Origin of the sequence: Fictibacillus fluitans, assembly GCF_030418125.1 — a bacterium.
In the GTDB taxonomy this organism is placed as follows: Bacteria; Bacillota; Bacilli; order Bacillales; family Fictibacillaceae; genus Fictibacillus_C; species Fictibacillus_C fluitans.
Genome location: NZ_JAUHTR010000016.1, coordinates 1 through 56270, shown reverse-complemented (window position 1 = coordinate 56270; position 56270 = coordinate 1). Strand labels below are relative to the sequence as shown.

Sequence of the window (56270 nt, the reverse complement as noted above, 5' to 3'; positions counted from 1 at the left end):
AAAAGAAGTCGAAATTAAATTGCCCACGGATTTTGGGGATTTCACAGCAATCGGGTTCTCCAACCTTATTGACGATAAAGAACACGTGGCACTTATCAAGGGGAAAATCGATCCGGAAAAGCCGGTGCTTGTAAGAGTGCATTCTGAATGCCTGACAGGTGATGTATTCGGCTCACACCGCTGTGACTGCGGTCCGCAGCTTCATGCGGCACTTCAGCAAATCGAAGAAGCCGGTTCAGGTGTATTGCTCTATATGAGGCAGGAAGGCCGTGGAATCGGACTGTTGAATAAGATGCGCGCCTATAAGCTTCAGGAAGAAGGACTGGACACCGTGGAAGCCAATGAAAAGCTCGGCTTTGCGCCAGATCTTCGAAACTATGGCATCGGAGCTCAGATCTTAAAGGAGCTCGGCATCAAGAAAATGCGTCTTTTAACCAACAACCCGCGTAAAATAACCGGGCTGAAAGGGTACGATCTTGAGGTGGTTGAGCGGGTGCCGATTCAAATGCCGGCAAATAAAGACAATGAAAACTATCTAAAAACAAAGAAGATGAAACTGGGGCACTTGCTGCAGTTCTAACAGAGGAGGAAGCACGCAATGGGAAACATTTTTGAAGGAAACTTAATCGGAACAGGACTAAAAGTAGGGATCGTGGTAGGCCGGTTCAATGAATTTATTACAAACAAGCTGCTTGGCGGCGCACAGGACGCATTGAAGCGCCATGGTGTGGAAGAAGAGAGTGTGGATGTGGCGTGGGTGCCGGGAGCGTTTGAAATTCCTTTGATCGCAAAAAAAATGGCTGATTCCGGAAAATACGATGCAGTGATTACGCTTGGAACAGTTATTCGCGGATCAACACCTCACTTTGATTATGTGTGCAACGAAGCGGCAAAAGGTGTCTCAACCGCTTCACTTCAGTCAGGCATCCCAGTAATATTTGGGGTTTTGACCACTGATTCCATCGAGCAGGCCATTGAACGTGCAGGCACAAAAGCTGGAAACAAGGGCTGGGAAGCAGCAGCTTCTGCCATTGAAATGGCCAATTTAAACCGTCAATTTAATTTTTAATGAGTAAAAAGTTCGTCTCTGGCGAACTTTTTATATTTAATAATTGTTAGAAAATATACAATATTCGATATTGACAATTTAGTCATAATAATGATAACATTACTGAGGTTAAAAGAAATTACAATTTATTGAAAGGATGGTTGTGTCATGAAAAAGACTATGATTCGTTTACACGGTTTAACAAGCAGATCTTTTTCAATTTTATATGGTGACCGGCCATTCCGTAACTACGCATAACCTGAAGGCACACGGCCGCACTTTTTCCTTTGTGACGTGACGTGTCTCTATTTTTAGCATATCGCCTCCCTGAGGCGGTATGCTTTTTTGTTTTTGGGTTAAATTTATCATTCTTCTAAAGGAGAGATGCAGGATGAGATTATTAATTATGGTGAGATTGAAGTGGGGGCTTTCTTTGGGCTCGGGGTAGCTTTCGCAGCAGCGGCTGCAAGATGGGAGGAGTGGAACAATGTTTTCAGTTTTAAGCAAATTAAGCTGGTTCTTTAAAGAGCATTGGAAGCGCTATACGGTAGCGGTTGTTCTTTTGATTTTGGTTGGCATTCTGGAGGTTATCCCTCCAAAAATAGTGGGCAATTCGATCGATGCCATTAATCTGGGTAAATTGACTAAAGAAACATTGATCCAAACGATTTTAATGTACACAGGCTTATTGATCATTACTTATATCTTAACGTACTTCATGATGTATCAGTTATTTGGCGGGGCATTTGTTGTGGAACGGATCCTCCGCTCCAAATTCATGAGGCACCTCTTAAAGATGACTCCCTCGTTTTATGAAAAAAACAAGACGGGTGATCTTATGGCCAGGGCGACCAACGATTTAAAGGCCATTTCAGTTACTGCAGGATTCGGGATTCTCACACTTGTGGACTCGAGTATATTCATGCTCGTCATTTTGTCTACCATGGGGCTGTTTATCAGCTGGAAACTGACGCTTGCCGCGGTCATTCCACTGCCAATCATGGCCATTGCCATGAGCCTGTACGGAAAGAAGGTGCATGAACGGTTTCTGCAGGCACAGGATGCCTTTGGAGATATGAATGATCAGGTGCTTGAGAGTATTTCGGGAGTAAGGGTAATCCGTGCTTATGTTAAGGAGCAGGCAGACATGGCACGTTTTGAAACGCTCACGGATGATGTCTACGGGAAAAACGTGGCGGTCGCCAGGGTGGATGCGTTATTTGAGCCGACCATTAAAGTGCTGGTAGGAATCAGCTATTTGATTGGGTTGGGATATGGCGCCTATCTTGTTTTTCACAATACGATCACTCTTGGACAGCTTGTTTCCTTCAACGTGTATCTCGGAATGCTGATATGGCCGATGTTTGCGGTCGGCGAACTAATCAATGTCATGCAGCGGGGAAATGCGTCATTGGACCGGGTGAACGAAACACTGGCCTATGAACCGGATGTAAAAAGCCCTCCTCATCCGGTAAAGCTGAACCTGCCGGGCACCATTGAATTTCGTAATGTATCGTTCCGTTATCCATCATCAGAAACGGATAACTTAAAAGGAATTCATGTAAGCGTGAAAAAAGGCCAGACACTTGGGATTGTCGGACGAACAGGCAGCGGCAAAACCACGCTGCTCAAGCAGTTCCTTCGTGAGTATCCGCTAGGTGAGGGAACCATCAGCATCTCGGATAAAGATCTGGCGCAGCTTGCCCTGGAGGATATCCAGGGATGGATCGGCTATGTTCCGCAGGAAGCCACCCTTTTTTCAAAAACAATTCGAGAGAATGTACTGTTTGGAAACAGCGCGGGAACGGATAAGGAGCTTGAGCATGCTCTTAAAATGGCAGCTTTTGATCAGGATGTGAGGTATTTGCCGCATGGACTTAATACGCTGGTAGGGGAAAAGGGCGTCGCACTGTCCGGCGGACAAAAACAGCGGGTTTCCATTGCCAGGGCCCTGTTGATCGATCCCGAGATCCTCCTGCTGGATGATGCCCTTTCAGCGGTCGATGCAAAAACGGAAGCAGCCATCATCTCAAACATAAGAAGAGAAAGAGCCGGGAAAACAACATTGATCACGACTCACCGGTTATCGGCGGTTGAGCACGCGGACCAGATCATTGTAATGGATGATGGAGAGATTGCCGAAGAGGGAACACATAATGAACTTCTTGAGCACGGCGGCTGGTACAGCGAACAGTATGAGCGGCAAAAAGTTGAAGAGCGCCTCGATGAAAGGGCGGTGTAAAAAAGTGAAGCCTGGAAAACGATTGTATCAATATGCCTTGATTTATAAAAAGAGCTTTATGATTGGGCTTCTTCTGCTGGCCCTTGCGGTATCGGCAGAGCTTACGGGTCCCTTTATAGCGAAGCGGATGATAGATGTACACATTTTGGGTATCGAAAAGCCATGGTTTGAAACGGGAGCCGGTTCAGAAAACGCGGTAGCTTTTCAGGGCAGGCATTATAAGAGGGAAGACCGGCTGCTGCCGGGTGAAAGCAAGGGCAGGCAAGTCAGGATCACCCAGATCGGAAGAACATATTATTTCATTCCGCAGCCTGCCGCTATTGAAGGCGAGAAGAGCTACAGCAAAAATAAAATCACCGTTAATAATAAAGGTGTTACAAAAGAATACCCGGCAATACCTATAATAAATAATAAGCTTTTTGATTTCTACAAGCCTGAGATAAGCGGACTCATCAAACTGACCGGTTTTTATTTTGTTCTGCTTCTGATTGCGAGTATCTTTCAGTATGGGCAGCATTATATGCTGCAAAGCTCGTCCAACCTTGTGATCAAAAAACTGCGTCAGGATGTTTTCTCCCAGATCCAGAGGGTGCCGATTACGTATTTTGACAATCAGCCTGCAGGGAAAATAGTGTCCAGGGTAACGAACGATACAGAAGCAATCAAAGAATTGTTTGTAAATGTACTGTCCAACTTTTTCACGGGAATCATCTATATGGCGGGAATCTTCACAGCTCTTTTTATCCTGGATGCCCGCCTCGCCATGATTACTATGGTTTTGGTTCCTATTCTCCTTGTATGGATCAAGCTGTACAGAAAAGTTGCGTCCAAGTATAACCATATTATCCGTTCCACTTTAAGTGACATTAACGGTATGGTGAATGAATCCATTCAGGGAATGCCGATCATCCAGGCGTTCAGGCGTCAAAAAGAGACGGTGAAAGAATTCGAGGACATGAATCAAACGTATTTCTCTTACCAAAACAAGCTGCTGAGCTTAAACGGCCTGACGTCGCATAATCTTGTAAGTGTCCTCAGGAACCTGGCGTTCGTGGCACTCATCTGGTATTTCGGGGGAGCTTCTTTAAAAGCGGATGCCTTGATTTCCGTTGGTGTCCTGTATGCTTTTGTGGATTATTTGAACCGGCTGTTTCAGCCTATTACCGGGATGGTGAATCAGCTGGCACAGCTGGAGCAGGCGCTTGTGTCGGCAGAGCGCGTGTTTGTTCTTCTTGATGAGTCAGGAATGGATGTGGACGTGAGAAAGACGCCCCGCTATGAAGGGAATGTCTCATTCAGGGATGTAAGCTTCGCTTATAATGAGGGTGAAAATGTGCTGAACCATATCTCCTTTGAAGCAAAGCAAGGAGAAACCCTGGCGCTTGTCGGACATACCGGTTCCGGAAAAAGTTCAATCATGAATTTGCTGTTTCGTTTTTATGATATTAAGCAGGGAAAGATACTCATTGATAACAAGGATATCATGGCAATGCCCAAGCAGGTTTTGCGTGAGCACATGGGCATTGTTCTGCAGGATCCATTTTTGTTCAGCGGCACAATTGCGTCAAATATCAGCCTTGATGACCCTTCCATCACGAGAGAAATGGTGGAAAAAGCACTCACCGATGTAGGGGCCATGCCATTTGTACAAAACCTTCCCGGCGGCCTGGATGAACCGGTTATCGAAAAGGGGAGCACCCTTTCTGCGGGCCAGCGGCAGCTGCTGTCTTTTGCCAGAGCGCTAGCCTTTAATCCGGCGATTTTAATTTTGGATGAAGCAACAGCCAGCATTGATACCGAAACAGAAGCCATTATCCAAAATGCGCTTGACGTGCTCAAGCAGGGGAGAACGACCTTTATTATTGCACACCGGCTGTCCACGATAAAAAACGCCGATCAGATTCTGGTTCTCGACCGCGGCAAAATTATGGAGCGGGGAACTCACCAGTCCCTGATGAAAGAAGGCGGCCGCTATTATCAGATGTATCAAATACAGCAGGGACAGCAGACAAGTAAAGCCGTATAACACAAAAGGGAGCCATCGGCGGCTCCCTTTTATTGTATCTATTGTGCTGCTTTTTGTTCAGTTGCTGCTTTTTCTGATTCCATGAGCTTTACTTCATGTTCCGGGACAGCAGTTTCGGTGGAAGTGGATGGACCACCCAAGGATGTGGACATACCGCCGAGCACGATTTTCTTTTTCCAATCAGGATGCATGCATACCCTCCTAGTTTAATGTGAAGAAAATCAGTTTTGAAAAAGAAATACCCGTTGTTAGAATATTTTAAACTATTCTACAACTTATATGGCAAAAAAGCAAAAAAAGAACCCTCTGCGGGTTCTTTTAAGATTTCATGATGGCGTATTGCCCTCGGCTTGTTTTAAACGTTATGATGCTTTGATCAACATTGATTTCCTCAATGCCATCCAGTGGCACTTCATACAAGACAGAAGGAAGTTCGGTTGCTTCACCGTCTTCAGTACTGTACGCCCTCCCATGAAGGAACATGACATTGTCTGAAATGTAGTCATCAACTGAATCCCGCTGTTCAAAGGTGGCCTTTTCCAGCTGGATGCTGATTTGATCCAAATCTTCATTTTCTTCTTTTCGAATGGTAATCTGATGTTCGGCCCAGTCGTTTATTGTATTTTTGATATCAATGATTTTCATTTCGCTCATTTGGGTCACCTCATTAACAATTTACCCCTATTGCACAAGAATAAACCCATTGGATTAGAGATTAAAGGGTAAAGTTAACGGCAGAAACTGGCTTATTTTGTTGTTTCAGGCATGATTTCCTGGATGACTCCTTTGCCCCAGGGAGCGACTTTAACAGAAACAGAGAACTTCTGTCCTGGTTTTTCAAATTTCTTTCCAGTATTTTCTTCCACATAAAACCGCTCAAGACCATATTCTAAATGAAGCATCCCGATCATCGAGGGGGTGGCCTTTGCTTTCAAGTAAACCTGGCTGCCTGATACGTCAGGAGAACCATTCGTTAATTTTTTAATGTGATACATTCCGTTTTCCGGAGCAAGAACCACATACACGGGTGTTGGTTCTTTAATGGGCTTTCCTTTCCAAAGGGAGTCTGGAGCATCACTGATTTCATAATTCAAGGACACGTAGTCCCCGGAAAAAACATCCGATGGGTCTACGGGCTTTGTCTTCAGCTGGATCTCCTTGCCAAAATAATTAACTCCATAATAGCTTCCGGCTACTCCAAAGAGAACGAGGACCTGAAGCAGAATTAAGGCAATCCACCATTTATTTTTTTTCATGATGAATTCCCCCTTCCTCTAAAACATCTTTTTTCTTTTTCTGCAAAAAGAAGTATAGAGCAAACAGAAGGATGCCGCCAATCAGGAAGAAAAGAGATTTTGGCATAAACGACCAGGCGAGATTAATGTAGGCAATAAAAGTGACAAGCAGAAATAATATGATGCCCCAATTGATCTGATACCGTTGTTCTGTCCGGTATCCTTCCGATAGCAGCAATCCGGAAAATAAGAAAGCGACGATTAAATAAAGAATTCCCACTGCCACATTCCCGGTGAATGTGGCCAGGTAAAACCATGGGATAAATAAAATGCCGCTTTTTAACACAGCGCTCAAGGTGCCTGCTTTCATTCTTGAATAAATGAGGAAAGCAGCCAAGAGAATAAAAACAATCAAAAACCAGAGTGGTTCCGGGTACTCCATGGTTTCTGGCGGTGCGTTTGTTAATGAAAAATACAGCACCAGGTTCACGCCAAACGCGGCAGCTGAAGCAAAAAATTTAAGGGAAGAGCGAAGTATTGACTCAAGCCATTCCGACAAACTGTATACCCCGAGAAGAATAACAACCAGCCACAGCCAATTTTCATTAAGGGTCCCTGCCAGGAAAACGAGATGCAGAACGAACCCCGCGGCAAAGAAGCGGGTAAATAACCGGTTCTTTTCATTCAGGGCGAACCACCCCAGCCCAAGCCCGAACAAAATCAAGAGCAGATAACTGTAGCTTGAAAATTCAGTCAGGGTATAAATTTGTCCCCCGGTTAAGATGGCAAAGGTAAGGAAAAACAGCAGCCTTCCCTTTAGGAAGTACAGATAGATAAGGGCGGGCAAAGACCAGATAATAAAGGTGCGTGCATCGTACGAAACAAAGTGATACGTTTGCCCCAAAAGAATCAACGATGCACCAAAGGAGGCTATGCCAAGAGCAATAAATGAATGCCCAAGAGCTTGCTTGCCTTTTTGAAGAAAGGTGTGGCCAAGTCCGTAACAGATACATAAAACGGCGATCAGCAATGCCAGCCTGAAAGGTGGAGTAATGCCGCCCCAATTCGCTGCAATAAAGGACAAGATACCAAGGCCGATCAATATGCTTGCGAAAATTGGAATAAGACCGATGCCTCTCTGTGAATGATTATCCTCATACTTTGCCAGGATCAACCGGTATTGATCTTCGCTGATAATGCTTTCTTCAACCCATTTTTTTCCCTCTTTTTCTAACCATTGATCATTCAATGTTTCACCCCATCTCTTTTTTTGTGGAAAAATTATACATTTTAAAATGTAACCCAATTGCTGATTGAAGTAAAGTTGATTTTCCTCTTCACTTTATCAGAGCGGGACGGAAATTACAGCACTTCACAAGAAGATATGCCAATCCATTTTAGAGAATGCAGCAAAGAAAGGAAATGGAAAGAAAACAGAACATTATTTGGAAAGAGAGGCTGCGTATATCTTGATTTTGTTGAAGCACAATATGATTCAAGGAGGTGATATCAATGGCAAACAACAATAGCTCAAATCAACTAGTAGTTGCTGGTGCTCAACAAGCTCTTGATCAAATGAAGTACGAAATCGCTTCTGAATTTGGTGTTCAATTAGGTGCTGATACTACTGCTCGTGCTAACGGATCTGTAGGTGGAGAAATCACTAAACGTCTTGTAGCAATGGCTCAACAACAAATCAGCGGATCAGCTCGATAACTCTATAATCATGGCTGTAAAGGGGTGGAGCGATCCGCCCCTTTTTCAATACCTCATTTGGAAAGAGGAAACGCTTATGAGCATGTGTCCGCTCTGCAACCAATTACATACTGTCACTTTTCATTGCCCTGACTGCGGCAATAAGGGAGAGGACCAGGGAAAGCTGAGCGATTATTTTGATGATTACAGCCCTTACGTGGATTCAGATGGTGTGAAGCTTGAGGATGGGTATCCGGAAGATTTTAAAGAATCGCAGTGCCCTCATGTTTATTATTGCAATATATGCCGGCAGGAAATTGTCGTTTTTATATCGGAATGGGCATAAAAAAATCACCAGCTTAATGGGTAGCTGGTGATTTTATTTAATAATGCGCAGCCGGCGTTCGAGACGTTCACGGCTCAATTCAAGCAGGGTAGATAGCCCCCAATAAATAAGTGCGGCTTCCAGCAGAATCGGCAGGACAATCAAACTTGATGCACTCCGCTGATCGGCAATAGAAGTAAGTTCTGGTACGGTAATGACGGATGCAAGTGATGAGGACTTGGCAACGTCAATCAGTGAATTCCAGATCGACGGAATGGCGATACGCCATGCCTGAGGAAGGATAACCTCCCGGAATGTCTGATAGTAATTCATGCCCAGTGAATAGGATGCTTCCCATTGGCCATTGGGTATAGACTGAATGGCTCCGCGATAAGATTCTGCGATATAGGCGCTGAAGTGAAGGATTAATCCCACAAGTGCTGCCTGCCATCCTTCAGGAGTAATAGCAAACGTAAAACCGTTATACCAAATCAATAATTGAATAAGAAGAGGAGTTCCCCTGAAAAAAGAAATATAGATTCTTGCAATGCGGGAAAGGATTCTGTTGTTTGACATTCGGCATAACGCAATGACCAGCCCAAAAATTAATGAGCCGATAATGGACCCCAGGCTAAGGAGAACGGTGAGTTTGGCTCCCTCCAGTAAAAACGGGAGGGAGTCCACCATGTACTGGAGCGAACTACTCACTTACATCCGCTCCAAAGTACTTTTTAGAAATCTTGGCAAGCGTACCGTCCTTCTTCATGTCAGCAAGAGCCTTGTCCACTTTTTTCGCCAAGTCTTTGTTATCTTTCTTGAAGGCAAAGGCCATTTTATTCTCGTTGAACGGTTTGCCTACTGCTTTTACATTGTATTTTGTGTCTTTCAGTTCTTTTAAAATGAACAGTTCATCATTCATTGCGGCATCAACCCGGTTTACGTCCAAATCGGATAATACTTGTGCAATGCCTTTATAATACTTAATCTTTGCCCCGGCTTTTTCAGCTTCCTTGGAATAGTTGCTTCCTTGAGTGGTTCCGACCACTTTGCCTTTCAGGTCCTTGATTCCTTTAATGTCCTTGTTGCTCTTGTTTACGATGACTTGTCCACCGGAAACCGTGTAAGGAGTGGAGAAGACATATTGTGCTTTGCGTTCGGGTGTAATCGTAACCTGATTGGCTACCATATCAAAACGGCTGCCAAGTGAAGTGAACATGTTCTTCCATTCTGTAGGTACGACTTTCGGCTTCATATCAAGACGTTTCGCAACTTCTTTTGCTACTTCAACATCGTAGCCGGTTACTTCGTTTGTTTTCTTATCACGATAGGAGAAGGGAGGGTATGTAGCTTCCGTTCCGATCGTCAGTTCTTTTTTCTTAGACCCGCTGCCGCCGTTATTATTGCCGCAAGCTGACAAAATTCCTGCTAGCATAACGGAAACCATGAGAATGGCCCATAGTTTTTTCATGTGAGAGTACCTCCGTAATTTATCCATAATGGATGATTTTTTAAGATCAAATCCGATAAAACGCATCAGAATTACTTTGTAATTTAAACAATAAAAAAAGGAATTGTCAATGTTAAAACATTATTCCCTAATCCAAACTGTTTTCCACACGATTTACCCAAAAAAATAAAAAATCTCCAACAGGGAGAAGGCAAGCCTTCTTCCTGCTGGAGATCCGAATGTCATTAATGTTTTTTGCTTAGTGAATGCGTAATTCAGAGTCGTTATCGAAGAAATGACATTTGTTCATATCTAAAGCAAGATCAATATTCTGGCCATTTCGAACGTCAGTGCGGGAGTCCACACGTGCGATGAAGTCCTGGCCGGCAATTGTGGAATATAGGAAAGTCTCAGCTCCCATAAGCTCTGCTACGTCGATGCGGGCATTAATTTTTGTGTTGGCAGAAGACTCGATGAATACTGGCTCATCATGAAGATCTTCCGGACGAATCCCAAGTGTTACTTCCTTATTAAGGTAGCCCTGGTCACGGAGGGTTTTCATTTTGCCTCCAGGAATTGCCACGCGGACATCATTGTTGATTACAAAAAAGCCGTCTTCAATTTTTCCACTGATAAAGTTCATGGCCGGGCTTCCGATAAATCCGCCGACAAACATGTTTTCAGGTGTATCGTATACTTCCTTAGGTGAACCAACCTGCTGGATGTGTCCATCCTTCATAACAACGATTCGAGTAGCCATTGTCATAGCCTCAGTTTGGTCATGCGTTACATAGATGGTTGTTGTTTGCAGACGCTGGTGAAGCTTGGTGATCTCAGCGCGCATCTGTACACGAAGTTTCGCATCCAGGTTGGATAATGGCTCATCCATTAAGAAAACCTGTGCATCACGGACAATTGCACGTCCGAGCGCCACCCTTTGGCGCTGACCGCCGGAAAGAGCTTTCGGTTTACGGTCAAGGTATTGTTCAAGGCCGAGGATACGAGCCGCTTCTTTTACACGTTTTTCAATTTCTTCTTTGCTGAATTTACGAAGCTTTAAGCCGAATGCCATATTATCATAAACGTTCATATGAGGATAAAGCGCATAGTTCTGGAAAACCATCGCGATGTCACGGTCTTTTGGGGCAACATCGTTGACTACGCGGTCTCCGATGACAAGATCTCCCTCAGAAATATCTTCAAGGCCGGCAATCATACGAAGAGTTGTTGATTTACCACAGCCGGAGGGACCAACAAATACAATAAATTCTTTGTCCTTAATATCTAGGTTAAAGTCATGTACTGCGGTTACTTTATTGTCGTAGCGTTTTACGATTTTTTGAAGTTTAATTCCTGCCATTGTATTGCCCCCTTGGTTTTTGCAAAAGAAAGACCTTTGCTGATTGCCTTAATTGTAGCGGATGTAAGGGCTTTCGTATATTGGAGGCATGTCCAAAATTTTCAGGCAGTTTTTTGTGCACTGTGCACAAACGGTCTAACTTATTGCTGTTTCACGGCTGATCAATGCATGGTAAACAGCGACCGCCTGTTTAAACTGTTTCACGTCTATTCCTGTTTTTTCGATGAATTTATCTACCCTGTATTGCAGGCTGTTGCGGTGGATATACAATTTTTTGGCTGCCATGGAAAGATTCATGTTGCATTCCAGAAAGATTTTAATGCTGTAAATCAAATCACGGTCTTTATATAATTCATCCGGGATGAGACTGGAAATGAAATGACTGGCAGACTTGTCCAGATGAATGAGAAGCAGGTAGGGAATCAAATCTTCTCTGAAATATACTTCCTGAGGAGGGAGATAGGGACGGATGGAGGAAAATGTTTCACGCTCCATCCGGAACTGTTCTTCCCCCTCTTCATAGTTATCCATCCACATGCCGATAAACAAATCGAGGTCGGTATAAAAATCAGCGGTGAGAACCGACTTTACCTGATCATACGGCAGTTCTTCGGTTTCATTGGTTTTGGGTTCGATCAGCACTCCGTGATGGCCGGACATAAAAAGCACTGTCACTTCATCGGGGAAGATACCCGAAACAGCTTCAAGAAAGGAATCCTGGTCACTGAGGTCGTCTTTTAAGAAAAAATGAATAAAGCGGTAGCGGACTTGCGGGTGCTCGCCCTGAAGGCTCCCTGAAATAACGTTTTTCCAAAAAATTTGCTGTTCCGAAAGGCGGGTATCCGTTTGTGCTTCTGTAAACAAGGAATGAAGCAGATCCAATTCACTCGAAGCAACTGCTGATTTGGCTATGCCGAACGTAACGCCTGCCTGGTCTGCAAACCAGTAATACTTTTCCGGATGCTCAGCGGTGTGCAAGGAAAAATGGTTGCCATAATGCTGTTGAAGTTTCGATAGCATGCCAAAAACTCCTTTTCATATTCTCATCCTAGTATACCAGTGCAAATGGTGTTCTAACAAAAAGAAGGGAAAGGACATTGGTTAGTTAATTGGAGTGGAGGGGGAGAGCCGCCGGTTTGGAAAGAAACGATTGTTCAGCAAGGTATATCGAATACTGAAGGGGGAGCCTCCGCGTTACATAGTCTTCTTTTCGAAATAAGGAATGAGAAAACAGGCTTTTTCCCGGCCGTGAATTTGCTTCGATCAGCCAAATACGTCCCTGCTTGTCGATCCCCAGATCAAATCCGATTTCGCCTATGTTCCCTTCTGTTTTCGCATCAATTTTTTTGCTGAGTTTCAGAGCTGCCTCTTTGAGCTCCTTGATTAATGGAGATGGCAGCCCGGCAAGCTTAATTACATCTTCTGCCGGTTTTGCTTCCCCTCCATATGACAGGTGGGTCGTCAGCGCCTGAGGTCCTGCGATTTTTGCGGCGATCGCACTGATCTCCCACTGGCCATCACGGTTTTTATTGGAATGTATCCTGAAATCAACAGGTGACGGGCCGATGGTAATCAAGTCAATTCCTTGCTGTACAAGTACCTTTTCTTTTTGAGGAAGAAGCTTCCTTGAATGAAGCAGATCCGTTAAACGGTCAAATTGCAGGGAGAGGAGCCTGGGGCCTTCCTGAAACCTGCAAAGATAGTGCCCGGTTTTCACTTTGCTTACTGCATTAATGCCGCGGCCAAAGCTTCCGTTTACGGGTTTAATGAAAATCATTGGGTAAGTGTTCAGCATCTGCTCAATTCCATCAACATCTGAATTGCTGAGAGTTAAGGGCAGATAATGCGCTGTTTCAACATCCCCGGACAACAACTCGAAAATCTCCTGTTTGTTAAAAAAAGAAGGGTTAAACACGGGAATCTTCCACTCGTTTTGAAAAAGATCAAGCGCTTTCTGACAGGAGGGACTGTTTTCGGTTTTCCTGGTTGGAAGCTGGTTGTAAATGACAGATGGAAGCGGGACTACATGCTTGTTCCACCTGCTTCCATCATGAAAGTAGCCCTGTATGGTCTGATGTTGTGGATCGATTTGACTGGGCCCAAACAGAAAGTAGTAGGAACCAACTGGCCTGGCTGCAGACAGCAGCTTACCAAAAAAGGAAGAATGCTCCCCGGCAGGGCGTATGGGTGAGTAACCAACATGAGATGTGAAAATACCAGCCAAAGGACCGATTGCGATTGAGGAGCCGTGAATATGTAGATGAACCCTGGATGCAAAAGGAATTTTCAGGGCAGTCCAGAGGGATGAAGAAAGGCGGAGCTCGTCTCTGGAATGTGCAATTGCGGTGCATGTCACCGTGGCCGAACCGAAGGACAGGGTAACCCGTTCACCGGTATCCAAATGCAGCCGGCCGGGCAGAAAGAGTACAGCCTTTTCAATCGGGCAGGGGTGTAGAGGGAGAACCGTCATTTCTTTCGCTCCTTGTTGTCGTTTTAAAATGGTACTCTTGTTTGATTAGGCTGATGCCCATATCGTATACTATGAAAGCAGCACGAAAATAGTGTTTAAACTAGGAGAATAACTATGGATACTTGGATGAAGATCGTATTTTTGGTTGTGGTTGGAGCGTTAATCGGCGGATTAACCAATCTAGTCGCCATCCGGATGCTGTTCCGCCCTTATAAACCTTGGAAAATTGGAAAGTATCAAGTGCCATTTACACCGGGACTGATTCCCAAGCGAAGGCATGATTTGGCCATAAAGATGGGGGAAACGGTCAAGAACCATCTGTTAACAGCTGAAGGCATACAAAGCAAGGTCACGGATCCTGTTTTTATTGAGGAAATTACTTCACTTGTAAAAACAGAAGCAAGAGGTTTTCTTGAAAGTGACATTACGCTTCAGCGGTTTTTGGAAGAACAAATGAATGTTTCGAATGCTGAGGCTGTTATTGCCGAAAAAGCAACTGCCTTAGTTCAGGACAAGCTGAACGCTATCCTGAATGAGGTAAAGGAGCAGACATTGAGCGAACTCCTTCCTTTAAGCATGACGGCTGCGGTGGACGGTAAAATTGGCGCAGCTGCCCAATTTATTATCGATAAAGGCATCGCGTTTCTTGAAAGCAAGGATGGTAAAGAGACCGTATCCAAAGGGATCGATGCGTTTTTGGCAGAAAGAGGCATGCTGTTAAATATGCTTTCAATGTTTTTTGGAAATGTGAAACTGGTAGATAAGATTCAGCCGGAAATGATCAAGCTGTTAAAACAGCCGCAAACGAAGGAAACGATAGAAAAGTTGATTCGGCAGGAGTGGAAGTCTGCCCTGCAGCACAAGGCAGGGGACCTTCAGGACATGCTGAATGCGGAAACATGGGTTGAACCAGGAGCTGCCCGAATCGTTTCCCAGCTCCCCATTGGCAACCTTTTGCATCAGCCGCTTGAAGGCGTTCCTGAACAATACAAGGAAGCCGTTCTGGAACGCTTCATCCCAAGGATTGTGGACTTGTTCATGAAATCGATAAACGACCGTTTAGCCATGATTTTGGACAAACTGCAGATTGCGAAAATCGTGGAGGAACAGGTAGAAACGTTTTCGCTTGAGCGGCTTGAGCAAATTATCATTGATGTCGCCAAAAAGGAACTTACCATGATCACCTGGCTGGGCGCATTGCTCGGAGGGATTATCGCCTTGTTCCAGGCTTTGGTTTTGACCTTGCTCTAAGGTCTGTTATAGTGGTAGAGACATTTAGAGTATGAGGAGGAAATTAAATTATGTCTAATCTTTATGATTTAGCTTACGATCTTGAACAAGCCTTGCGCAACAGTGAGGATTTTCAAACCTTGAAGGATAGCTACGCGAAGGTGAATGCGGATCCGGAATCTAAAAAAATGTTTGACGAGTTCCGCACGATTCAAATGGGCCTTCAGCAAAAACAGATGTCCGGCGAGCAAATCACACAGGAAGAAGTGGAAAAGGCTCAGGCTTTATTCCAGGCTGTGCAGCAAAACGAGATCATCAGCACATTGATGAACACCGAGCAGCGCATGAGCGTGACCATTTCTGATTTGAACAAAATCATCACAAAGCCGCTTGAAGAGCTTTACGGTCCTATGGCGGAAGAAAACCAGCAATAATTTGAGAAACGCCTTTCTGCTTCTGCAGAAGGGCGTTTTTTTTTGTGAAGCGAGGATTACATGAAAGGTCTTGAACCACTCGTAAGAGCTGTTCTATCCCGGCTTCATCAGGAATATAGTTTGACAGAGAGAGTCTATCTTTCAGTCAGAGGGGGGATTGCCTTGATTTACCGAATGCTGGTTCTGGACATCGATGGGACCCTGTTGAGAAGCAACTTTCGCATGGATAAGGAAACAAGGGAAGCAATCGATTATGTAAGAAAAAAAGGGGTATATGTGACGCTTGCTTCCGGCCGGAATTTTCCTTCAACCAGAAAAGTCGCCAAGGCACTCAAGCTGGATGGATATCTGATCAGCCAAAATGGCGGTTTTATTGCAGCCAATCAGGATGAACCTTTTTTTGAATCTCATTTTACTAAAGAAGATACACTCAAAGTGGTTTCCATACTTGAAAATTACAATTGTCATATCCGGCTGGTTCATGAGCGCTTTTCAGTAGGGAACCAGGTTCAGCAGAAAAATCAGCTTGTTGCCAAAATGACCATGGGGGCAGGAGATCCATTGTTTTACCCTGTAACTTTTACGGAAAACCTAAGTCATCATGTTCTTGAAAAAGAAATTATGCCTTCCAAAATTGATGTGCAATTTTTTGAAGAAAGAGAGCGCCGGTCTGCAGAACAGCATTTGAAAAACCATTTTTCCAATTTTGAATACACCTCTTCCACCAAATGCAATTTCGAGATTACATTACCGAACGTGACGAAGGCGAATGCATTGAGGATGCTTGGGTTGAAGCTTGATATTGCCCCTGAGGAAATGGTGGCGGTGGGTGATTCGCATAATGACCGTGAAATGATTGAGATGGCAGGACTGGGCGTAGCCATGGGAAATGCGCCTGAGGACGTGAAGCACGCTGCGAACTGGATTACACGGACCAACGACCAGCTGGGAGTGCCGTATATGATTAAAGAGGTATTCAGAAAGCAGCTGAGAGTGGGATTATACTAACAAGTAAGCTCCATACAGGGGCTTTTTTTTTATGCTCTAAATTCCAGAATATTTCATTTATATTACAAAACAAAAATACGACATTTTTTGAAAGGGTTTTCAAAAACCTTGTCGAACAAATATAAGGTAAGGAACAAGGATATGAGGAGGATTAAAATGGAAAAAACTGTTAACCTGAATCTGAAGCCGAAGGTGGCCGAATTCCTAAACGGAACAAAGAAGTTTTTCATCAATGGAGAATGGGTAGAAGCGAAATCAGGAAAAACGTTTGAAACTCTGAATCCTTCAACAGGAGAGGTTTTGGCGCTTGTTGCAGAAGGCGGAAAAGAAGATATCGATCTTGCGGTGCAAGCAGCACGTAAAGCTTTTGACAGTGGGTATTGGTCAAAAATGAGTGCGGCGAAGCGCAGCTATTTAATTTATAAACTTGCAGAATTAATGGAAGAAAATAAAGAAGAGCTCGCACAGCTCGATACGCTGGACAACGGAAAGCCAATCCGTGAAACCATAAACGGCGATGTGCCTTTGGCAATCGAGCATTTCCGTTATTATGCAGGATGGGCGACTAAAATCGTCGGACAAACCATTCCTGTAGCGGGAAGCTTCTTCAACTATACACGCCACGAGCCGGTGGGCGTCGTTGGCCAGATCATCCCTTGGAACTTCCCGCTTTTGATGGCGGCATGGAAACTGGGTGCAGCTCTTGCGACAGGTTGTACGGTTGTATTAAAACCGGCTGAACAGACACCTCTGTCCGCTCTTTATCTTGCGAAGCTCGCTCAGGAAGCCGGATTCCCTGAGGGTGTACTTAACGTGGTAACAGGTGCCGGAGAAACAGGCGCAGCACTTGTCGACCATCAGGATGTCAACAAAATCGCGTTTACCGGTTCTACTGAAGTCGGTAAAATGATCATGAGAAATGCAGCGGACTCTTTAAAACGTGTAACGCTGGAGCTCGGAGGAAAATCACCGAACATTATCCTTCCGGATGCAGATATGACGCGTGCCATTCCTGGTGCTTTGAGCGGTATCATGTTCAACCAGGGACAAGTTTGCTGCGCAGGCTCCCGCTTGTTCGTGCAGAAGAAAGCGTTCGATAATGTTATGGCTGACATGGTATCCCACGCGAAAAGCATCAAGCAGGGACCAGGTCTTGACCCGGATACTACGATGGGACCGCTCGTTTCTGAAGAGCAGCACAACCGCGTCATGAGCTATATCTCCAAGGGTAAGGATGAGGGAGCGGAGCTGCTGACTGGAGGTTCCAGACCGTTTGAGCAAGGGTACTTCGTAGAGCCGACTATTTTTGCAGACGTTGATGACAAGATGACCATTGCAAAAGAGGAAATCTTCGGACCGGTTGTGGCGGCAATGCCGTTTGACGATCTTGATGAAGTGATCGAGCGTGCGAACCGTTCAGAATATGGACTTGCTGCAGGTCTTTGGACAGAAAACCTCAAAACAGCTCACTATGTGTCCAACAACCTGAAGGCAGGTACGGTTTGGATCAACTGCTACAATGCTTTCGATGCAGCTTCTCCATTCGGAGGATACAAGCAGTCCGGTATGGGCCGTGAAATGGGATCTTATGCGTTGAATAACTATACTGAAGTAAAAAGCGTATGGGTAAACCTGAAGTAAGACCAAGACAAAAATGATTCGGAGAAACAACCGGGGAAAACATAAAGATAGGCATGAAAAAGGGGTCAACAACTGAACGGAAAAAAACCCGGCTGTCCAATTGAGGCAGCCGGGTTTTACGTGTTGCAGATCAGGAGATTTAAACGGGTGCTGGAGCTTTGGTTTATAACATAACCTTGATGAAGCGGAGGCCGGTATCATCATAATCCAGGTTTCTGTAAAATTCGTGTGTTTCTTTGCGCTGTTTTCCGCTATGCAGAATAATGGCGGTGCAGCCCTGCTCTTCCGCCCAGTCTTCTGCATGCCGGACCAGGGCTTTTCCATAGCCATTTCCCTGATATTCTTCTGCTACGACCAGTGCAATGATGCGCAGGCATGTGCCGTTTTTTTCAAAATAGTATTCTTTGACAACGCCGATCATTCCAATTACCAGATCGTCACAGCAAGCGACGAAGCAGGTATAGGCAGGGTCTTGAAGAATATATGTTAATCGGTCCCTCATTTCTTCTTCGGTGGTGGTATAGCCGAGATCACCCATTAGATAAGAGAGAGACAGACTATCCTCAATGGTTCCCCGCCGGATGAAAAATTCACTCATCCTCGCACCTCTTTTCCAAATTGTGTTAACGGTGAAACAGCAGAAGAGCTCCTGATGGTGATGTCAGGCGGTGAGTACGCTCATTGAATTGTTCTTCCAGTAAGCGCTTTTCTCCCAGCTCCTTGGCCTGCCTGTCATCAGCAGCCTGAATGGTTTCGTCGAGCAGTTTTCCCCCGCTTTTGTCATAAACAGTAAGAAAGTATTTTTTCATAGTGAGTGAAGCTCCTTTCAGAATTCCCTTTCTTGTACTTCTGTTTTTTCGTCATATTTCCTCCTTTTTTATTACGGTAAATTGCTCATTCCACATTTCTGAGGAAAATGTGTGTATTTTCCCAAAGACGGGAACGTGCTTTCGTATATATGGTAAAATAAAGGTTAGAATGATTAAGAAAAAGGAGGCGAAGATGTTGAAGTTTTTGCATTGTGCCGATTTGCATCTGGACAGCCCTTTTAAAGGGTTATCCCATTTGCCGAGGGAAATCTTTGAACGCATTCAGCACAGTACCTTCAGAGCCTTCAGTGAAATTGTCAACCTTGCCATAAAGGAACAGGTGGATTTTATTGTAATTGCGGGTGACATTTATGACGGCGATTCCCGCAGCTTAAGAGCGCAAAGCTATTTCCGCAAAGAACTTGGCCGGTTGGATGCCCAGGGGATTGCTGTTTATATGATTCATGGAAACCATGACCATCTGGAAGGAACATGGATTGACCTGGAGTGGCCAAAGAACGTCCATCTTTTTGACGGCGGCCCCCCGCAAAGCCTGCCTTTTTATAAGAATGGAAGAATAAAAGCAATGCTGCATGGTTTCAGCTATGAAAAGCGGTCAATAGCTGAAAACCGTGTCCCTTTCTATCCTGCAAAATCCCGGGGGAATGTGTATCATATCGGTATTCTGCACGGAAATGCAGAAGGACAAAACGGGCATGAAGCTTATGCGCCTTTCAGAGTGGCGGAGCTTCTTGAAAAGGGATATGACTATTGGGCCCTTGGCCATATCCATAAAAGAATGGAACTTCACCATGATCCGCCAGTTATTTATCCCGGAAACATTCAGGGCCGGAATCAAAAGGAAACAGGCCCAAAAGGCTGTCTGGTTATTGATCTGGAAAATAACAGACGGACGTTCCATGAAACAAACGATATTTATTGGCTGGAAAAAACAATTGATCTCACTGATCTATCCTCTGTGGCAGAGATGATTGACCATTGCCTGGACATAAAAGAGAATACGAGAAAACAAGGAAAAGGATCCCTTCTGAAATTGGTGCTGAAGGGGCGCTCCGATTTCTTTAATGAAATGGAGCAAGAGGGCCTGCTCGAGGAGCTGATGGAGGCATTGCAGGACGGGGAAGAGAATCAGTTCTCCTTTGTCTTTGCCTTTGCGATAATCAATCAGACCAGACGGAACTGGAACCGTGAACAGCTGCAGAATGACGGCGGATTTATCGGTGCTCTTTTAACCAATAGTACGGAATATACACAGGTTCAAAAGGCCACAAAGGAGCTCTACCTGCACAGGAAGGCAAGGAAATACATAGATCCGCTGACTTTCAATGAGGAAAAAGAGCTGGTCGATGAGGCAGAAACACTGCTTTTGCAATTTTTACTGAAAGGTTAGGAGGTACGGGATATGTGGATTAAAAAGCTGCACATCTATCATTTTGGCAAGTTTCATAGTCTCAAAATGGATCAATTATCCCCGGGGCCTCTTTTTATTTCAGGTGAAAATGAAGCCGGGAAAACGACGCTGAAGAATTTTATTACCTGTATGCTTTTTGGCTTTCCTTCCAAGGTGACGAATGAAAGACGGTATGAGCCGAAAGATGGAAACCGGATTGGCGGATCTATCACTATTCATACCGACTCCTACGGCGATTTAACCATTGAGCGGGTTGCAGGCAAAGCGGCCGGGAATGTGACGGTTTACGGGGAAGGTGGACTGCAGGGAGGAGAAGAACTTCTTCATACAGTATTGAAAGGAATGGACCGATCCCTGTTTCAGGGCATCTATTGCTTTGGTCTTGAGGGTCTGCAGGAAATTGAAAAATTAAGCTCGGAACAACTGGGAGATTACCTTTTGAGTGCAGGAATGACCGGCAGCAGGGAACTGCAGCAGCTTGAAAGCCAGCTGGAGAAAAGGCAGTCGATGCTGTTTAAACCGGGAGGCAAAAAGCCGGTAATCAACGAATTGCTGCAGCAGCTGGAGAGCACAGAAGAGGAGCTCAGGACGTGGAGACGGAAAAATGAGGAGTTTCAGCCTTCCCTTCAAGAATTAAAAATGACAGAGGCGGCGATCAGGGAGACGGAAGCAGAGAAGAAGAAGCTTCAGGATCATTGGTACAACACAAAAAAATGGAAAAGTGTTCTCCCTGCCCTGCAAAAGTGGAAAGAGCATCAGCTTGCCCTGCAAACACTGCCAGAGAACAGCTTCCCTGAAAACGGGCTTCACCGATTGGAGCAGCTGCAGGAAAAGCGTCTGGACGTGGAAGGAGAGTTGCTTGTTTTTCAAAACAGGGTTCAAGAAATTGAAAAGCAGCTTAAAGCCATTCATATAAATGAAGAAGTTCTGTTTGCCGAAAGCCTCATTGTTTCCGCAGGACAAAAGAGTCATGACTTGGAAAGATTGATGGGGGAAAAACACGGCTGGGTCCAAAAAGCGGAATTGGTACAATTGGAAGCCCGGCGCTTACTAGAGGAAACAGGCTTTAGAGGAGAAACAGACGAGTTGGAACAGCTTAACACCGGACTGGCGCCAAAAAATGAGCTCCTGATGTTAATCAAGAAGGCGGATTTGCTTGATCAGAAGAAAGGCTGGCTGGATCAGGAGCTTGAGAATGCACGTGGCCGGCTTGAGTCTGCAGAGGAAGGGCTTCGCCAGCAAAAAGGAAGAGTGATTGAAGACCAGGAGTTTCATAAATTAAAAGAACGTGCGGAAAGGGACTCGGCCAACAGACGGCTGTTGGTTGAAAGGGAACAGCTTCAGGCGGTTTTGGCGAATCCGAATGCCTCTTCCGATTCTAAATCACTATTGCCTTTACTGGTGTTTAGCATTCTGGCCGCTGCTTGCCTGATTTATCTTGCGGTTAAAGGGGAGCTGTTTGGAACTGCGCTTTTTGCTGTAGTATTAGGGGCAGGTGCCTATTTCTGGATCAAGAGTTCACACCGTAAGAATGAACCTTATTCAGCCGGCACACATAATAAGGAGCTTCTTGCAAAAATCAGGACACTGGAAGATGAGCTTTCAGGGTTATCCAGTATAACAGAACTGGACATGATCAGTGAGCGGTATGCGGATGAAAGGGCAAAACGGGCAGAGCTTGAAAGAATGAGAAATGAGGCCAAACGGCTGGAACATTCTTACCAGCAGCAGGCTGCAAACTATGACAAGCTTGAGCTTGAACAATATGAAAACGAAGCCGCGGTTGTGCAATGGTGTAATATCAACCAATATAAAGGGCCGTGGAGAAATCTCCTGATTCCGGGATACTTTGAAAAAATCGAAAAGCTGAAAGAATCTGTTTTGGAAAGAAAACAGCTGCTTTTAAACATTGCACAAGCAGACGAACGGATTTCCGGCATATTGAAAGAGGCTGATACCTTAACGCACCGGCTCCGTCTTCCGGAGGGATCTTCTTATCAGGGGAAGATTACGGAGGCACGGCTGCTGCTTCAGCAGGAAAAGGAAAAGCTTCAGGTGCAGGAAGCGCTGAAGGATAAATTAAATACAGCTGCTGACCATTTGAACGAGCAGTTGTCCAAAAAACAAAGTTATGATTTGGAAATCAATACACTTCTTTCGCAGGCAAAAGCAAAAACCGAGGAAGACTACAGGCTCATAGGCGGCCGAGCGGAGACCCGAAAAAGAACAATGGAGCTGCTCGAGCAGACCTCGCTTCAGCTGCAGTCATTTGGCTATACCGGGGAAGACGTTCAAGAACTGGCAGTCACTTTGCTCGATAAGGACTTTAATGTGGACAAGGAACATGCTTTTTCAGAAGAGCAGCTAAAAGAAAAAGAGCTTCAGATGAAAAAGCTGCAGCGAAAAAGTGCCGAGCTTTCCCTTGTGCTGCAGACCCTGCAAGATGAGGAAAGCTATTCGGAATGCCTGCAGCGGTATGAAAATCTCCGGAATGTATTGAAAGATCAAGCGAAAATGTGGAGTGTGCACAGAATTGCAGCGGACCTTCTGAAGAAAACGAAAGAACAATTTCATGCCGAGCGGCTGCCCGCCATTATTCAACAAGCCTCGCAATACTTTACAAGAATAACGAACGGAAAATACGTTCAGCTGTATTTGTCAGGCGGGGGACAAGACGCCCTGGAACTGGAGCGGCATGATGGTGTTCGTTTTCATCCGGGAGAACTGAGCAGAGGCACGGCGGAACAATTATATTTGTGTGTGCGGCTATCTCTTGCTTCTCTCTACCAGAAGGAGAGCCTGCCATTGATAGTGGATGACATTACGGTCAATTTTGATGCTGTCCGGACAAAGCATACACTGGATCTGCTGACGTCGATGGGGTCAGGAAAGCAGCTGATATTTTTCACTTGCCATGAGCACCTGTTTCGGGACCGGCCGGAATTACCGGTCATTACGTTAAAGAAGCAGGAGGGTGCCTATCGTCAGGAAGGTGCTTTTTCATAAGCGGGTGCGTTATGATATAAAGGAATAAAGACGCCCGTAAAACAGGAGGGTAATAATCAATGTCTGACTATCAAATATACCTTGTGGAAGATGAAGAAAATCTTGCGCAAGTGTTAAAAGCCTATATGGAACAAGAGGGGTGGAATGTGACCGTCTTCAACAATGGGGAAGAGGCAGCCCGGAATGTAACGGATGCCCCTCATCTTTGGATTCTGGATATCATGCTGCCCGGTATTGACGGCTATGAAGTGCTGCGGAAAATTAAACAGCATTCTGACACCCCGGTAATTTTTATTTCAGCAAGAGACCAGGACCTTGACCGCATTGTCGGACTTGAACTGGGAAGCGATGATTATTTGGCGAAGCCTTTTATGCCGCGTGAACTTGTTATTCGCGCCAAAAAACTATTGACCCGCATCTACGAAACCGGCGCGATGGCGCCGAAGAAAATCGAAATTACAGGTTATATGATCGATCCTGTCGCCAGGAAAATTACCTTTGAGGATGAATTGATCAACCTGACCTCAAAGGAAATGGATGTTCTTTTGTACTTGATTGAAAATTTAGGAACATCCAAAGCAAGGGAAGAGATTCTGTCCCATGTATGGGGAACCGATTATTTCGGTTCTGAGCGTGCAGTGGATGACGTTATCAGGCGGGTCAGAAAGAAAATGCCGCGCTTGAACCTTGAAACGGTGTATGGCAACGGGTACAGGATTGTTACTTCATGATCCGGCTGAATCTGACACAAAGAATCTGGATATCGTTTGCCCTGCTCATTTTGCTGATCGGGCTGGTACTCGCTATTATTTTTCCTCTTTCCATAAAAAAGACGATGACAGACGAAACCTACAAAATTATTTCATTGGAGCAGGAAAAACTGATGGATCAGGACAAGGAAGTTCCTGATCCCGACTCTTCCATTGACTTTATAGAACGAAGAAAACTGGGCCGTTCTGTCGGCCATGTGGTGATTAAGAACGATTACCTGGGAACAAAAGGAGATTATATCCCGGAGCGGGTTCTTGGTGAGATGAGCTCCCACGCCTATAAACAAAAAAAGCCGCAGCAGAAATATGAACTCACCTATGGGGATGCCACGCTTTTTTACGTTGTAAAAAGGCTTGAAACCCACTCGCAGGGCAATTTTTATCTGATTTCTTACATGTGGGATACGTATCGTGACCAGATGGTCGACCGCCTGTGGACGCGCCTGCTGTGGATTCTTTTTTTCACCGGGATGATTGCCGTGATCCCGGCGCTATGGATGGCGCGGTATCTGCGGGCCCCGCTTATCATTCTGGGGAAACGGTTCGAACAGATCGCCAAACGAAACTGGAAGGAGCCGTTTATCTGGCATGAGGATGATGAATTTCAACGGCTTTCCCAACAGTTTGAAACGATGCGGCAGAACCTGATCCGCTATGATACAGCCCAGAAAACATTTATCCAGCATGCTTCCCACGAGCTGAAGACACCGGTCATGACGATAAAAAGCTATGCACAGTCTGTCAAAGACGGGATCATGCCGAAAAACAATATAGAGGACATGATGGATGTTATATTGAATGAAGCGGACCGGATGGAAAACCGGGTGAAAAACATGCTGTATTTCACAAAGCTTGATACACTAAAGCAACAGACCCTTCAATGGGAACTGATTTATTTTGGAGTACTTGCCGAAGAGATTATCAGCCGCTTCCGTTTTCAACGGGATGATATTGAAATTACCATTACGGGTGATGAAGTACTGTTCTGGGGAGACCGTGAACAGATCACCATTGTGTTTGAAAACTTCATTCAGAATGCCATGAGATATGCCAAGTCCCGTATTGTTTTATCGGCAAAAGAAGAAGGGAGCAACATTGCTCTGGGTGTATGGAATGATGGCGAGCAACTATCCGACCGTGACCGTGAGACACTTTTCCTGCCGTTCCGCAAAGGCAACAAGGGTCAATTCGGTCTTGGCCTGGCTATTGTGAATCGAATTGCCGAGCTGCACGGTGGAAGACCAAAGGTAACCAATGTTGACGATGGTATTTTATTTGAAGTCATTCTTCCGAAAGACAGGCTGTCGTAGTCTGCTATATTTATTAAAAAGATGAGGTGCACATATGAAAAAAGGTTTGGCCCAACATAAAGTGGGAGAGATGGTAGATTCGTATCTGATGATTAAATCCTCCTCTAAATCGACTGCCAGCAACGGGAAACCGTTTTTAAACTTAACGCTGCAGGACCAAACGGGGGACATTGAAGCAAAATTATGGGATTGTTCTCCTGAAGATGAGCAGCAATATGTTCCTCAGGCGCTGGTCAAAATCATAGGAGAGATGAACAGCTACAGAGGCAAGCTGCAGTTGAAGCTGAAACATATCCGTCCTGCCACCGATATGGACGGCGTAAAAATCGGGGACTTTGTGGAAACAGCCCCGCTGACAGAAGATGTGATGATGGAAAAAATCACGCAATACATTTTTGATATGCAAAATCCCAACATTCAAAGGATTACCAGGCATCTTCTGAAAAAATATCAGGGAGATTTCCTGAAGTATCCTGCGGCTGTCAAAAACCACCATGAGTTTGTCTCCGGCCTGGCCTATCATGTGGTTTCCATGCTTGATTTGGCGAGAGGCATCTCAGGACTTTATCCTTCACTGAACACGGATTTGCTGTACTCCGGCATTATTCTTCATGATCTTGGAAAAGTCATTGAGCTGTCCGGACCTGTGGCAGCAAGCTACACCTTGGAAGGAAAGCTTCTTGGGCATATCTCCATCATGGTCAATGAAATTGGAATTGTTGCCAAGGAGCTCGAAATAGAAGGAGAAGAAGTCACTGTGCTTCAGCATCTCGTGCTCAGCCATCACAGCAAGCCGGAGTGGGGCAGCCCCAAGGCACCGATGATTCGAGAGGCAGAGATCCTTCATATGATTGATAACTTTGATGCGAAAATCAACATGATGGATCGCGCACTGGGCAAAGTGGAACCAGGGGAATTCACGGAAAAGATTTTTCCGCTTGAGAACAGAAGTCTCTACAAACCGCTTTTTGAACAGGAATTGGTAAAAAAGTGATTGTCTAAAAGCGTGGGAGTATGGTAAATTGTAAGAGAGATTAATGAGATGGAGGCTATGACAGATGAAACCCATTGTTCAAGTAAAGGTGTCTGCTAAATAACTAAGTAAATCAACCGGTGTACCATGATGGCCAAAAAGAACTTCAGTTTCTTTGCGTTTCTCATGTACAGCATTGGTTTATTCAGTTATGACCCTTTCTCTTGAGCGTTGGTTCATCTGTCAGCTTATGGCCTTCCATACGTATGGTTAAAGCCTGTAGTTGACGTGGAATGCGCAGCTGCAGGCTTTTTTATGCTTTTTATGCCGCTTTCCTATCCATCCCTCAAGAGACCGGGAGAAATGGTATTGGATTTTTAATGATGAAAAGAGTGTGATAGGGATGAAATGGAAAGATTGGGACAGAAACATTAAAGTCCGTCTGCTTGGCGAGTTTGTCATCAATTTATTATTTTGGATGTTTTTCCCATACATGGCCATTTACTTTTCCGATCAACTTGGAAAAGAACAGGCAGGGATGCTTCTGGTGGCTTCCCAACTGGTCGGTGTGGTTACGAATCTGGTCGGAGGCTATTGTGCGGATACGTTTGGCAGGAAAAGAATGATGGTAATTGCAGGAGCGGGCCAGGCCGTGTCCTTTGCCGTATTTGCATTTGCCAATTCACCGTGGCTGGATTCACCTGTATGGACTTTTCTCGCATTTACCGCTTTAGGGCTATTCGGTTCATTATACTGGCCGGCCAGCCATGCGATGATCGCAGACGTTGTTCCTGAAAAGAACCGCAGTGAAGTATTTGCTGTTTTTTATACGAGTATTAACATTTCAGTGGTTTTTGGTCCTGCGCTGGGCAGCATTTTCTTTTTTGATTACCGGTTTGAACTGCTGCTGGCGTGTACGATTGTCGGCATCATCCTGACCTTTATCCTGCAAAAGTATATAAGGGAAACAGTGCCTGAGAAAAAGCCGATTGCAGGAGACCAGGCGGAAGGCCCAAAAAAGTGGAACCAGGTTGTCCTGGATCAGTTGAAGGACTACCGGGTGATAGCAAAGGATAAGCTGTTTCTGCTGTTTATTCTTGCCGGTATCCTTGTGGCCCAGACGTTTATGCAGCTCGATTTACTGATTGCTGTCTATACGACTGAAAAGGTGCCTGATCAGACGCTTCTTCATCTGGGGAATTGGTCATTTTCGCTTACCGGTGAAAAGGCATTCGGTTACATTGTTTCCACAAACGGGCTGTTGGTTGCCTTGTTCACCGTATTTATGTCGAAGTGGATGAACAAATACAAAGAAGGAAATGTGTTTGTCATTTCTTCTCTTTTATATGGTGTCGCGATGCTTTTATACGGAAATACAACGATTCTTTGGTTTCTTCTTTTGGCCATCGCCATCTTTACCGCTGCCGAGCTCATGGTGGTAGGGATCCAGGAAAGCTTTATTTCTAAGCTTGCTCCGGAGCATATGCGCGGCCAATACTTTGCCGCAGCGGGACTGCGTTATTCCATTGGCCGCAGTCTTGCGCCATTGGCGATTCCGCTTACACTGTGGATCGGTTTTCGATGGACGTTCTTTCTTCTGTTTGTGTTTACCGTTATCAGTGCCTTTATGTATCATGTGATGTTCCGCCTTCATGATCAAAAACTGGCGGCGGAGAACAAACAGAAGACAGTGGCTCCACAATCAGCCGGTTAATAAAAAGCAGTCAGGGTGACATATATTCTTTTTCGCCTTCATAAGATGGAATTACGAAGCTTGTCTATGGGAGGAAGGGAAATGAAAGGATATCGATATGTAGCCCTGGGTCTTGGTGTTTTGGTGGTTGCTCTTTTAATCTTAAAGCAATTTTTTGCTCCTATTCAGTATTTCTTTGAACTTACACCATTTTGGGTTTATTTCGTGGTGGCAGGCATAATTTTTAGCGCATACCGCAGTTATAACTTGGGATCTGAACAGAAGAAACTGGATTTGAAGGTGATCGAACAAGAAGGGGAAGTTTTTATGAAACGGATTGCCGATGAGCGTGAACGGAGAAACAAATCAGTAAATGAATAAAAAACCGGCCTAGCGGCCGGTTTTTTTTATTATGATCTATAGTGAGCAGGGAGTGGATGAAACAAAAAGAGGAGACTCTTAATGAGCCTTCCTCCATCAGGCAGATGCCCGGATTACTGTGTTTGCTGCGGTAATTGTGGATCTTGTTTCTTAAGGGCATCCTTAAGATCTTTGTCGTTAATCTTGATGTCTGCATCCTTTTGAAGCTTGGAAATGACTTCATCAGTTGATTTTGCTTTTTGCTGCTGCAATTCTTCCTTAATTTGTTTCTTTTTATCTTCAAACTTATTGGTCTTCTTGTCTTCGACTTTAATAATATGGTAGCCGAACTGGGTCTTAATCGGATCGCTGACTTGTCCAGGCTTCAGCTTGAATGCAACCTTGTCAAACTCAGGAACCATTTGGCCTTTGCCAAAGTAGCCGAGTTCTCCGCCCTTGGATTTTGAACCTGGGTCTTTGGAATACTGGTCAGCAAGTTTGGCAAAATCTCCGCCCTTATCAAGCTTCGCTTTTACTTCATCCGCTGTCTTTTTGTCATCCACCAAAATGTGGCTTGCTTTTACTTCTTCTTTATACTTGTCATTGAAGACTTTCTGCATTTCCTGATCGCTGACTTTTACGCCGTCCGTTGCTGCTTTTTTATTTAACAGCTGGGTTTTTACAAGCTTTTTCAAGTCTTTTTCATTCTTGATGCCGTTTTGTTTCAAGGCTTGTTTAAACTGGTCTTCTCCGCCCAGCTCTTTTTTGATCTTATCGATTTCGGTATTGATTTCTTTATCCGTAACCTTGTACTTTTTTTCGAGAAGCTTGTTATCTACCATTTGCTTAAGAACCTGATCGCCATATTGCGTCTTAAGCTCCTTGTAGAATTGATCCTTGGTGATGTCTCCAGCTTTGGATTCCACAACTTTCTCTGATCCTGCACCTGAGTTGCACGCAGACAGCGACAGAACTCCGGCAGCAAGTCCAAGGGACACTAACCATTTTTTCATCTGACACACTCCCACTGTTCGAGTAATATTTTCACTGTTTCTACTATAGCATAAACATTCAAAAAAGTACTATGCATCCTGAGAATTATGAGAAAAATTACACATATTTACTTTGCAGCTTAGGAAGAAATTTTAGGGAACCTGGGCATTCGTCTAATCAAACCGTGACAGATCACTATATGATGTGGAGAAGACCAAAGGAGGAGATTTAGAATGGGGTGCGGTACTGGATTAGGCCATAGCTTTTTACTTCTGATTATTCTGTTCATTTTGCTGATTGTCATTGGTTGTACTTGTTTTGTTTGTTAAGCAGCCAAAGGGACGAGTAGGCAAGAGTTTAAAAAATATTCGCTAATTAAGGCATTCGCCTAGGCCCTGAAGGTATAGGCTGCATAGGATAGCGTAAGAAATAAAGGAGGTGGCATCATGGGTTACGCACATGGAAGAGGCTTCGCGTTAATCGTTGTGTTGTTTATTCTGTTGATCATCGTCGGATGTGTATGTTGGGGAGGCTGGTGCTAAGCACCTGCTGTGACCTTTAGTAGTAAACCGGCGATTTTGCCGGAGGAGGTAATACAATGGGCGGTATGGCTGGCGGCTTTGAGCTGATTGTTGTATTGATTATTCTACTCATTATTATCGGCTGTATTTGTTTCTGTTAATCAAGTACGAAGGGGAGGCGCATGCCATCCCCTTTGTTAGTATGTAAAAATGTTTTCTACATAGGCACTGATTAAAAGCAATGTGATCAAAACATTAATTGTACGGAAGACACCGGGCTGATTTTCAGCCGGAATAGACTTTTTTGTACAAAGTTCATTCGTAAGGGCATTAAAGATGAATAAAAATACAGGAGCAAGAATTACAAAAATCAATCCTGACATGTTACAATACCTCCATAAAAAGCTACCATTCTTACTTTAACAAAAGTTGGAGAATAAGAATAGAAAAATGCACAGATGGAGGATGTAAATGATAAATAAATGGAAATGGGCCTTTTTAACTTTGGCTGCTTTAGTGGTAATCGGGCTCATCATCGTCGTTTCTTTGCTGTTTTCCGGAGGAGAGAAGAATTTTGATCAAGCAGCCAATGATACATTGCCGGCGGGGAAAAGGTTGTTCACCATACATACAGGCAAAGAGCAGGCTGCTTTTTTAATGAACAAAGAGCTTGAAGACCAAAAAAATGTGAACATGAAAGCAGAGCTCACCGATCAGGTAAAACTGCTGGGCAAGGCAGACTTGTTTGGAAGGGAAATCATGTACCAGATGGACCTGGATCCTGAAGTCATGAAAAACGGTGATTTGGTTCTTCATGAAAAGAATGTAAGAGTAGGCAGGCTGAACCTGCCGGGGGAACAGGTTCTTACCCTGGTATCCAATACGGTTGATCTTCCGAAGTGGGTTAAGGTTTATCCGCAGGAGAAACTGATCCAGGTACAGCTTACAAAAATGAAGGTAAAAAAACACATTGAGGTAAAGGCAAAAAAAGTAGATTTAAAAAGCAATGATATTGTTATTGATGTACTGAGCAAGTAAATGCTTATATGGAGAAATTTAGAAGAAAACAAGAAAGCCGCCTTACAAAAAAGGCGGCTTTGCTATACAATATAAGGTATAGATCGACGATAAAGAAAGCAGGATGAAGATGGAAACGATTGAAGAACGTGTTGAACGGCTGGAGTATTATAACCAGCTGACTGTACAATCGATTAATTTAAGGACATACCCCTTCTACACGCTGGTGATGGAAAAGCACCTCACCAAAGCAGAAGTGGAAGATGTCCTTTCATTGTGTAATGAACTTCACCGGCGTTTTACCGCTCAGACGGAGAGCGGCTATGTCCAATATCTTCCTCTTCTTCTCCATTTCGCCGGAATGCTTAATCCGAAGCTGAAGCCAAGAGAAACCATTGAGGCTTTGCGTCTCCAGGGCGTTCATCCAGAAATGATGGATAAACTTTATGAACTGGCACGGCGTTATGAATGAACGCTGGCCAGCTCTGGAGTTAACGGAATCACATTGCTCGGTGTTTTCTCCTCAAGGCTTTCCTCTATTTTAATTTCCAGCTTGTTAAAAATGGTCATGAAATCTTCACCATAAATATTTCGGAGCATGCTCATAATCTCGGGGAATTCAGGAAACTTCCCAAACAGGTCCTTGATCGGCAATGCTGATGTAAAAACGCCAAAGTTGGCTGGATCATACGTTTCCATTGTCTTTAAGAGCAGTTCTTCACCCTTATCTGTCAATTGAATGTATGTATTCCGTTTGTCGTTTTCCCTTTTTGAAAAAGACAAATATCCTTGTTCTTCAAGTTTTTTTGAAAAATTGAATGCTGTGGAAACATGCATAACACCAAACTTTGCAATATCGGAAATACTTGCTCCTTCCAAGTGGTGAGCAATCCATAAAATATGGTGTTCATTTATATTTAACCCATAGTCCTTGATCCAATTTTGCCAGTCTTTTTCCACGCTTTTCCATAATGCCTTACTGATTTGAGCGAATGTCTGACTGAAAATCATCGCTTCTTTTAAACTTGCTAAATTATTCTTTTCCATACCAAATGCCCTCCATCACAACATATAAGAACATCAATCTATTCCTCATTATGCCAGTGTTTCCTATAATAAGAAAGTAAAATTTTTGAAAACCCAAGAAAAATTAGTAATAAAGGCGCGAAACTTAAGTATGATAAGATAGCAACGATGATTTCGTCCGGAATAAAAGAAATCTCCTTTTTAGGAGATCCCTGCGTGAAGTTTTATTTTGCCATAGTGCTTTTTGTCTCTTCAATAGTTCCCTGGATTTCTTTCACACCGTCCTGAATATGTTCCATATTGGGCTGCACATCTTCCTTCCAGTGGCCGATATCCTTTTTCAGATCAGCTGATGCCTGTTTGAAGGCTTCTTTTCCTTCCTTTGAAACAAACATCACCTTTTCCTTTAATATGATGCTGTTTTGCTTCATTGCCGAAAAGGAACCCTTCAGCCTGGCCGCCCTGGTTTTAATATCCTGTCGGACGTCCTTACCCGATTTGGGAGCGGAGAGAAGTGCTGTAGCGCCCGTAATGATTGTTCCGATTGCGAAACCATAAAGCAGAGATTTTGTTTTAGCCATGATTAATTCCTCCTCTTTTTATTGTTACTAATTACTTTCTTGCTGTTGAAGAAAAACTCCTATTAAAAAATTTCCCGAAATGATAAATATTTAACGATGTTTTTCGTCATGTTTGGACAAGCAACGGCATTCCTAAACAGGGGGTGATGGACAGATGGGCTGGGCTTCTTGGGTTTTTTTGGCTGCAGTACTGCTTCTTATTTTGCGCATGCTGTACTCCTTAAACACTACCCGCCAGTACTCTTTTCGTAACACACAGATTTTAAGGCAAAGAAAAAAAGCTTTATTTGCGGGTATTATCGGCATTAGCGGACTTTTGCTTTTTTTGCTTGTTTTTGTCATAAATTAACGAAAAAAAAAGGATAGCTGATTCTTTTTGAATCGGCTTTTTTATGTTAGAAATAAAGTAGATAAAGGAATAATAACAACAAGCCAGAAGGAGGGGTTTGGTATTATGGAGCGTCACACCATCGGTAACTACTTTAACAAAATGAAAAGCAAAGCCTCTGTTATTCTTGATGATGATAAGCAGACGGGCGAGCTGATCACGGATGCGGAGAACAAAACCCAAACTGCACAGAACAACAGCGGATTGCGCGAGCTGGTGACCCAGGTCAAAGGTCTGATCCGGCTGGTGAAGCATTACCGTGATGGCACATATCGCGAAGTATCCAAAAAATCAATGATGCTTGTGGTTGCTGCACTGCTTTACTTTGTCAGCCCGATTGATGCGGTTCCAGACTTCTTGATAGGAATCGGATTATTGGATGATGCGGCTGTCCTCGCTTTTTTATACAAAACGATCAAGGAAGAAATCGATCATTACATGGAATGGGAAGAAAAAGAGCAAACAATAAAGCCGGCACCTTAAAACAGGTACCGGCCCTTTTTTTGTTACGCTTTTTTTGCTGTATTTTGAGCTGCAATCGTTTGGCTGTTTTGCGGTGCTGTGCGCTTCCGTACGCTGTTTGCCACAGGGTAAATCACGAACATGACCACACAGTTAATAGCGGCTGTCGGCAGAACGACGGTAAGGAACAGGGCCGAAAATGTTCCGGGCAGTCCGGCTACAAGAAGAGCCGTTCCAAGGAAAATGGACCCGCTCACGATCGTTCCGACAAGCGTGAGACTTGCAGCAGTCAGGGCATTTAGTTTAATGCGGGAAATCAACAGGAATAGTGCCAGAAATACTAGTGCACTGATTGGTTTGTCTACCAGGTTGGCAATCTGCCCTCCAGGAAACGTGGTGGTAATGGCTGTAATGACCCCTGTTGCCAGTGCGGCAACAATCACATTGGACAGAGCCGGAAACATGATAATGGTCAAAAATAGCATGGTCAGCATCATGTCAGGCCTCATGCCCAAAAATAAAGGGGGCATAACGGCATGCAGGACATACCCCAATGCTAAAAGTACAGCAGTTATTGCTAAAGATCTTGTTTTCATATCTCATCTCTCCTCAACTCAACTAGTTACTTCCTTCATAGGTGCTCTCGTGCCCTCTGCAAAGAAGTTCATCTTATTGTAACAAATCCCACAAGGATTGAACAGTCAGCAAGCCTTAATTACCGTGTTTTTCCTGAAACTCCTTCATGAATTCCTTTAATGCCCTGCAGGCTTCCAAAGGAACCGCATTGTACGCAGAAGCTCTGCATCCGCCAACAGAACGGTGGCCGGCAAGTCCGGAAAATCCTTTCTCCTGTGACTCTTTTAAAAACTGTTTGGTCAGCTCCTCATTTTGCAAAGTGAAGGTGATGTTCATCAATGACCGGCTGTCTTTTTCAGCATGGCCTGTATAAAAGCCGCCGCTTTCATCAATGGCGTCATAGATGAGCTTTGCTTTTTCCTTGTTGCGCGTCTCCAGTTCTTCCAGACCGCCCAATCCTTTTGCCCAATCCAGAACCAGCTTGAGCAGGTATATAGAAAAGGTTGGCGGTGTATTATAGAGTGAACGGCTGTTAATGTGCGTTTCATAAGATAGGATGGCCGGAATTTCTTTATTGGCCTTATCCGCCAAATCCTTTCTCATAATCACGACAGTGACACCTGCGGGCCCCAGATTCTTTTGTGCGCCGGCATAGATGATTCCGAACTTTTCTACCGGTATTCGTTTGCTCATGATATCGCTGGACATATCTGCAATCAGGAAAGGGTGCTCAAGACCGTTGAATGAAGCCCACTGTGTGCCGAAAATGGTGTTGTTGCTTGTCACGTGTACATACGTATAGTCTTCAGAAGAAAGGGAAGGGACTTGTGGAATTGAGGAATAGTTGGAGGGCTTTCCTGAAACAATTTCCTCCGCTTCCCCAATTTTTTTCGCTTCCTTTAAAGCTTTCTCTGACCATGATCCTGTGAGAATGTAACCGCACTTTTCGTTCTGTTTCATGAAATTCATGGGAATCATGGCAAACTGGTGGCTTGCACCGCCCTGAAGAAATAAAATCTCATAGTTATCAGGAATCGATAAGAGCTCTTTTAACAGGCTTTTGGCTTCTTCATGGACCGCTTCATAATGTTTTCCGCGGTGGCTGTGTTCCATGATGCTGAAGCCTGTGTCTTCAAAGTCCAAAAGTTCTTCTTTCGCTTTTTCCAGTACTTCCCGCGGCAGGGCGGCGGGACCGGCATTGAAATTATAAACTTGTTTCATGAATTGCAGTTCCTCCTCAGGTTGTCTCTGTAGTCTGTTATTAAATAAAAAACTGCCCTTAACAGGCAGTGATCGGATTGATCAGGAAAGACGGGATGCAATAGTGTTTGATAGTTCCTCAAATTGTTCTTTGGTGTAATCATGTGTTTCCCAAACAGCTCCGAAGCCATCACCCTTGCCGTAGCGGGGGATAATATGTACATGATAGTGGAATACAGATTGTCCGGCTGCTTCACCATTATTGTTTAAGACATTTAACCCGATGGGGTCAAACGCATCTTTTATGGCAGTAGCGATTTGCGGTACAGCAGAGAACAATTTTCCGGCTGTTTCAGATGGCAGTGCAAACACATCTTTGTGATGAGATTTTGGGATCACGAGGGTATGGCCTTTTGTCACCTGGCTGATATCCAAAAACGCGATTACATTCTCATCTTCATATACTTTGTAGCTGGGAATTTCACCTTTTACAATTTTGCAAAATATGCATTGATCATCATGATTCATTCCATCACCTCAAATGTTTTTTCTCATTTTAGCACAACTCGCGCGCATATGTTATTGGAACATTTAGAAATTTACATAAGAAAGAGAGCCCTACGTGTGTAGAGCCCTCTTCCTTATAGAGGTTAGAGAAGAAAGGAGAACCTGGAAACATACATTCCGATTTTTTAGCGAACACCTCATTCCAATGGATTATAAGCCTGGGTAAGCCATAATCTTTTCCAAGAGAATCATCTCCCTGAAGTTGGTTGTTCAAATCGTGATATAGTACCTGAAATCTCCCTCGAAGAAGGGGGGATGCCTTCTTCCTTTTTAGGTTTGCCAGAACTGAAGAAGTTTATCCATAAAAATTGTCTCCGTTGGAAAACAAAAAAGAAAAATAGTATGATGAAGAGGAAATCATACAGAGGTTCAGGCTGTTCTTTATAAAAAGGACAGCCTTTGTTGAAATAATATCGTAACCGTTTTACCAAACTAGAAACAAAGGTCCAAAAGAAGGGAAATGGAATATGAAAAAAATTCTTGAAGTTACCGGCTTAACAGGGGGGTATTCTCCTGACAGGCCTGTTCTGCACGATGTTTCCTTTAATGTGCATGCCAATGAAATCGTCGGGCTGATCGGTTTAAACGGCGCAGGGAAAAGTACAACGATCAAGCATGTGTTGGGCCTGATGGAGCCAAGCAGAGGAACGGCAAAAATCAACGGCAAAACCTTTCAGGAGGAACCGGAAGAATACAGGGGGCAGTTGTCATACATACCGGAAACACCCATTCTCTATGAAGAATTAACCCTGTGGGAGCATCTGGAAATGACAGCGATGGCATACGGGCTTGAAGAGCAAACGTTTTTAACGAGAGTGCGTCCGCTGCTGGCGGAATTTAATATGGAAAATAAAATTAAATGGTTTCCCGGCCACTTTTCAAAAGGAATGCGCCAGAAAGTAATGATTTTGTGTGCTTTTCTTGTAGAGCCTGAACTTTATATTGTTGATGAGCCGTTTGTCGGATTGGATCCGCTTGGCATCCATTCCTTTTTGGAGCTGATGCAAGCTTTCAAAAACAATGGGGCAGGAATCCTTATGTCCACGCATATTCTTGCGACGGCTGAACGTTATTGCGACCGGTTTATTATTCTTCACGAAGGAAAAATTGCCATGGAGGGAACCCTTCAGGAACTTAAAAACCAGCTGGGAGATCCGTCTGCCACCCTGGATGACATCTATATTCATGCAAGCAGAGGAAAGCGCCCATGATGGATTTTACAAAAATCTGGCGTGAGAGGAAGGATCAATACTTCAGTCTGGCGCTACGGTACTTCAAATTGATTGGAAACAGCGGATTCATGCTGTCCTTGTATATCCTTTTTGTGACCGGCAGTTTTTATTACGCCCAGATCCTAAAGCAGCTTCCTGCAAATTTTCCGGCAATATGGCTGCTTGTTGCCGTTTTTGCCTATTTGCTTACGAAAAGCCCCGTCCGCACTTTATTAAGGAAAGGGGACCTTGTGTTTCTGTTGCCGGTTGAATCGCGAATGAAGGAATATTTCAGGCATTCCATCCGTTATTCCATAGTGGTTCAATCATTTATTATTGTTCTGATTTTTGTGGCTTTGGGTCCGCTGTTTTCAAAATATATATCCGGCAAAGGAATGGAAATGATCATAACCATTGTCCTTTTGCTTGCTGCCAAGCTATGGAACATCAAAACATCGTGGGAGGAACAGCGGCTTCCCTACCAAAGGAACAGAAGGAATTACACATTGCTCCGTCTTGCCGTTAATGCCGTATTTCTGTATCTTTTGTTTCAAAAAGCGTATGTGTTTCTAATTGCGGTACTGGCCATTATGTATGTATTATCAAACTTTGTTTTTGGCTATATCAAGAAAGTGCACGGCTACAAGTGGGAGCATCTCCTGGAAGTGGAAAACGGCATGATGATGAAGCTGTACCGTGTAGCCAACCTGTTTACCGATGTGCCCCAGCTGTCCCAAAGGGTGCGGCCGCGGGCATGGCTGTCAACACTTTCCAACGTGTCCTACAATCACAGCCATACGTTTGATGGCTTATACCGAAAAACCTTTTTCCGGTCCAACGATTATTTCGAAATTTATATTCGGCTGATTCTTATAGGCGCCGTGTTTCTTTTCTGGATCCCACAGGGCTGGTGGCATCCCATCATCGTTCTTCTTTTCCTGCATGCTACAGGGATACAGCTTTTGCCATTGTATAAGCATCATAAGGGAAATGTCTGGTTTGAACTTTACCCGGTGAAGCAGCAATGGCGCTTTCGGGCGTTTCAGAAATGGCTGCGCCTGCTGATGCTCATTCAGGCTTTTCTTTATGCCGCTTTTCTTCTCGCTATGGGAGGGGCATGGACCATTGGAGGCGTCTCTGTCGTTCTTGCCGTTATTTTTGTCTGGTTGTTTACGGAATACTATACTAAAAAGCAGCTTTTGAGAGTAAGGTAGTACTAAACAACCTGGGAGTACAAGAAAGAGGAGAATTCATGGGCAGGTATGAAACAGAAATAGTTGCAGAACTCGACAGATGGGAACGCGAGATGAGGAAAGAGCCCTCTCTATGGGACCGCTCTTCGAAGAAACTGCAGAACCGGATCAACAGCATGCTCCCTGAAAAGGTGCATGTGATGATAACGAAAAGTATAAAAAGCATGGTTCATGGGACATTGATCGGGTCCGAATACATTTCGAAAAAGCAGCCGCTCGCTCCCCGCAGTTTAAGGGAAAGTGATGAAGCAGCTGACTCCCTCATCGTTTCTTACCGGCGGACTGCGGCGGTGGAAGGAGCGGGGACGGGAGCAGGAGGGTTTCTGCTGGGACTTGCCGATTTCCCCATCCTTTTGGGAATAAAAATGAAATTCCTGTTCGACACCGCAGGGGCGTATGGTTTTGATGTGAAGGATTACCGGGAGCGGCTTTACATTCTTTATATTTTTCAACTGGCATACTGCAGTCCATTTAAACGGAAAGAGCTTCTGGAACGGATTTTGAACTGGGAGGACACGATCGGTGATCTTCCTGCGGAGCAGCAATACTTGCAGGGGATTGACTGGCAGACATTGCAGCAGGATTACAGAGATCACATTGACCTTGTGAAGATGCTGCAAATGGTGCCCGGGTTTGGTGCTGTGGTTGGAGCTTTTGCCAATTACCGCTTTATTGATGAGCTGGGAAAAACGGCTAAGAACTGTTTTCGTCTTCGTACAGTCAACGATTTGAAACAAAAAGGCTGGCTTTAAAAAAAGCTGCTGCTCTCCCTGAGGGAGAGCAGCAGCTTTTTATTGTATTTCATGTTTTTTAGAAACGGTTATCTTTTAACAAGCGGTCCATTTCTTCTTTATGTTTGGTTTCATCTGCAATCATATCTTCAAGCTGTACAACCAATTCTGTCATGTTTAGATTGGACGCCTGTTCTTTTCGCTCTTCATATCTTCGGATGGTATCGATCTCCGCATTGCGTGCTTCTTCAAGCATCTGGCGGACATCATTTACTTGTTTTACTTCTTTTGGCATGGTGGTTGGGGTTCCGCCGAGCGTGCTGATTTTTTCAGCAAGATACAAGGCGTGTCCTTGTTCATCACCGATTTCAGATTGGAAAAACGGCTTTAACACCTGGCGGTAAATACCGGATACAGTGGCTGCATTATGGTTGTACATAATGATCGCTGAATATTCGTTGGCTAAATCTTCATTCAATCCTTCAATCAGTACTTCTAAATCTTTTTCCATTTATACATTACCTCCCAATATTCATTCAGCTATATACTTCCCTATTTAAACATGTAATAAACTACAGAAAAACGGGTTTACTTCTTTTGTCAAAAGGTAATGTAATGGGTGTAGATAATAGAATGAGGAGTGAGTAATTGATGGCTAAAATTGCAACTGTGTTGACTAACCTGTTTGAAGATGTTGAACTTACCGATCCAGCCAAAGCTTATAAGGAAGCAGGACACGAAGTAACGGTTATTGGATTTGAAAAAGGACAAACTATAAAAGGGAAACAGCAGGAAGCAACCGTAACCTCCGATGCAGGAATTGGTGAGGTCAGCCCTTCAGATTTTGATGCGCTGTTTATCCCGGGTGGATTTTCCCCGGATCAGCTGAGGGATGATGAGCGTTTTGTCAGCTTTGCCAAAGAGTTTGCTGACAGCGGAAAGCCGATTTTTGCTATCTGCCACGGCCCGCAGCTGCTCATTACAGCTGGTGTGCTGAAGGACCGCAAAGTCACAGGCTACAATTCAATTAAGGTTGATTTGAAGAACGCGGGTGCCAACTTTGTGGATGAAGAGGTTGTCGTTTGCGGCGGAAATCTCGTGACAAGTAGACAGCCAGATGATATTCCTGCATTCAACCGGGAATCACTTTCCATCCTTTCAAATTTAAATTAATAAAGGAGAAAAGGCCATGAGCAATGAAGAAAAACATATTTTGCACAAAGACGATACAGTAAACCTGAACAAAGTCGATGACACCGTTGCTCGCATCAGCGATGAGCGAAAAGATGAAATTCTGCAAAATTTTTCCGAGTTTAAATCTTACCTGCACACAAGAGTAGCACTTGGCGAAAAATTGGGACTGGATGAAGAAACATTGGCGAAAGCGGCACAAAAGGTCGCAGAACATCTTGCGCAAACAGAAGAGCCGCGCAACGCGGAAGAAAATCTTCTGAAGGAGCTTTGGAAGGTTGGAGATGAGCAGCAGAAGCATCAACTGGCACATATGCTCATTAAGCTTGTACAATAGATAAAGAAAAGAGCTGCCATTGTGAAACCCTTGGCAGCTTTTTTTCGTTTAATAAGTTATTATTTCGCATGAGGTGCTGCCATGATTAAACGTATGATGAAAAAAGTATCTTTTCCCCTTATCCCGACGCTGTTGCTGCTGGCCGGTTTTGGACTGGCTGCAGCTTGCCTTTTAATTTTTGCCGAATTATCGGAGGAAGTTTTGGAAAAGGAATCGTTTGGATTTGATCCCGTCATCATTGATGCTGTCCGTTCGTATTCCTCACCCTCGATGGACCGGATCATGCTCTTTTTTACAGAAATCGGATCGAAACTGGCACTGGGAATCCTGGTTGCCGTGGGCATGCTGTGGCTATGGATTAAACACAAAAATAGCTGGGGAATACTCTTTTTTCTCATTGCTGTTGGCGGGGGCGGCCTGCTGAATTTGATCCTGAAAGATGCTTTCCAAAGAAAAAGGCCCGACACAGATCCGATAGTTGAAGCTCTGGGCTTCAGCTTTCCTAGCGGACACGCGATGGGCAGTTTAATTTATTATGGTTTTCTGGGATATCTCGTTGTCAGGAGTAAAAGAAAGGCCGGCATCAAAACTCTCTGGGGTTTTCTTTTCGGAGCTGTGATCCTCCTGATCGGAATCAGCCGTATCTATCTTGGTGTACATTATCCTTCAGATGTAATTGCCGGGTATGCTGCCGGTCTCGTTTGGCTGCTTTTATGTGTGGCTGCTCTTGAAGTCGTTTATTTTTATAAACGTCGGAATCATCGGGACTCCGCTCAAACCGGGAAGCTGCCAACAATAACGGACAAGTAGTTCTTTAAATTTTCCAGTGTCGCCGGTGTTCTTGCATTGCGTTCTCCGTCACAGTCAATCAGTTGGTCGGGTGTGGCGGTAAGCGACAATGAATCGGTTTTATAGTAAAGGAGATCCTCATTGGCAGGAGTGGTATTCAGTAATTTGGACTGAACAGCATCCCAGATTAATTTTAACGAGGGTTCTTTTACAATCAGGATGTCAAACTTCCCGTCCTGGATGTTCGTGTCAGGAAAAAACGCTCTGATGCCCCCCGTGAACGGGCCGTTACCGACAATGAGCATAGAAGCATCTCCGTTGTAAGTGAAATCAGGGCTTTCAATTTCCAAATGAAATGATTCATAATTCTTCACCGTTTGGGCTGTGGCAAGATAGTAGGACAAACGGCCAAACCGGTCTTTTACCTGGCTGTCAATATTTGCTGATACTTGAGTGATCAAGCCGATGCCCCAAAAGTTAAGAAAGTAGTTTGTATTGCAATGGCCAACATCGAGTTTTTCAATTCTGTTCTCAAGAATTTGATCCACTGCCTTAAAAGGGTCCTGATCCATACCAATGGCCCGAGAAAAATCGTTGCATGTCCCACCTGGCAAAATGGCAAAGTCCGGTCGGTTTTCAAGCGGGCAAAGCGCGTTGACGAGTTCGTGAATGGTCCCGTCACCGCCAGCCCCGATAATCAGATCGACATCGCCGGCAATCTCAGCCAGAAATCTGCCGCCGTCTCCCTCTTCTTTTGTTCTATGGAGAATGACGTCACTGTAGCCTTGTTCTAACTTTTTGACTACCTCATCTATATTATCAACGAGCTGTTTGTTGCCTGCATACGGATTCAGTATAATCGCTGCTTTTTTCATTTGAACCCCCTCCTCATCTTCTAAAAGTATTCGCAAGGCGCGATAGATTTATCATATCTTTCCATAAAATTATTTCTCATAAGGAAAAGCCTGCACGGCTTTCGTATGCCTGCAGGCTAAGCTGTAAAATCAGATAAATGGATCTAGGAATGTACTCTGTATTGTTTTACATATGATGGTCCCGAAAACAATGTCTGCGGGAGACCGCCGCCTGTACCCCTGTCCTTGTGCGCTTCCGCGTAGGCGGAGGACTGCTGCCAATTGATAAAATCCGATTGGGACTCCCACAACGTCAGTATGATATAAGGATCGTTTTGATCGGGACGCAATACTCGGATAGCTGCAAAGCCGGGTTCCTTTTCCACGAGACCGGCTCTCTGCTGAAACCGTTGTTCAAAGAGGGCACGTCCCTCATCGGTTACCTGAATGTGATTCAGCACGGCAAACGTGCCATTTTTCAAATCTCCGCGTGAATTCAGAATTTCAAAGGAATGTCCTGCTTCAAAAGGATTATTATCGATGTTTTCCACCATTAATGCGGCATCTCCGCCGCTTTCCAGCAAAATGGCATGATCATGAGAGGCTTCCGGCAGTTGTTCCAGATAATGCTGTGTTCCGTACGTGATAAATAGCTTCATATAAAACCGCTCCTTATGTTGGGATAGAATAGATGTTAAGAAAGCTTCTAATTCATGAATTACCCGCAGAATGCAAATAATAAACGAGCACAAAGTGTAAGATTATCGTTTGCAATCGTATGTGTTTTATCCTTCTTTTCGCGTAATCTGTAATAATATAGTAAAATAAGCAATCAGTATGGCATGTTGATAGGGAAACTTTGTCATAAAGAGAGGTACATGGTGTGTTTAAAAATGGAATGCTGGGCATTGGTTTATTAATAGGAATTTTTATAGCGGGATTTATGGGCTATTTATTTATACTTATGGCCGGAGATTATGTCGTGGATGATAAGGATCTTGTTATGAGCTCCGCTTCAAAACTGGTGGATATGAAGGGTAATACAATTACGAGGATCTATTCTGAGAACCGGGAGCTCGTATCGGGGAAGGAAATACCCGATGAGGTGAAAGATGCGTTTGTCGCAGTTGAGGATACGAGATTCTATGAGCACCACGGCCTGGATTTTCGTTCGATCGCCCGTGCAATTTACCGGGATATTGCAGCCGGACATAAAGTTGAGGGAGGAAGCACGATTACTCAGCAGCTGACAAAGAACGTATTTCTTTCTCATGAGAAATCACTGCTTCGAAAAACGAAAGAAGCTGTCATTGCAATTAACCTTGAAAGAAGATACAGCAAGGATAAAATTTTGGAAATGTATCTTAACCAAATTTATTTTGGGCATGGAGCTTATGGAATTCAAGCGGCTTCCAAATTTTATTTTAATAAAGATGTGAGCGAACTGACGCTTGAAGAAGGGGCGATGCTGGCAGGGATGCCAAAGGCTCCAAGCCACTATTCTCCAATTGAGCACCGTGAGGCCAGTAAAAAAAGAAGAGACCTTGTTTTGGATCTGATGGCTAACCAGCACTTCATTACGGCGGAACAGGCGGTAAGAGCGAAGGGCAGAACGATCTCTCTTAATCTTCATAAAGAAGAGCGAAATCCCGCCCTCACCACGTATATTGATATGGTCCTTAAGGAAGCAACAGACAGGTATCATCTTTCTCGTGAGGAAATGCGCAAAGGCGGATATAAAGTGGTCGTGCCGATGCAAAAAGACACACAGAATGCTCTATATCAAACCTTCTTAAAACCCGATTATTTCGTCGGGACGGGAAATGAACGCCCCGAAGGAGCAATGGTGCTGATGGACGCGGATACGGGCGGAATTATTGCTGCCCAGGGGGGAAGAGGGTATTTGACGGAAGGCCTTAACAGGGTAAACGTCAACCGCCAGCCGGGTTCTTCCTTCAAGCCGCTTGCGGTGTATGCACCGGCACTGGAAACGAAAGCGTACAAACCGTATTCGATGCTAAAGGACGAACAGCTCAGCTACAAGGGCTATAAACCTAAAAACTATGATGGGAAATACCGCGGGAAAGTATCCATGGCCGAAGCGATCAGGGATTCCATCAACGCCCCGGCGGTATGGCTTCTTAATGAGCTTGGCATCGATCAGTCGAAGGCGGCATTGAAAAAACTTGGCATGGATATCCCGGATAAGGGCCTTGGCATAGCACTTGGCGGACTTGACCACGGGGTATCACCTTATCAAATGATGGCCGCATACCGGTCGTTTGCGAGGGACGGGAAGACGATAAAACCGTATGTGATTGCCAAAATCTATGACCGGAACGGAGAACTTGTCGGTAAGGCAAGCCATAAAGAAAAGAAAGTATTCAAAAAACAAACGGCATGGTATATGACCCGTATGCTTCAGCAAGTGGTGGAAAAAGGAACAGGGAAATCCGGTAATGCAGGGACAGAACTTGCAGGCAAAACCGGCACAACGAATTATGAGGGAGTTCCTCATGCAAACAAAGACGCCTGGTTTGTCGGATACACACCCAAAGTGGTAGGAGCCGCATGGATTGGATATGACAGAACCACAAATGAAAGCTACCTGAACACATCAAGTGAAAAAGCGACATTGCTTTTTAAAGATGTGATCTCACAGATGCCGTCCCAGCGCGCGCTGACGTTCAAGAAGCCAAAAGGCGTAAAAGAGCTTGATCCCCCGGTGGACTTAATCAGAATCAGCGACTTGAAAGCGAGCTTTGCCCTTGGCAGTTTCGGTGTGCCCGGGATCAAGCTCTCCTGGACGCCGTCTGATGACGAACGGCTCCAGTACAAGATTTATGCGATAAAAGACGGGGAATCCACCCATGTCGATACAGTCATCGGGAAGGGGTCTTACACCGTATCTGGACGATATCTGTTCTCCATGCCTAAATTCTATGTGGTCCCTTTAAATCCGCAAACCGATCAGGAGGGTGAACCATCCAATTCAGTTGAACTTGATCTGTTCCGCTAATGCATGAGTCGAATTCATGACATTTAAACCGGGACGCTATACATTTATTGTGAATTCTTTTACAATGTTTTATGGATAATGGAGCGAACGGGTTTCTGATCATCATATTTAGAGGAATTCATAACAGGTCGGGACACAAAGAAGGGAAAATGTGATTCGGGCTTTTGCTTCAAAGCAGAAAGGGTGTCGATGTTGATGATAAATGAGGAGTTTTTAAAAGCCTGTCGAAAAGAAGAAAACAGTTTTGTGCCGGTATGGTATATGCGCCAGGCAGGGCGGTCTCAGCCGGAATACCGAAAACTGAAGGAAAAATATTCGCTTTTTGACATTACTCACCGTCCTGAGCTTTGTGCCCAGGTTACAAAATTGCCCGTTGACCAGCATGGAGTCGATGCTGCCATTCTGTATAAGGACATTATGTCTCCTGTTCCCGCTCTTGGTGTAAATGTTGAAATTAAGCCCGGTGTTGGTCCTGTAATTGATGCACCTGTAAGGACAATGGAAGATGTTGCGAAGCTGGGCATAATTGAACCAGAAAAGGATGTTCCTTATGTTCTGGATACGATCCAGCTTCTCCGTAAGCAGCTGGAGGTTCCGCTGATCACATTCGCAGGGGCTCCGTTCACGATCGCAAGCTACATGATTGAAGGCGGCCCATCAAGGGATTATCATTATACAAAAGCATTCATGTATTCTGATCCGGAGGCCTGGTTCCTGCTCATGGACAAACTGGGTGACATGACGATTGCCTATGCCAAAGCACAGATTGCTTCAGGTGCACAGGCGTTTCAGATCTTCGATTCATGGGTAGGTGCTTTGAATGCAGAAGATTTCAGACACTATATCAAACCGGTGATGAACCGTATCTTTTCTGAGCTGCGCACGGAAGGAGTCCCGCTTATTCTTTATGGAACAGGGGCTCGCCATCTTCTGCAGGATTGGAATGAACTGCCCATTGATGTGATTGGGCTCGATTGGAGAACCTCACCAAGGGAAGCGAGAGAAATGGGAGTGACCAAAGCGCTTCAGGGTAATCTTGATCCTTCTGTTTTGCTTGCACCATGGAAAGTCATCGAGGAAAAAGCCAAGCAAATTCTTGACGAAGGAATGGAAGAACCTGGCTTTATCTTTAATGTAGGGAAAGGTATTTTCCCTCAGGTACAGGTGGAAACTTTGCAGCGGTTAACTGCTTTTATACACGAATACTCTTCTAAAAAATTGGGGTGACACAAATGGCAAAACGCAAAATGGGATTGCTTGTTATGGCTTATGGCACACCACGGAGCCTTGATGAAGTTGAATCCTACTATACTCACATTCGCCGCGGACGGAAGCCGTCAGAAGAACAGCTTCAGGACCTCACACACCGCTATGAGATGATCGGGGGAATATCCCCGCTTGCCAAAATCACGGAGGAACAGGCTTTGAGGCTGGAAGAGGAACTGAACCACCGCTTTAGCGATGTGGAATTTAAAAGTTATTTAGGCTTAAAGCACATTGACCCTTTCATTGAGGATGCGGTCAAGCAGATGAAGGAAGACGGAATAACGGAAGCAGTATCCATCGTTCTTGCGCCGCACTATTCCACCTTTAGTGTGAAATCCTATAATGGACGTGCCGCTGAGGTGGCAGAGAATGTTGGCATTCAGCTGACTTCGATTGACCAGTGGTATGATCATCCGAAATTTATTGACTATTGGGTAACTGAGATTAATAAGGTAATGAGCGGGATTTCATCGGACGAAAAGGAAAAAACAGTAGTTATTTTTTCAGCTCACAGCCTGCCTGAACGCATCTTGAAAATGGGAGACCCTTATCCCGACCAGTTGAAAGAAACGGCAGACCTGATCGCGGCCAAAGCGGGAATTCCTCATTACACAATCGGCTGGCAAAGTGCGGGTAATACGCCTGAGCCCTGGATCGGTCCCGATGTGCAGGATTTGACACGAGACTTATATAAGGAACAAGGATATACATCCTACGTGTATTGCCCGGTCGGCTTTGTTGCTGATCACCTCGAGGTTTTGTTTGATAATGATTATGAGTGCAAGGTCGTAACAGAAGAACTGGGCGTCAATTATTACCGCCCGGCAATGCCGAATGCCAAGGATGAATTTATTGGTGCACTTGCTGATGTTGTTTCAGAAGCTTTAACCCGAGAAGGAAAGTGATAATCATGCCCAATCGACAGCATGTAGTAATAATTGGCGGAGGGATAACGGGCCTTACTGCAGCCTTCTATCTTCAGAAAGAAAAGGAAAAGGGCCTTCCCATAACCTATACATTAATTGAAGCTTCAAGCCGGCTTGGTGGAAAGATCAAAACCATTCATCACGACGGGTTTGTGATCGAGCGGGGACCCGACTCCTATTTGGGCCGAAAGAAAAGCATGACACGTCTTATTGAGCAGGCAGGGCTTGCTGACAAGCTGGTCAACAATGAAACCGGACAGGCTTATGTGATGTCCGGCGGGACACTTCATCGTATACCCGAAGGAGCGGTTATGGGAGTGCCTACGAAAGTTGGCCCCTTTATTAAAACAAAATTGTTTTCTCCCGCTGGAAAAGCAAGAGCCGCTCTTGATCTCGTTCTTCCGAGGCGGGAAGAAGCGGACACTGACATTTCGGTGGGCCACTTTTTCAGGAGAAGGCTGGGAGATCAAGTGGTGGAGAATTTGATCGAGCCTCTGCTTTCGGGCATTTATGCCGGTGACATCGACCGGTTAAGCCTGCAATCCACGTTTCCTCAGTTTCAGGATGTTGAAAAGAAATCAAGAAGTCTTATTCTTGGTATGAAACCAAACCTTCCGCAGCCTTCGGACCGCCCGGGCACGTACGGGAAGAAAAAAGGGCAGTTCCTCACTCTGTCTTCCGGGCTTGAATCACTTGTGGAAAGAATAGAGGAAATGCTGGAACCGGAAAGCATATGGAAAAACAAAAAGGTTTCAGGAGTCGCAAGGGAAGATACCGGAAGATACCGGGTTGATTTGGAAGACGGAACCAATACGCATGCGGATGCTGTGATTTTGGCATCTCCTTATTCCGTGACCAAACAGCTGCTTCCTGAACATTTACGAGTAGACGGATTCCATGCAACTCCATCTACCTCGGTAGCAACAATAGCGATGGCTTTTCCTGCTTCTGCACTTAAAAAGGATATTAACGGAACAGGGTTTGTCATTTCAAGAAAAGAACCGACAACCATTACCGCATGTACGTGGACCCATAGAAAGTGGCCTCATACTACGCCTGAAGGAATGGTTTTATTGCGTTGTTATGTGGGCCGGTCCAACAACCAGGATATTGTTTTTGAGTCGGATGAATCGATATTGAGAGCGGTTTTGAAGGATTTGAATTCCATCATGGACATTACTGCTGATCCGGAATTCTATTATGTGTCCCGCTGGATTCAGTCCATGCCCCAATATGAAGTGAATCATAAGCAACAATGGGAAAAGCTTCAGGCTAACCTTTCGGATCATTATCCCGGTGTTTATGCGGCCGGCGCTTCCTACGAGGGAGTAGGACTGCCGGATTGTGTGGCTTCAGCTGAAAAAGCAGTTATGCATATTGTGGAAAATTTGCGGCAGGCCTATTAGCGCCTGCCGCTTTTTTTGGCAATACTTGTGCTCCTCGCTTTTAAATGGTTATTTGAGTATACTTTTAGAGGGGTTGATGGGGATCTTTGAAGGAGATTTAATAATATGAAGGACTTTTTACAGCCATTGTTTGTGAATATTGCGATTGTATTTTCACTGACGTATATTGCCAACACACTGATTCCATTTATGATCAGACGAGAGTTTACCCTTCGCATGAAAGCCATTTATGGCTTGATAGCGAGTGCATGTGCTCTGCTTTGTATGATCTATCCAATCCAGACGCTTCAGGATTCTGTTTTTGATTTACGGACCGTTCCGATTATGGTGGCGACCTTATACGGAGGATTGATCCCCGGGGCAATCTGTACCTTTTTCGTCGGTTCGGCTCGCTTGTTTATTGGCGGCAATTTTGCCATGGTTGGTGTGGGGCTGGCACTGCTCGCATTCGTTATTGCAGCGGCATACAAAGGGTTCTTCAGTGAAAATAAAAAGAAGTGGCAAGCGGGCATTGTGATTTCTTCCATCTATACTATCATCTATATGATGATTATTCATAACCGGCTAAGCTTTTTGCCGGCCGATTTTTATTGGGTTTATTTTATCTCTTTTCATATTTCTTTTTTCTCCACGATCGTATTGATTGAAAAGCTGACCACTGTAAATATGAGGCTGGAAGAAACAGTCTACCTTGATAAACTGTCGGTTGTAGGGCAAATGGCTGCCGCTATTGCCCATGAGGTGAGAAATCCTATGACAACGGTAAGGGGATTAATTCAGTTTTTGGCAAAAGATACAGAGGACAAGAAATTCAAGGAGTTTTCTCCGCTTATTTTGGAGGAATTGGACCGCACGAATAAAATCATTACGGATTATCTGACGCTGGTCAGACCTTCAGCACCCGAGCTGACTGTTCTTTCTTTGAATGAAGTGATTCATGATACGCTGGCACTGATTGCTCCCTATGGTGCTCTGCATGATGCTTCTATTCATTATAAGGAATCAGAGAGGTCCTGCCAGATTGTTGGAGATTCCCAGCATATCAAGCAGTGTTTAATCAATATTATAAAAAATGCGATCGAGGCCACCGAAGGGAAAGAAGGAGTAATCGATATCTACAAGCACTCCTCATCAAAAAATTCAGTTACGCTTGTTATTGAGGATAATGGCAAAGGGATGACAGAAGAAGAGCTTCAAACGATCGGTTTGCCATTTTACACAACAAAAACGAAAGGTACAGGTCTCGGAACCATGATTATTAACCGGCTGATCAGGGATATTGGAGGAAGGGTACAATATGAAAGCAAACCTTTAGAAGGAACGAGAGTCTTGCTCACATTGCCTGTTTCTTCTTCTTAAATGGATCTTGTACAAAGAAAAGTTACATGGTAAAGTGATTAATTGACCAGTTATAAAAAATGGTCAGTGAAAGGAAATGTGTCCATGGTTGATCGTAAACAAAATATTATAGAAGCAGCTGCCAAATCATTTACATTGTTCGGTTACAAAGCAACAACAATGGATCAGGTAGCAAAGATTGCCAATGTTGGAAAAGGCACCATTTATACCTTTTTTGAGAATAAGGAGCAGCTTTTTAAAGAAATCGTATCGGATTTGGTTCGGCAAATAAAACTTGTAGCGGTAGAGGCCATCCATGAACAACGCCCATTCCATGAAAATCTGCATGCTGCCCTGTATGGTGTGCTGGATTTCAGGAAATCCCATCAGCTTGCCATCAAAATTGCGCAGGAAGGCAGAGAAATGAACACTCCTGCTGTAAAAGAGGCAAGCAGCATGCTGGAAACCGCTGTGCTGTCATTCATCAGGCATGAGCTTGAGAAGGCAATTGAAAAAGGCGAAATCAAGGAATGCAATACAGAAATAGCATCCTACGTCATGCTGAAGATGTATGTTTCACTTGTTTTTGACTGGGAATTGGAGCACAAGCCGTTAAGCAAGGAAGAAATCGCTGATATTTTTGAAGATATCCTCATAACGGGCTTAAGAAAATAACAGTTGCAAACCAGGTAGAAATCGTGGTATTTTAGGTAATGACCAATTTTTGATTTTAGTCAGTTTTAAACAGCGATCTTTTATAAAGGTCTCTTTTTTTGGTTATAAATGACCATATGACCAAATCGGTCATTATGTATTATTTGAAAGAAATGGGTGAAAACATATGGTTTGGAAACAATTTCAATCTGTCCTGCGCAATCCGAAATTATTGATTCCAGTGGCAGCTATTTTATTTATTCCGATTCTTTATGCCGGCATATATCTATGGGCTTTCTGGGATCCGTATTCTCATACTGACCAGCTGCCGGTCGCGGTAGTAAACGAAGACAAAGGTGCCGTAATGGACGGAGAAAAGCTCCGGATCGGGGATGACCTCGTCAAAGAATTAAAGGATAATCCTGATTTTAAATGGGAGTTTGTTGGGAAACAACAAGCCGAAAGAGGACTTAAAGAAAATAAATACTATGCAGTAATTGAAGTTCCGGACAACTTTTCAAAGAAAGCCAAAACAGCTATGGATCCTCATCCGGATAAACTGCAATTAAAATATAAAACCAATTCAGGCTATAACTATCTGGCATCGCAAATTGGACAAAAAGGGGTACAGCAGCTGGAAAACAAGCTGTCCAATAAAATTTCCAAAACCTATACCGGAGTCATTTTTGATCAGATTGGCAAAATGGGAGATGGTTTTCAGAAAGCTTCGGAGGGAGCGGGAAAACTGGCACAAGGCTCTTCCAAAGCATCGGCGGGTTCGCACGACTTGGCCAAAGGCACAGGCACCCTGTCCAATAAAACAAAAGATCTTGAAAGCGGGCTTGGCGAATTGGAAGGAGGTTCTTCCCAGCTGTCATCAGGGTTGAAGGCTTCCAAGGATGGCACAGACAAGCTGTATGCAGGAATGAACCAGAAAACCTCCGATATTGCGAAGCTGAATAACGGGGCAGGGCAGCTTACCAAGGGAACGAACAGCCTTGCGGCCGGCCTGGGTGAGCTTAATGAGAAAGGCAGCCAGATTACATCCGGCCAGGAGCAATCAGCAGAGGGGGCAAAAGAACTCAAAGCGGGTGCTGATGCAGCTTATGCGGGCGCCGCAACGCTGGATGAAAAGGGAAAGGACCTTCTGGCGGGCGCGGAACGCTTAAAGACAGGCGGGGGTAAACTTTCCGAAGGTGCCTCCTCACTTAAAGGCGGTGCCGATCAAACGGCTGCTGGAGCAGAGAAGGTAAGCAATGGCCTTTCTTCTTTAAAAGCCGATTTGGAAAAGAATCCGGATATGCCGAAAGCAGAAATCATGGCAAGGGTTGCGGCTCTTGAAGCAGGAAGCCAGCAAGTGAGCCAGGGAACACAGAAAGTCGCTGCCGGAGCTCTTCCTATTAAGCAAGGAGCAGATGAGCTGGCAGCAGGAGCCGATCAGCTTGAACAAGGACAGTCTAAATTTCAGCAAGGTGTGGAATCTCTTCACGCGGGACAAAGAAAATTAGTGGATGGCCTTGATCAGCTCGCATCAGGACAGCAGAAATTGCTGGATGGCACGAAAACCTTCATGTCCAAAATTGGAGAAGCTAAAAATGGAGCGGATCAATTGGCAGCCGGTTCCGCACAAGTAACTGAAGGAACAGGCAGTCTGGCCAAAGGATGGCCCGCTCTTGTTGAGAATGTTGGCAAACTGAGTGAAGGACAATCCAAACTGGCACAAGGAAGCATTGATTTGACACAGGGTATTCAAACCGCCAAAGACGGTTCAGGGAAATTAAGCGAGGGAGCGCTCGAGCTTAATAAAGGTGCTGGAAGCCTGGCTTCCGGGGTAGATTCCATCCAGTCAGGGAATAAGGAACTCGCTGGTGAACTTCACAAAGCAGCGGATAAAGCAGAAAAAGCGAAAGCCACAGACGATGGAATCAACATGATATCCAATCCGGTCAAAACCCTTAATGCAAGCACGGTGAAGGATATGACTTATGGTACGGGTCTGGCACCTTATTTTCTATCTCTTGGTCTTTTCGTAGGCGCGCTTATGCTTACCATTGTGTTTCCGCTCATCGAACCGGCGGTTAAGCCTAAAAATGCCTTTAGCTGGTTCTTCAGCAAATATGTCTTTATGGCGGTTACAGGAATTTTACAAGCATTGATTGCGGACTTGATCTTGATCAAGGGTCTGGATTTAGACGTACAAAGCACAGGCAGGTTTATTGTATTCAGTATCATCATCAGTTTAACCTTCATGGCGATTATACAGTTTCTCGTATCATCCATGGGAAACCCGGGAAGGTTTATTGTCATTCTGATGCTGATTTTCCAATTGACCTCGAGCGGCGGTACATTCCCGACTGAAATGATTCCTTCTTCATTGCAGACGGTTCATGCCTTTATGCCGATGTCTTATTCCATCGCAGGATTAAGGGCGGTTATCACCACCGGGGATTACAGCCTGATGTGGCAAAACGCCATCATATTGGGCTACTTTATGGTACCAATGCTGGCAGCTTCCCTTCTGTTCTTCACTTTTAAGATGAAAAAGTTCAGAAATGGCGAGAACGCTGCGAATACTATTTAATATGGGGCGGTCCTTTCGTTAGTGAAGGGGCTGCTTTTTTAATTCCACCGGGTTTGCTTGCTAACTTGGTTTCTTGCTTGGGATTTAGGGAAATATACACAGGACAGAAGATATAAAGAAAGAAGGGGTGGATATATGATTACTTTTAAAAATGTGGAGAAAACATATCCTGATGGATTTCAAGCCTTGAAGAACATAGAATTACATATTGAAAAGGGTGAGCTAGTAGCCCTGATCGGACCAAGCGGCTGCGGAAAGACCACGACAATGAAAATGATGAACCGTCTGATCGAGCCAACAGGTGGAACAATCCTGATTAATGGAGAGGATATTTCAGAAAAAGATCCGGTTCAGCTTCGCAGAAACATAGGATACGTCATCCAGCAAATCGGTTTGCTTCCCCATATGACCATCGGTGAAAATATATCACTTGTGCCAAGACTGAAGGGATGGAAAAAAGAAGAGTATGAGGGAAAAGTGGATGAACTCTTAAATCTGGTGGGACTTGATCCTGATACGTTCAGAGACAGATTCCCTGCAGAGCTGAGCGGCGGACAGCAGCAAAGGATCGGAGTAATCAGGGCGCTTGCGGCCGAACCTCCGGTAATATTGATGGATGAGCCGTTCAGTGCTCTTGACCCCATCAGCAGGGAGCAGCTTCAGGACGAATTGGTCAAGCTGCAGGATACTATCCAAAAGACCATTGTTTTTGTAACCCATGATATGGATGAGGCGCTCAAGATTGCTGACCGGATTGCCATCATGAAAGAAGGAACGATTGTTCAGTTTGATACTCCCGAAAAAATTCTGCGCCATCCTGCTGATGATTTTGTTAAAGGCTTTATTGGCGAGCAGCGACTCGAGGATGCCTCCAATGATCAGCCGACAGCTGCTGATTTGATGATTGGAAAAGTAGTTACAGCCAAGCCGACAAGGGGATTGGCGGAAGCATTGAAAATGATGAAGCGATACAGGGTCGACAGCCTCCTGGTCACCAATTCCTCCAATCATTTACTCGGCATCGCAACGATCGATGCGGTGGAGCGCCATTATAACGAAGAAGATAAAACGCTCTCAGACATTATGGAGGCGGAGTTCGATTCGGTATCCGTAGAAACACCGTACACGGATGTGGCAGAGATTTTTGCCACAAAAAAATCCCCATTCATACCTGTGCTGGACGGACAAACACTGGCTGGCCTGATTACCCATTCCACGATGATGCGTGGCCTTGCAGGCTTGAAGATCATTGGAAGACAGGAAGGAGTAAAGGCCGATGAACAATAATAATTTCTTTTCGTCACTTGCAAATACATTTCAAACGCGCTGGCCGGATATTTTGGAAGGGCTGCAGCAGCATTTGTTTTTGTCACTGGTTTCTATCATTATCGCTGCGGTAATCGCGATTCCGCTAGGCATCTTTATTTCACGCAGAGAAAGAGTAGCGGAGCCGGTAATCGGGGTCACAGCGATTTTTCAGACGATCCCAAGTCTTGCGCTCTTCGGTTTTCTATTGCCTTTGTTCGGCATCGGAAGCACAACTGCGATTATTGCTCTGACGGTTTATGCACTGCTTCCCATTTTAAGAAATACATACGCCGGAATTATTGGGGTTGATCAGTCCGCTGTGGAAGCAGGACGGGGAATGGGAATGACCAAAAACCAGATTTTGAGAATGATTGAGCTTCCCCTGGCCATGCCGATTATCATGGCAGGCCTGCGTACGGCAACAGTTTTAACCATAGGAGTAGCGACCCTGGCGGCCTTTATCGGAGCAGGCGGACTGGGTGACCTTATTTACAGGGGACTTTCAACAGCAAGGAACGAATTGGTGCTTGCCGGAGCAATTCCTGCTGCCCTTCTTGCTCTTGTCATCGACTATTTACTAAAACGAATCGAGATCGCTTCCAATCCGGTCGGACGCAAAAAGTTTTCGTGGAAGAAGGCGGGGATTATTCTTATCCCGGTAGCAGCAGTGCTTTTGTTCTTTGCTCTCAGAGGGGGAACAACTGAAGATGCGATCAAAATTTCCGGCAAAAAATGGACGGAACAATATATTCTCCCGTATGTCATTGCAGAATACGTGGAAGACAAAACCGATTATAAAATGGATGTGGGAGAAGGACTCGGGGAGACAGCGATTCTGACTCAAGCGATTAAAAAGGGAGATATCGATATGTACGTGGAATACACAGGTACAGCTTTTATGGATATTTTAAAAAAGAAATATTCTCCTGACATTTCCGCGGACCAAACCTATGAGCAGGTAAAAGAAGGCTATAAAAAGAAATACAACCTGGACTGGCTGAAACCGCTTGGCTTCCAGAATACCTATGCCATTGCTGTAAGACCGCAAAAGTATAAGGAACTCGGGGTTACGACCACATCTGAACTTGCGGATAAAGCCTCTGAGGTTACGTTTGGCGCGCCGACAGAATTTTATGAGCGGCAGGATGGATACCCTAATTTCCAAAAAGCCTATAAATTTAACTTCAAAGATAAAAAAAGCCTGGATCCGAACCTGATGTATGCAGCGGTTAAGAACGGAAAAGTTGATACGATTGCTGCTTTTACCACCGATGGACGGATTCCGCGCTATAACCTGAAACTTTTAAAGGATGACAAAAAGTTCTTCCCTCCTTATTATGCAGCGCCTATTGTCCGGGAAGAAACATTGAAGAAGTACCCGAAACTTAAAAGCACAGTCAATAAGCTGGCCGGAAAAATCAGCGATAAAGAAATGGCCGAAATGAACGCAGAGGTCGATATTGATAAGAAAGAGCCAAGAGATGTCGCAAGAGACTTCCTGAAAAAGAAAAAGTTAATCAAGTAATAGAACAAAAAAACAGTCCGGCATGACTATGCCGGA

Annotated in this window: 60 protein-coding genes (1 of these 60 running past the window's edge); 39 read left to right on the top strand and 21 right to left on the bottom strand. The window is 44.6% G+C overall.

Annotated features, from left to right (window positions below; translation table 11 throughout):
- From QYB97_RS21030 to QYB97_RS21010, 5 genes are all read left to right on the top strand, one after another.
- On the top strand, positions 1-580 hold the end of the coding sequence (locus QYB97_RS21030) for a bifunctional 3,4-dihydroxy-2-butanone-4-phosphate synthase/GTP cyclohydrolase II (protein ID WP_301167993.1). It extends 614 nt beyond the left edge of the window; 580 of the gene's 1194 nt are visible here — the last part of the coding sequence; the start codon falls outside the window, past its left edge; its stop codon occupies positions 578-580.
- Between the two features lie 18 nt (positions 581-598).
- Positions 599-1069 carry a 6,7-dimethyl-8-ribityllumazine synthase gene (gene ribH, locus QYB97_RS21025; RefSeq protein WP_301167992.1) on the top strand — a complete coding sequence of 157 codons (471 nt, stop codon included), beginning with the start codon at positions 599-601 and terminating at the stop codon, positions 1067-1069.
- Positions 1070-1432: 363 nt separating this feature from the next.
- Complete coding sequence (locus QYB97_RS21020) at positions 1433-1573, top strand: hypothetical protein (protein ID WP_301167991.1); 141 nt, start codon at positions 1433-1435, stop codon at positions 1571-1573.
- Positions 1536-3290 carry an ABC transporter ATP-binding protein gene (locus tag QYB97_RS21015; protein ID WP_301167990.1) on the top strand — a complete coding sequence of 585 codons (1755 nt, stop codon included), beginning with the start codon at positions 1536-1538 and terminating at the stop codon, positions 3288-3290. Before QYB97_RS21020 ends, QYB97_RS21015 begins: the two co-directional genes overlap by 38 nt.
- A gap of 4 nt (positions 3291-3294) precedes the next feature.
- Positions 3295-5316, top strand: coding sequence for an ABC transporter ATP-binding protein (locus tag QYB97_RS21010; RefSeq protein ID WP_301168033.1), 2022 nt, complete (start codon positions 3295-3297; stop codon positions 5314-5316).
- A gap of 38 nt (positions 5317-5354) precedes the next feature.
- On the opposite strand, the gene QYB97_RS21005 is transcribed toward QYB97_RS21010, so the two are convergent.
- The 4 genes from QYB97_RS21005 to QYB97_RS20990 all read right to left on the bottom strand — a co-directional run bounded on the left by QYB97_RS21005 (position 5355) and on the right by QYB97_RS20990 (position 7800).
- Complete coding sequence (locus QYB97_RS21005; RefSeq protein ID WP_301167989.1) at positions 5355-5507, bottom strand: hypothetical protein; 153 nt, start codon at positions 5505-5507, stop codon at positions 5355-5357.
- Positions 5508-5634: 127 nt separating this feature from the next.
- Positions 5635-5970: a protein YmzB gene (ymzB, locus tag QYB97_RS21000; protein WP_301167988.1), complete on the bottom strand. Its 336-nt coding sequence runs from the start codon at positions 5968-5970 to the stop codon at positions 5635-5637.
- Positions 5971-6062: 92 nt separating this feature from the next.
- Positions 6063-6572: a GDYXXLXY domain-containing protein gene (locus tag QYB97_RS20995; RefSeq protein WP_301167987.1), complete on the bottom strand. Its 510-nt coding sequence runs from the start codon at positions 6570-6572 to the stop codon at positions 6063-6065.
- On the bottom strand, positions 6559-7800 hold the full coding sequence (locus QYB97_RS20990) for a DUF2157 domain-containing protein (protein WP_301167986.1): 1242 nt from the start codon (positions 7798-7800) through the stop codon (positions 6559-6561). Before QYB97_RS20990 ends, QYB97_RS20995 begins: the two co-directional genes overlap by 14 nt.
- Positions 7801-8063: 263 nt before the next feature.
- On the opposite strand from QYB97_RS20990, the gene QYB97_RS20985 reads away from it, so the two are divergent.
- Positions 8064-8267, top strand: coding sequence for an alpha/beta-type small acid-soluble spore protein (locus QYB97_RS20985; protein ID WP_090237685.1), 204 nt, complete (start codon positions 8064-8066; stop codon positions 8265-8267).
- A 76-nt stretch (positions 8268-8343) separates the two neighbouring features.
- Complete coding sequence (locus tag QYB97_RS20980) at positions 8344-8592, top strand: hypothetical protein (protein ID WP_301167985.1); 249 nt, start codon at positions 8344-8346, stop codon at positions 8590-8592.
- A 33-nt stretch (positions 8593-8625) separates the two neighbouring features.
- Here QYB97_RS20980 and QYB97_RS20975 read toward each other — a convergent pair whose 3' ends face one another.
- The 5 genes from QYB97_RS20975 to QYB97_RS20955 form a co-directional block, all read right to left on the bottom strand.
- Positions 8626-9279 carry an amino acid ABC transporter permease gene (locus QYB97_RS20975; RefSeq protein ID WP_301167984.1) on the bottom strand — a complete coding sequence of 218 codons (654 nt, stop codon included), beginning with the start codon at positions 9277-9279 and terminating at the stop codon, positions 8626-8628.
- Entirely contained in the window at positions 9272-10039 is a 768-nt protein-coding gene (locus QYB97_RS20970; protein WP_301167983.1) for a transporter substrate-binding domain-containing protein, read from the bottom strand. Before QYB97_RS20970 ends, QYB97_RS20975 begins: the two co-directional genes overlap by 8 nt.
- A gap of 238 nt (positions 10040-10277) precedes the next feature.
- Positions 10278-11378, bottom strand: a complete 1101-nt coding sequence (locus QYB97_RS20965) for an ABC transporter ATP-binding protein (RefSeq protein WP_301167982.1) — start codon at positions 11376-11378, stop codon at positions 10278-10280.
- A gap of 135 nt (positions 11379-11513) precedes the next feature.
- Positions 11514-12398 carry a PucR family transcriptional regulator gene (locus QYB97_RS20960; protein WP_301167981.1) on the bottom strand — a complete coding sequence of 295 codons (885 nt, stop codon included), beginning with the start codon at positions 12396-12398 and terminating at the stop codon, positions 11514-11516.
- Positions 12399-12483: 85 nt separating this feature from the next.
- Positions 12484-13848: a YheC/YheD family endospore coat-associated protein gene (locus tag QYB97_RS20955; protein WP_301167980.1), complete on the bottom strand. Its 1365-nt coding sequence runs from the start codon at positions 13846-13848 to the stop codon at positions 12484-12486.
- A gap of 114 nt (positions 13849-13962) precedes the next feature.
- Here QYB97_RS20955 and QYB97_RS20950 point away from each other — a divergent pair, with 114 nt between their 5' ends.
- The 4 genes from QYB97_RS20950 to QYB97_RS20935 all read left to right on the top strand — a co-directional run bounded on the left by QYB97_RS20950 (position 13963) and on the right by QYB97_RS20935 (position 18161).
- Positions 13963-15099 carry a DUF445 domain-containing protein gene (locus QYB97_RS20950; protein ID WP_301167979.1) on the top strand — a complete coding sequence of 379 codons (1137 nt, stop codon included), beginning with the start codon at positions 13963-13965 and terminating at the stop codon, positions 15097-15099.
- 50 nt (positions 15100-15149) lie between these two features.
- The gene (locus tag QYB97_RS20945; RefSeq protein ID WP_425589834.1) at positions 15150-15512 is read left to right on the top strand and encodes a YlbF/YmcA family competence regulator; all 363 of its coding nucleotides are present in this window, start codon (positions 15150-15152) and stop codon (positions 15510-15512) included.
- A 60-nt stretch (positions 15513-15572) separates the two neighbouring features.
- Complete coding sequence (locus tag QYB97_RS20940) at positions 15573-16520, top strand: Cof-type HAD-IIB family hydrolase (protein ID WP_301167978.1); 948 nt, start codon at positions 15573-15575, stop codon at positions 16518-16520.
- 156 nt (positions 16521-16676) lie between these two features.
- Positions 16677-18161 (top strand): aldehyde dehydrogenase family protein, encoded by a 1485-nt coding sequence (locus QYB97_RS20935; protein WP_301167977.1) that lies wholly within the window; start codon positions 16677-16679, stop codon positions 18159-18161.
- A gap of 163 nt (positions 18162-18324) precedes the next feature.
- Here QYB97_RS20935 and QYB97_RS20930 read toward each other — a convergent pair whose 3' ends face one another.
- Both QYB97_RS20930 and QYB97_RS20925 read right to left on the bottom strand, forming a co-directional pair.
- On the bottom strand, positions 18325-18759 hold the full coding sequence (locus tag QYB97_RS20930) for a GNAT family N-acetyltransferase (RefSeq protein ID WP_301167976.1): 435 nt from the start codon (positions 18757-18759) through the stop codon (positions 18325-18327).
- Between the two features lie 25 nt (positions 18760-18784).
- Complete coding sequence (locus tag QYB97_RS20925; protein WP_301167975.1) at positions 18785-18970, bottom strand: YhzD family protein; 186 nt, start codon at positions 18968-18970, stop codon at positions 18785-18787.
- 193 nt (positions 18971-19163) lie between these two features.
- Here QYB97_RS20925 and QYB97_RS20920 point away from each other — a divergent pair, with 193 nt between their 5' ends.
- From QYB97_RS20920 to QYB97_RS20890, 7 genes are all read left to right on the top strand, one after another.
- Positions 19164-20381, top strand: coding sequence for a metallophosphoesterase family protein (locus QYB97_RS20920; protein ID WP_301167974.1), 1218 nt, complete (start codon positions 19164-19166; stop codon positions 20379-20381).
- Positions 20382-20393: 12 nt separating this feature from the next.
- Positions 20394-23408, top strand: a complete 3015-nt coding sequence (locus QYB97_RS20915) for an AAA family ATPase (protein ID WP_301167973.1) — start codon at positions 20394-20396, stop codon at positions 23406-23408.
- A 59-nt stretch (positions 23409-23467) separates the two neighbouring features.
- Positions 23468-24139, top strand: coding sequence for a response regulator transcription factor (locus QYB97_RS20910; RefSeq protein ID WP_301167972.1), 672 nt, complete (start codon positions 23468-23470; stop codon positions 24137-24139).
- Entirely contained in the window at positions 24136-25488 is a 1353-nt protein-coding gene (locus QYB97_RS20905; RefSeq protein WP_301167971.1) for a sensor histidine kinase, read from the top strand. The genes QYB97_RS20910 and QYB97_RS20905 overlap by 4 nt, the downstream gene beginning before the upstream one ends.
- A 34-nt stretch (positions 25489-25522) precedes the next feature.
- Positions 25523-26482 carry a 3'-5' exoribonuclease YhaM gene (yhaM, locus tag QYB97_RS20900; RefSeq protein WP_301167970.1) on the top strand — a complete coding sequence of 320 codons (960 nt, stop codon included), beginning with the start codon at positions 25523-25525 and terminating at the stop codon, positions 26480-26482.
- A 382-nt stretch (positions 26483-26864) separates the two neighbouring features.
- Complete coding sequence (locus QYB97_RS20895) at positions 26865-28175, top strand: MDR family MFS transporter (RefSeq protein ID WP_301167969.1); 1311 nt, start codon at positions 26865-26867, stop codon at positions 28173-28175.
- An 81-nt stretch (positions 28176-28256) separates the two neighbouring features.
- Positions 28257-28535, top strand: a complete 279-nt coding sequence (locus QYB97_RS20890) for a sporulation YhaL family protein (protein ID WP_301167968.1) — start codon at positions 28257-28259, stop codon at positions 28533-28535.
- A 113-nt stretch (positions 28536-28648) separates the two neighbouring features.
- Here QYB97_RS20890 and QYB97_RS20885 read toward each other — a convergent pair whose 3' ends face one another.
- Complete coding sequence (locus QYB97_RS20885; RefSeq protein ID WP_301167967.1) at positions 28649-29527, bottom strand: peptidylprolyl isomerase; 879 nt, start codon at positions 29525-29527, stop codon at positions 28649-28651.
- Between the two features lie 213 nt (positions 29528-29740).
- On the opposite strand from QYB97_RS20885, the gene QYB97_RS20880 reads away from it, so the two are divergent.
- From QYB97_RS20880 to QYB97_RS20870, 3 genes are all read left to right on the top strand, one after another.
- Positions 29741-29836 carry a YjcZ family sporulation protein gene (locus QYB97_RS20880; RefSeq protein ID WP_301167966.1) on the top strand — a complete coding sequence of 32 codons (96 nt, stop codon included), beginning with the start codon at positions 29741-29743 and terminating at the stop codon, positions 29834-29836.
- 117 nt (positions 29837-29953) lie between these two features.
- Positions 29954-30049, top strand: a complete 96-nt coding sequence (locus QYB97_RS20875; protein ID WP_301167965.1) for a YjcZ family sporulation protein — start codon at positions 29954-29956, stop codon at positions 30047-30049.
- A 56-nt stretch (positions 30050-30105) separates the two neighbouring features.
- Complete coding sequence (locus tag QYB97_RS20870; protein ID WP_301168031.1) at positions 30106-30189, top strand: YjcZ family sporulation protein; 84 nt, start codon at positions 30106-30108, stop codon at positions 30187-30189.
- A 36-nt stretch (positions 30190-30225) separates the two neighbouring features.
- Here QYB97_RS20870 and QYB97_RS20865 read toward each other — a convergent pair whose 3' ends face one another.
- Positions 30226-30411, bottom strand: a complete 186-nt coding sequence (locus QYB97_RS20865; protein ID WP_301167964.1) for a hypothetical protein — start codon at positions 30409-30411, stop codon at positions 30226-30228.
- A gap of 88 nt (positions 30412-30499) precedes the next feature.
- Here QYB97_RS20865 and QYB97_RS20860 point away from each other — a divergent pair, with 88 nt between their 5' ends.
- Together QYB97_RS20860 and QYB97_RS20855 are read left to right on the top strand one after the other, a co-directional pair.
- Entirely contained in the window at positions 30500-31066 is a 567-nt protein-coding gene (locus QYB97_RS20860) for a YpmS family protein (protein WP_301167963.1), read from the top strand.
- Between the two features lie 109 nt (positions 31067-31175).
- Positions 31176-31517: a DUF1878 family protein gene (locus QYB97_RS20855; protein WP_301167962.1), complete on the top strand. Its 342-nt coding sequence runs from the start codon at positions 31176-31178 to the stop codon at positions 31515-31517.
- On the opposite strand, the gene QYB97_RS20850 is transcribed toward QYB97_RS20855, so the two are convergent.
- Entirely contained in the window at positions 31508-32092 is a 585-nt protein-coding gene (locus QYB97_RS20850) for an HTH-type transcriptional regulator Hpr (RefSeq protein ID WP_301167961.1), read from the bottom strand. The genes QYB97_RS20855 and QYB97_RS20850 overlap by 10 nt on opposite strands.
- Before the next feature lie 203 nt (positions 32093-32295).
- Positions 32296-32652: a YtxH domain-containing protein gene (locus tag QYB97_RS20845; protein WP_301167960.1), complete on the bottom strand. Its 357-nt coding sequence runs from the start codon at positions 32650-32652 to the stop codon at positions 32296-32298.
- A gap of 454 nt (positions 32653-33106) precedes the next feature.
- Between QYB97_RS20845 and QYB97_RS20840 the strand changes: the two genes are divergently transcribed.
- Positions 33107-33523: a YkvA family protein gene (locus QYB97_RS20840; RefSeq protein ID WP_301167959.1), complete on the top strand. Its 417-nt coding sequence runs from the start codon at positions 33107-33109 to the stop codon at positions 33521-33523.
- A 23-nt stretch (positions 33524-33546) separates the two neighbouring features.
- Here the strand turns inward: QYB97_RS20840 and QYB97_RS20835 are convergent, their stop codons facing one another.
- The 3 genes from QYB97_RS20835 to QYB97_RS20825 all read right to left on the bottom strand — a co-directional run bounded on the left by QYB97_RS20835 (position 33547) and on the right by QYB97_RS20825 (position 35806).
- Positions 33547-34098: a tryptophan transporter gene (locus tag QYB97_RS20835; protein ID WP_301167958.1), complete on the bottom strand. Its 552-nt coding sequence runs from the start codon at positions 34096-34098 to the stop codon at positions 33547-33549.
- Positions 34099-34213: 115 nt separating this feature from the next.
- Positions 34214-35299 carry a 3-phosphoserine/phosphohydroxythreonine transaminase gene (gene serC, locus QYB97_RS20830; RefSeq protein WP_301167957.1) on the bottom strand — a complete coding sequence of 362 codons (1086 nt, stop codon included), beginning with the start codon at positions 35297-35299 and terminating at the stop codon, positions 34214-34216.
- 81 nt (positions 35300-35380) lie between these two features.
- Entirely contained in the window at positions 35381-35806 is a 426-nt protein-coding gene (locus QYB97_RS20825) for an HIT family protein (RefSeq protein ID WP_301167956.1), read from the bottom strand.
- Positions 35807-36312: 506 nt separating this feature from the next.
- Between QYB97_RS20825 and QYB97_RS20820 the strand changes: the two genes are divergently transcribed.
- Genes QYB97_RS20820 through QYB97_RS20810 form a run of 3 tightly spaced genes read left to right on the top strand, consistent with a single transcriptional unit; the run spans position 36313 to position 39061 of the window.
- A complete protein-coding gene (locus QYB97_RS20820) occupies positions 36313-37056 on the top strand; it encodes an ABC transporter ATP-binding protein (protein ID WP_301167955.1) in 744 nt (247 codons plus the stop codon).
- Positions 37053-38270, top strand: coding sequence for an ABC transporter permease (locus QYB97_RS20815; RefSeq protein ID WP_301167954.1), 1218 nt, complete (start codon positions 37053-37055; stop codon positions 38268-38270). The genes QYB97_RS20820 and QYB97_RS20815 overlap by 4 nt, the downstream gene beginning before the upstream one ends.
- A 38-nt stretch (positions 38271-38308) precedes the next feature.
- On the top strand, positions 38309-39061 hold the full coding sequence (locus QYB97_RS20810) for an EcsC family protein (protein ID WP_301167953.1): 753 nt from the start codon (positions 38309-38311) through the stop codon (positions 39059-39061).
- 58 nt (positions 39062-39119) lie between these two features.
- On the opposite strand, the gene QYB97_RS20805 is transcribed toward QYB97_RS20810, so the two are convergent.
- The gene (locus tag QYB97_RS20805) at positions 39120-39551 is read right to left on the bottom strand and encodes a ferritin-like domain-containing protein (protein WP_301167952.1); all 432 of its coding nucleotides are present in this window, start codon (positions 39549-39551) and stop codon (positions 39120-39122) included.
- Positions 39552-39688: 137 nt separating this feature from the next.
- Between QYB97_RS20805 and QYB97_RS20800 the strand changes: the two genes are divergently transcribed.
- The 3 genes from QYB97_RS20800 to QYB97_RS20790 all read left to right on the top strand — a co-directional run bounded on the left by QYB97_RS20800 (position 39689) and on the right by QYB97_RS20790 (position 41378).
- Positions 39689-40213: a type 1 glutamine amidotransferase domain-containing protein gene (locus tag QYB97_RS20800; protein ID WP_301167951.1), complete on the top strand. Its 525-nt coding sequence runs from the start codon at positions 39689-39691 to the stop codon at positions 40211-40213.
- 16 nt (positions 40214-40229) lie between these two features.
- Entirely contained in the window at positions 40230-40568 is a 339-nt protein-coding gene (locus tag QYB97_RS20795) for a DUF3243 domain-containing protein (RefSeq protein WP_301167950.1), read from the top strand.
- A gap of 81 nt (positions 40569-40649) precedes the next feature.
- Complete coding sequence (locus QYB97_RS20790) at positions 40650-41378, top strand: phosphatase PAP2 family protein (protein WP_301167949.1); 729 nt, start codon at positions 40650-40652, stop codon at positions 41376-41378.
- Here the strand turns inward: QYB97_RS20790 and QYB97_RS20785 are convergent.
- Positions 41342-42232, bottom strand: a complete 891-nt coding sequence (locus QYB97_RS20785; RefSeq protein ID WP_301167948.1) for a diacylglycerol/lipid kinase family protein — start codon at positions 42230-42232, stop codon at positions 41342-41344. The genes QYB97_RS20790 and QYB97_RS20785 overlap by 37 nt on opposite strands.
- A gap of 143 nt (positions 42233-42375) precedes the next feature.
- A complete protein-coding gene (locus QYB97_RS20780; protein WP_301167947.1) occupies positions 42376-42870 on the bottom strand; it encodes an antibiotic biosynthesis monooxygenase family protein in 495 nt (164 codons plus the stop codon).
- A 224-nt stretch (positions 42871-43094) separates the two neighbouring features.
- Here QYB97_RS20780 and QYB97_RS20775 point away from each other — a divergent pair, with 224 nt between their 5' ends.
- The 9 genes from QYB97_RS20775 to QYB97_RS20735 all read left to right on the top strand — a co-directional run bounded on the left by QYB97_RS20775 (position 43095) and on the right by QYB97_RS20735 (position 56234).
- Positions 43095-45230 (top strand): transglycosylase domain-containing protein, encoded by a 2136-nt coding sequence (locus tag QYB97_RS20775; RefSeq protein ID WP_425589833.1) that lies wholly within the window; start codon positions 43095-43097, stop codon positions 45228-45230.
- Between the two features lie 189 nt (positions 45231-45419).
- Positions 45420-46457 (top strand): uroporphyrinogen decarboxylase, encoded by a 1038-nt coding sequence (gene hemE / locus QYB97_RS20770; RefSeq protein ID WP_301167946.1) that lies wholly within the window; start codon positions 45420-45422, stop codon positions 46455-46457.
- A 5-nt stretch (positions 46458-46462) separates the two neighbouring features.
- Positions 46463-47401, top strand: coding sequence for a ferrochelatase (gene hemH / locus QYB97_RS20765; protein ID WP_301167945.1), 939 nt, complete (start codon positions 46463-46465; stop codon positions 47399-47401).
- A 5-nt stretch (positions 47402-47406) separates the two neighbouring features.
- Positions 47407-48828, top strand: a complete 1422-nt coding sequence (hemY, locus tag QYB97_RS20760; RefSeq protein WP_301167944.1) for a protoporphyrinogen oxidase — start codon at positions 47407-47409, stop codon at positions 48826-48828.
- Between the two features lie 105 nt (positions 48829-48933).
- The gene (locus tag QYB97_RS20755; RefSeq protein WP_301167943.1) at positions 48934-50187 is read left to right on the top strand and encodes an ATP-binding protein; all 1254 of its coding nucleotides are present in this window, start codon (positions 48934-48936) and stop codon (positions 50185-50187) included.
- 84 nt (positions 50188-50271) lie between these two features.
- Positions 50272-50841, top strand: a complete 570-nt coding sequence (locus QYB97_RS20750) for a TetR/AcrR family transcriptional regulator (protein ID WP_301167942.1) — start codon at positions 50272-50274, stop codon at positions 50839-50841.
- A gap of 166 nt (positions 50842-51007) precedes the next feature.
- Positions 51008-53401 (top strand): YhgE/Pip domain-containing protein, encoded by a 2394-nt coding sequence (locus QYB97_RS20745; RefSeq protein ID WP_301167941.1) that lies wholly within the window; start codon positions 51008-51010, stop codon positions 53399-53401.
- Positions 53402-53536: 135 nt separating this feature from the next.
- A complete protein-coding gene (locus QYB97_RS20740; protein ID WP_301167940.1) occupies positions 53537-54688 on the top strand; it encodes an ABC transporter ATP-binding protein in 1152 nt (383 codons plus the stop codon).
- A complete protein-coding gene (locus QYB97_RS20735; protein WP_301167939.1) occupies positions 54678-56234 on the top strand; it encodes a glycine betaine ABC transporter substrate-binding protein in 1557 nt (518 codons plus the stop codon). Before QYB97_RS20740 ends, QYB97_RS20735 begins: the two co-directional genes overlap by 11 nt.
- The last annotated feature ends 36 nt before the right edge of the window (positions 56235-56270 follow it).

Bases quoted from the DNA above. Each gene is read 5' to 3' on its own strand.
- QYB97_RS20895 (WP_301167969.1), top strand. From the start codon at position 26,865: ATGAAATGGAAAGATTGGGACAGAAACATTAAAGTCCGTCTGCTTGGC.
- QYB97_RS20865 (WP_301167964.1), bottom strand. From the start codon at position 30,411: ATGTCAGGATTGATTTTTGTAATTCTTGCTCCTGTATTTTTATTCATC.
- QYB97_RS20915 (WP_301167973.1), top strand. From the start codon at position 20,394: ATGTGGATTAAAAAGCTGCACATCTATCATTTTGGCAAGTTTCATAGT.
- QYB97_RS20860 (WP_301167963.1), top strand. From the start codon at position 30,500: ATGATAAATAAATGGAAATGGGCCTTTTTAACTTTGGCTGCTTTAGTG.
- QYB97_RS20790 (WP_301167949.1), top strand. From the start codon at position 40,650: ATGATTAAACGTATGATGAAAAAAGTATCTTTTCCCCTTATCCCGACG.
- hemY (WP_301167944.1), top strand. From the start codon at position 47,407: ATGCCCAATCGACAGCATGTAGTAATAATTGGCGGAGGGATAACGGGC.
- hemH (WP_301167945.1), top strand. From the start codon at position 46,463: ATGGCAAAACGCAAAATGGGATTGCTTGTTATGGCTTATGGCACACCA.
- QYB97_RS20740 (WP_301167940.1), top strand. From the start codon at position 53,537: ATGATTACTTTTAAAAATGTGGAGAAAACATATCCTGATGGATTTCAA.
- QYB97_RS20960 (WP_301167981.1), bottom strand. From the start codon at position 12,398: ATGCTATCGAAACTTCAACAGCATTATGGCAACCATTTTTCCTTGCAC.
- QYB97_RS20780 (WP_301167947.1), bottom strand. From the start codon at position 42,870: ATGAAGCTATTTATCACGTACGGAACACAGCATTATCTGGAACAACTG.
- QYB97_RS20840 (WP_301167959.1), top strand. From the start codon at position 33,107: ATGGAGCGTCACACCATCGGTAACTACTTTAACAAAATGAAAAGCAAA.
- QYB97_RS20970 (WP_301167983.1), bottom strand. From the start codon at position 10,039: ATGAAAAAACTATGGGCCATTCTCATGGTTTCCGTTATGCTAGCAGGA.
- QYB97_RS21005 (WP_301167989.1), bottom strand. From the start codon at position 5,507: ATGCATCCTGATTGGAAAAAGAAAATCGTGCTCGGCGGTATGTCCACA.
- QYB97_RS21020 (WP_301167991.1), top strand. From the start codon at position 1,433: ATGCAGGATGAGATTATTAATTATGGTGAGATTGAAGTGGGGGCTTTC.
- QYB97_RS20935 (WP_301167977.1), top strand. From the start codon at position 16,677: ATGGAAAAAACTGTTAACCTGAATCTGAAGCCGAAGGTGGCCGAATTC.
- QYB97_RS20920 (WP_301167974.1), top strand. From the start codon at position 19,164: ATGTTGAAGTTTTTGCATTGTGCCGATTTGCATCTGGACAGCCCTTTT.
- hemE (WP_301167946.1), top strand. From the start codon at position 45,420: ATGTTGATGATAAATGAGGAGTTTTTAAAAGCCTGTCGAAAAGAAGAA.
- QYB97_RS20905 (WP_301167971.1), top strand. From the start codon at position 24,136: ATGATCCGGCTGAATCTGACACAAAGAATCTGGATATCGTTTGCCCTG.
- QYB97_RS20955 (WP_301167980.1), bottom strand. From the start codon at position 13,848: ATGACGGTTCTCCCTCTACACCCCTGCCCGATTGAAAAGGCTGTACTC.
- QYB97_RS20795 (WP_301167950.1), top strand. From the start codon at position 40,230: ATGAGCAATGAAGAAAAACATATTTTGCACAAAGACGATACAGTAAAC.
- QYB97_RS20785 (WP_301167948.1), bottom strand. From the start codon at position 42,232: ATGAAAAAAGCAGCGATTATACTGAATCCGTATGCAGGCAACAAACAG.
- ribH (WP_301167992.1), top strand. From the start codon at position 599: ATGGGAAACATTTTTGAAGGAAACTTAATCGGAACAGGACTAAAAGTA.
- QYB97_RS20985 (WP_090237685.1), top strand. From the start codon at position 8,064: ATGGCAAACAACAATAGCTCAAATCAACTAGTAGTTGCTGGTGCTCAA.
- QYB97_RS20810 (WP_301167953.1), top strand. From the start codon at position 38,309: ATGGGCAGGTATGAAACAGAAATAGTTGCAGAACTCGACAGATGGGAA.
- QYB97_RS20815 (WP_301167954.1), top strand. From the start codon at position 37,053: ATGATGGATTTTACAAAAATCTGGCGTGAGAGGAAGGATCAATACTTC.
- QYB97_RS20890 (WP_301167968.1), top strand. From the start codon at position 28,257: ATGAAAGGATATCGATATGTAGCCCTGGGTCTTGGTGTTTTGGTGGTT.
- QYB97_RS20805 (WP_301167952.1), bottom strand. From the start codon at position 39,551: ATGGAAAAAGATTTAGAAGTACTGATTGAAGGATTGAATGAAGATTTA.
- QYB97_RS20925 (WP_301167975.1), bottom strand. From the start codon at position 18,970: ATGAAAAAATACTTTCTTACTGTTTATGACAAAAGCGGGGGAAAACTG.
- QYB97_RS20980 (WP_301167985.1), top strand. From the start codon at position 8,344: ATGAGCATGTGTCCGCTCTGCAACCAATTACATACTGTCACTTTTCAT.
- ymzB (WP_301167988.1), bottom strand. From the start codon at position 5,970: ATGAGCGAAATGAAAATCATTGATATCAAAAATACAATAAACGACTGG.
- QYB97_RS20945 (WP_425589834.1), top strand. From the start codon at position 15,150: ATGTCTAATCTTTATGATTTAGCTTACGATCTTGAACAAGCCTTGCGC.
- QYB97_RS20850 (WP_301167961.1), bottom strand. From the start codon at position 32,092: ATGGAAAAGAATAATTTAGCAAGTTTAAAAGAAGCGATGATTTTCAGT.
- QYB97_RS20735 (WP_301167939.1), top strand. From the start codon at position 54,678: ATGAACAATAATAATTTCTTTTCGTCACTTGCAAATACATTTCAAACG.
- QYB97_RS20995 (WP_301167987.1), bottom strand. From the start codon at position 6,572: ATGAAAAAAAATAAATGGTGGATTGCCTTAATTCTGCTTCAGGTCCTC.
- QYB97_RS20930 (WP_301167976.1), bottom strand. From the start codon at position 18,759: ATGAGTGAATTTTTCATCCGGCGGGGAACCATTGAGGATAGTCTGTCT.
- QYB97_RS20910 (WP_301167972.1), top strand. From the start codon at position 23,468: ATGTCTGACTATCAAATATACCTTGTGGAAGATGAAGAAAATCTTGCG.
- QYB97_RS20845 (WP_301167960.1), bottom strand. From the start codon at position 32,652: ATGGCTAAAACAAAATCTCTGCTTTATGGTTTCGCAATCGGAACAATC.
- yhaM (WP_301167970.1), top strand. From the start codon at position 25,523: ATGAAAAAAGGTTTGGCCCAACATAAAGTGGGAGAGATGGTAGATTCG.
- QYB97_RS20875 (WP_301167965.1), top strand. From the start codon at position 29,954: ATGGGTTACGCACATGGAAGAGGCTTCGCGTTAATCGTTGTGTTGTTT.
- QYB97_RS20825 (WP_301167956.1), bottom strand. From the start codon at position 35,806: ATGAATCATGATGATCAATGCATATTTTGCAAAATTGTAAAAGGTGAA.
- serC (WP_301167957.1), bottom strand. From the start codon at position 35,299: ATGAAACAAGTTTATAATTTCAATGCCGGTCCCGCCGCCCTGCCGCGG.
- QYB97_RS20820 (WP_301167955.1), top strand. From the start codon at position 36,313: ATGAAAAAAATTCTTGAAGTTACCGGCTTAACAGGGGGGTATTCTCCT.
- QYB97_RS20750 (WP_301167942.1), top strand. From the start codon at position 50,272: ATGGTTGATCGTAAACAAAATATTATAGAAGCAGCTGCCAAATCATTT.
- QYB97_RS21015 (WP_301167990.1), top strand. From the start codon at position 1,536: ATGTTTTCAGTTTTAAGCAAATTAAGCTGGTTCTTTAAAGAGCATTGG.
- QYB97_RS20950 (WP_301167979.1), top strand. From the start codon at position 13,963: ATGGATACTTGGATGAAGATCGTATTTTTGGTTGTGGTTGGAGCGTTA.
- QYB97_RS20870 (WP_301168031.1), top strand. From the start codon at position 30,106: ATGGGCGGTATGGCTGGCGGCTTTGAGCTGATTGTTGTATTGATTATT.
- QYB97_RS20880 (WP_301167966.1), top strand. From the start codon at position 29,741: ATGGGGTGCGGTACTGGATTAGGCCATAGCTTTTTACTTCTGATTATT.
- QYB97_RS20855 (WP_301167962.1), top strand. From the start codon at position 31,176: ATGGAAACGATTGAAGAACGTGTTGAACGGCTGGAGTATTATAACCAG.
- QYB97_RS20940 (WP_301167978.1), top strand. From the start codon at position 15,573: ATGAAAGGTCTTGAACCACTCGTAAGAGCTGTTCTATCCCGGCTTCAT.
- QYB97_RS20745 (WP_301167941.1), top strand. From the start codon at position 51,008: ATGGTTTGGAAACAATTTCAATCTGTCCTGCGCAATCCGAAATTATTG.
- QYB97_RS20885 (WP_301167967.1), bottom strand. From the start codon at position 29,527: ATGAAAAAATGGTTAGTGTCCCTTGGACTTGCTGCCGGAGTTCTGTCG.
- QYB97_RS20835 (WP_301167958.1), bottom strand. From the start codon at position 34,098: ATGAAAACAAGATCTTTAGCAATAACTGCTGTACTTTTAGCATTGGGG.
- QYB97_RS20965 (WP_301167982.1), bottom strand. From the start codon at position 11,378: ATGGCAGGAATTAAACTTCAAAAAATCGTAAAACGCTACGACAATAAA.
- QYB97_RS20755 (WP_301167943.1), top strand. From the start codon at position 48,934: ATGAAGGACTTTTTACAGCCATTGTTTGTGAATATTGCGATTGTATTT.